Here is a 48380-nt window from a genome sequence, read left to right on the forward strand (position 1 = left end):
CCGCCCCCACCGCCGCCCGAACCTGTCTCCGGCCGGGTGCCGCCGTTCAGGAGGGTCTCGAAAGCGTTGAAAAGGCCACCCAGGCCGACGGCTCCGGTGCCGCCGGACCCGCCCTGCCCGGCGACTCCGCCGTTGCTGCTGCCCCCGGCTCCGCCGGCTCCGCCGTTGCCGCCGCCGGTGCCGAAGAGAGAGCCTGACCCGCCCGTTCCTCCGGCGCCGCCGTACCCAGCAGACGCACCGTCGGTGCCGTCGCCGCCCGTCCCACCGGTACCGCCATTGCCTCCGGTTCCGGAGAAGAGGCCGCTAGAAGCCCCGTTTCCGCCTGTTCCGCCATTGCCGGCCAAGGCGTCGGTGCCGCTGGCATCGCCGCCGTTACCTCCTGCGCCGCCGCTGCCGGCGGCACCTGAGCCGCCCAGCAGGCCGCCGCCGCCGCTGCCGTCGCCGCCATTACCGCCGCTGCCGGCCAGACCCTCGGTCCCGATGACGGCTCCGCCCGCGCCACCGGCGCCGCCGTCTGCGCCACTACCGCCGAAAACCGAGGTGATCGAGCCAAGGAGGGGATTCTCCAAAACTCCGGACATAGCGGCGAGCCGGTCGATCTGGGCCTGGATCTCCTCGGGCGTTTTGCCGGAGAGGACCGAGAGCTGCCTGAGCGCACCGCCGAACTGCTCGGGCGAGCTGTAGACACCGGCAAACGAACCGGCGGTGCCGCCGTCGCCGCCGCTGCCCGCTGTGGCACCGGTGCCGGTGCTGGCACCGCCCGTTCCGCCGACACCTCCGGCGCCGGCGGTACCGCCGCTGACCACGGCGCCCAGCCCGCCAGTGCCACCGTCGCCGCCCGTACCGGCGACGCTGTCGGCACCGGTGGCAGCGCCGCCGGTCCCGCCGGTCCCGCCGTTTCCGCCCTGCCCGCCGAACAGGAACCCGCCGATTCCACCGAAGCCACCCTGGCCGCCGGCACCGGCGGTGCTGCCGTCACCGACTGCGGCGCCGCCGGTGCCACCACCACCGCCCGCGCCACCAGCGCCGCCGAAGATGGCGAAAGCGGAGCCGCCTTGACCGCCGATGCCGCCGGCTCCTGCGAGGGCGTCATCGCCGTCAACGGCGCCGCCGGCGCCGCCCTGGCCTCCTGCGGCGCCGGTGCCGCCGAACAATGAGAAGGTCCCGCCGCCCATTCCGCCGTTGCCGCCGGCGCCGCCCGCATCGGTGGCGTCGCCGCCGGTGCCACCGGCACCGGCCGCCCCGCCGGTTACGCCGCCGAATCGCGCCCACGACAGGGCGCCGTCGCCGCCGTTGCCACCGGTCCCGCCGGTCAGGCCGCCACCGCCGGCCCCGCCGTTGCCGCCGGCGCCACCGATCTTGAACAGTTGGGCTCCCAGTGATGGTTTCGAGCCTTCGTCTGTCGGGCCGTTGGCGACGGGGCCGCCACCGCTGCCGCCATTGCCCCCGGCCCCTCCGACGCCGTTCAGTGAGTCGCCGCCGGCCCCGCCGTTACCGCCGAAACCGCCTACGGAGAACCACATTCCGGCCGCGCCGCCGCCGTCACCACCGTCGCCGCCAATCGCGCCGGCCAGGCCCTCACCGCCGTTGCCACCCGCGCCGCCGAATCCGATGAGCGCGCCGCTGAGGCCGCCGTCACCGCCGTCGGCGCCGGCCCCACCGATTCCGCCGGCCCCGCCGTTGCCGAACCAGACGGCGGCCCCGCCGTCTCCGCCCGTCACCCCGGCGACGTCGGAGTCGTAACCGTTGCCGCCGTCGCCGAACAGCCAGCCGCCCGTGCCGCCGTTGGGGTCGATCTCCGTGCCGTCGACGCCGTTGCAGATCAGCCCGCACACGGCGCCGGAGGCGAACAGGGGATTGATCAGGTCGCCCACCTGCTGCCCAAAGGAGCTGGACATCCAGTCCTGCATACCGGTGTGCAACTGCAGATAGAGGCCCTGGGCGAAGTCATCGAGGCTGAATGTGGAGTAGTCGGCGGCGCCCAAGCCGTCGAACCAGGTCGACACGTCGCCCAGGCCCAGGGCCGACGGATCGAACACCGCGGTGCCGATCTCGGTGAAAAAGCCGGTGTCTGACCAGTTGGCCGGGTCGAACCAAAAAGTCGGGTCGAGCAGATCTTCCAGATCGGCGTTGGCGGTGGGTGCCAGCCCCAGCGGGCCCACTCCCAAGGCCAGAACGGCCGCCGAGGCGCCCATCACCAGGCCCCGGGGACGACGGTGAGCGCTGCGGCGTTGACGCGACATGGGGGCCTCTCGGTGGGCGGTCGCGGCGACAGTGCCGAACCGGATCAGGGGTCTGCGATCCGGAATTTACCGTAACTTAAGCATGCCTGCAGGGTGCTGACCGGCCACTGTCGGTGACTTCGAAGGTGCAGACGGCTACTGCGCTTCGTCCTGTTCTGAAAGATGCTCGCGCAGATGGTATTTCACCACTTTGCCGGACTGTGTGCGGGGTAGGGCGTCGACGAACTCCAGGCGTACAGGCAATTTGAACGCCGCGAGCCTGCCGCGCGCGTGGTCGCGCAACTCTTCGAGTTCCAATGTCGCACCCGGGCGCAGCGCCACCACCGCGGTCACCGCCTCGCCCCACCTTTCGTGCGGGGTGCCCAGCACCGCGACTTCGGCCACGGCTGGGTGCCCGTAGAGCACGTCTTCGACCTCTGCCGGATACACGTTCTCGCCGCCGGAGATCACCATGTCCTTCACCCGGTCGAGCACCCAGATGTAGCCCTCATCGTCGGCCTGCCCGATATCGCCGGTGTGAAACCAACCGTCGGCGTCGATCACCGCGGCAGTGGCCTCGGGGTTTCGCCAGTAGCCGGCCATCACCTGCGGCCCTCGAACGCAGATCTCTCCGCGCGCACCCGCGGCTACCGGCTGATTGTCGACGTCGACGAGTCGCACATCCGACAACGGCAGCACCTGATTGCCCGCGGCGCCGATCTTCACCCCGACCTCATCGGTGCGCAGCACCAAGGCCAGGGGGGCGGTCTCGGTGAGTCCGTAGCCCTGGGCGAAGGGAATTCCGCGATCGCCATAGAGCCGGATCAGCGGCTCAGGCACCGGCGCGCCGCCGCAGACGAAGTTGCGCACGCTCGACAGGTCGGTGTCGGCGAACTCCGGGCACTGGCTCATGAACAGAAACATCGCCGGGACCCCGAACATGGTGGTGATCCGGTGCTCGGCGATCAGCCGCAGCGCCTCGGCTGGGTCGAAGGTGGGCAGCAGCACTATCTGCCCGCCCTTCTGCAGGGTCACCAGCGTGGTGACGTTGAGGCCGCCGATGTGAAACAGCGGTGCGCAGACCAGCGACACGTCGGTCTGACTGGTGTCGAACGTCAGCAGGGCATTGACGTTGTTCCAGAACAGGTTTGCGTGGGTGAGCATGGCCCCCTTGGGATGCCCGGTGGTGCCGGAGGTGTACATGATCACCGCGATGTCATCGGGTTCGGTGAATACCGGATCGGCCAGGGGAGCACGCTGCGCCAGGAGCTCATCGAGTACCTCTACGCCCGCGACGGGGTCCAGGGCGATCATTCGCTGCAGACCCGCCTGCGTGCGCACCTGTTCGATGACCGCCGCACGCTCGGCGTCGGCGATCAGGGTGTGTACCTGGGCATTGCCCAGGATGTAGCCCAGCTCGGCGGCGGTCAGTCGCCAGTTCAGCGGGACGAAAGCCGCGCCGATCCGGGCGGCGGCGAACAGTGTCACCAGGAAGTCGGGGTGGTTCAGACCCGCATAGCCGACGCGGTCCCCGCGCTGGGTGCCACCTGCGGCCAGCTCGGCCGCCAATCGGTCTATCCGATCCGCGAAATCGCGATAGGTCCAGGTGTTCTCACCGAAGGTGATGGCCGGTAGGTGCGGCGTTGCCGCCGCCCGCCGGGCGATCCAGGAGCCGAGGTCGATCGGGGGTGTCCGCACCCGAAGAACGCTAGCCTCGGCGGTGTCGCAACGCGGGCGGTTCGCGTAGCGAGTGCACATGGGCGCCATGGGTACCGATCAGACCTGCGCTGCAGCGCCGAATCGGTCGATGGCAGGCTGAACCGGTGCCCGGTTCGATCTGCGACATTCTGCCCTCCACGGCCGCGCTGCTGGGGGTTCCGGACGCAACCGACACACTCGGTCTGCGCGAGCGGGTCGGCGACGTGCAGCGAGTGGTGTTGGTGCTGGTCGACGGCCTGGGCTATCACCTGTTACCGCAACTGACCCGTGATGCGCCGTTGCTGGCCTCGGTGCTGGCCGGCACCATGGGGCACCTGAGCGAGTTGTCGTGCACCTTCCCGTCCACGACGCCGACGAACCTGGTCTCGCTGGGTACCGGCGTGCCGCCGGGCGAGCACGGTGTACTGGGCTTCACCGTCAACATTCCCGGAACCGAGCAGCTGCTCACCCACATCTTCTGGGGCGACGATCCGTCCCCCGCGGTGTGGCAGCCGGTGCCCACCTGGTTCGAGCGGCTGGGTGCTGCCGGCGTGGGCGCCCGCGCTGTGCTCCCGGAGCCTTTCGTCGGCAGCGGCTTGACCGAGGCCGCCTACCGTGGCGCTCAGTTCTGTCCGGTGGGCAAGGGTGAGTCCTACGCGCGCCGCGTCGTCGCCGAGCTGGCCTCGCCGGGCCTGGTCTACGCCTACACCGCCGCCCTCGACAACGCGGCGCATGCGTCCGGGGTCGGCTCAGCGCACTGGCATGCCGCAGCCGCCAGGGTCGATGCGCTGCTGGAACATCTGCTGACAAACCTGCCCGACGATGCGGCGCTGGTGATCACCGCAGACCATGGCGGCATCAATGTGCCCGAACGGGCCCGGATCGATCTGGACGCCGACCCGGTGCTGAGCGCGGGGATCCGGGTGGTGGCGGGCGAACCGCGGGTCCGCTACCTGCATACCGAACCGGGTGCAACGGCCGATGTGGTGGGAGCTTGGACCGAGCGTCTGGCCGGGCGGGCCCTGGTCCAGAGCCGGGAGCAGGCGGTGGCCTCCGGCGTGTTCGGCCCGGTGTCCGAGGGACACCTGGCGCGTATCGGCGATGTGGTGGTCACGTGCACCGGCGACACCGCGATCATGGCGACCAAACACGAGCCGCCGCAGGCCTCGGCATTGGTGGGTTTCCACGGCGGGCTGACCCCGGCCGAGACGGCGATCCCGCTCATCGTCCTTTCTCGCTGACCCTGCGCTGAGGGCGTCGCGCACGCGCACTTTTGCGCCCAGGACGCAGAGTCCTGGGGCGACGGCGCTACTCCTTGATGCCGTACTCGTCGAACCAGTGGGCCAGCTTGCCGCGCCGGCTGACCGCCCGCAGGCGGCGTTCGGCCGACAACCGGGTGTCGCTGGTGGTGACGATCAGCAGCTCGTCGCCCACGGTGATCCGGGTGTCGGGCTGCGGGACGAAGGTGTCGCCCTTGCGGATGATCAGGGTGATCACGCTTGGGTCGGGCAGCCGCAGTTCGAGCACCGAGACGTTGTGCAGCTTCGACCCGGGCTGCACCGTCATGGTCAGCAGCTCGGCCTCCAAGACGTCCAGGGGCGCGGCTTCCACCTGGATCTCGCGTGTGGTGTCTCGCGGGATCAGCCGCAGCCAGTGCGCGAACAGGCCCAGGCTGGGGCCCTGTACCACGGTGTAGACCACCACCAGGATGAACACGATGTTGAGCAGGCGATAGCTGTCCGGCACACCCTCGACGATCGGGAACGTGGCGAGCACGATCGGAACCGCGCCGCGCAGGCCTGCCCAGGACAGGAAGATCTGTTCGCGCCAGGGCACCCGGAACCAGATCAGCGACGCCACCACCGACAACGGCCGGCTCAGCAGCAACAGCACCGCCCCGATGATCAGTGCCGGCACCAGCTCCCCGGACAGCTGACTGGGGCTCACCAACAGCCCGAGCAAGACGAACAGCCCGATCTGCGCCAGCCAGCCGAGCCCCTCGGCGAAGGAGCGAATGGCCGCGCGATGCGGCAGGCCGGAGTTGGCCAGCACCACACCCGACAGATACGCCGCGATGAAGCCGCTGGAATGCACCGATGCGGCCGCCGCGAACGCCACCATCGCGAGCCCGAACGTCGCCAACGGGTAGAGGCCGGATGCCGGCAACGCCGCGCGGCGCAGCATCATGGCGCCCAGCAGCCCGGCGAGCAGCCCGATCGCCGATCCGGCCGCCAGCTCGTAGACCACCGCGCCGACAGCGTGGACCGGGTCGATCACCAGCGGTGTGGTGCTCAGCATCAGCACCACGATCGCCGCCGGCGCGTCGTTGAAACCGGACTCGGCTTCCAGCAGGCCGGCCACCCGCCTGGGCAGTGGCAGCACGCGCAGGATGGAGAACACCGCCGCGGCGTCGGTCGGCGAGACGATGGCGCCCAGCAGGAACGCCAGTTGCCAACTGATACCCAGCAGCAGGTGCGCGGCCACCGCGATCACCGCCATGCTGACCACGACGCCGACGGTGGCTAAGACCGCCGCCGGCGCCAGCAAGGAGCGGATGTTGGCGAAGCGCGTCGTGAGACCGCCTTCGACCAGGATCACTGCCAGCGCGGTGGTGCCCAGGTCACTGGCCAGCTGCACGTCGGAGAAATCCAGGCCCAGCCCGTCGCTGCCGATCACCACCCCGACCAGCAGAAACAGCAACAGGCTGGGTAGCCCGACTCGATCGGCCGCGCGGGTGGCGATGATGCTGGCCAGCAGTACCAAGCCACCGATCAGCAGAGCCAGGTAGAGCTGTTCCAGGCTCATCTGACCCCCGTTCGGACTGGTGGTGGCGGTGGGACCCGCGAATGTGATTCGCTCAAAGTCAGCGGGTTCGTGTTATCTGTCAGTAAATCAGTAGTGCTGTCACGACCGTGTTACGCCCGCAACGGCAGGGCCAACCCGGGGACTGAGGGGAGCAATCATGCGCATCGGGATCGCCGGCGCCGGCGCGGTGGGGCGATCGGTCGCACGAGAACTGATCGGCGATGGCCACCGAGTGCTGCTGATCGAACGCAATCCCGCGCATTACCAACCCCGGACCGTTCCGGACGCCGAGTGGCTGCTCGCCGACGCCTGCGAACTGAGCGCGCTGCGCGAATGCGGCATCGAGATGTGTGACGTGGTGATCGCCGCCACCGGCGACGACAAGGCCAACCTGGCCACCGCGCTGCTGGCCAAGGCGGAGTTCGGGGTGGCCCGGGTGGTGGCCAGGGTCAACAACGCCCGCAATGAGCCGTTGTTCACCGAAGAGTGGGGTATCGACGTGGCGGTCTCCACACCGCGGGCGATGGTCGCCGCGGTGGAAGGGGCCATCGACGTCGGGCATCTGGTGCCGTTGATGGGCCTGCGGCGCGGGCAGGCCAGCCTGACGAAACTGACCCTGTCCGAGGACAATCCACTGATCGGCCGTCAGGTCTGCGACATCGTCCTGCCCGAGGGAGCCGCGCTGGTCGCAGTGCAGCGCGGTGAGCAGGTGATCCTGCCGCGGACCACCGCCGCGCTGCAGGCCGGTGACGAGATGTTGTTCGTGGCGGCCAGTGGCCTGGACGATGAGGTGCGGGCGGTGGTGTACGGCGCACCCAGCGGTAGAAGGTCGCAGTGACACCGCGCCGACGCGGCGCGAACCCATGAATGCGGGGTACAGCGAGAGCGATGACGCCGGGAGCCTGGCCAGCGGCGCCGGAGTCATGGCTACCGTGCTGGCAGCGGCTCGGGCCGCTGCGGCGTCACGCGGGCTGATCAACGACCCGTTCGCGGCGCCGCTGGTGCACGAGGTGGGCTTGGACTTCTGCACGCGGGTGGCCGACGGCGATCTGGACATCAGTCGGCTCGGCAAGGACGGTGGGTTTCCGCGATTTGCCGAGTTCTCCGCGGCGCGCACCCGATACTTCGACACGTTTCTCACCGATGCCGCGCGCGGCGGCATCCGGCAGGCGGTGATCCTGGGCTCCGGGCTGGACACCCGCGCCTACCGACTGTGGTGGCCTCCCGAGACCACCCTCTACGAGGTCGATCACCCACATGTCGTGGACTTCAAAACCGCCACCATGCGGTCCTGGGGCGCCGCGCCCAGCGTGAACCGGCGGGCAGTCGGCATCGACCTGCGCGAGGACTGGACGGTGGCCCTGCGGCGAGTGGGCTTCAACGCCGCTGAGCCCACCGTGTGGGTCATCGAGGGGCTGCTGGTCTGGTATGTGCCCTCCGATGCCCAGAATCGCCTACTCGACGGCGTCACCGCCCTCAGCGCACCGGGCAGCCGGGTGGCCGCTGACCACGCGGTGCCGCCCAGTCAGCCTCAGGCCGTACACCACACTTCGCTGGTCGAGCGGTGGCGTCAACGGGGCCTGAGCCTCACCGGCCCCGGTCCGTTCTATTCGGGAGAACACGCCGATGTCGTCCGGTACCTGACCGAAAACGGTTGGACCGCAGCTCAGTCCGGAATCGCCGAACTGTTCTCGGCGGCGCGGCTGCCCCGGCTGTCCGACCGCGAGCTCGACGGCGCGCCGGCGGCCATCCGCTACGTCGCAGCGGCCCGCGCCTGTCCCGTGGGCGTTAGCCCGCCATGAATTCGGCGTAGGCCGAGGCTAACTCCGGCGGAAGACCGGTTGTGTTGCACTGCCGCTGCGTCTCGCCGATCGGTGCCAGGATTCCGCGCAGTTCGTAGTACTCCTGGGGGTGGGCGGTGAAGTAGCTGCGCACGTCCGCTGCGGCTTGCGGCCTGGGCGCGTTGATGGCCTGATTGACCACCGCGTTGGCACCCGGGTGCGCGGCCAGGTACTGCTGCGCCGAACCGGTCACCGAGTTCACGGTGTGGGAAACTCCTGCCGGACTGCAGTCGGGTTCCGCAGATGCCGACGGGGCGGCGACCAGGGTGGCGGCGGTGGCGCCCAGCAGTCCGGCACCGAGGCCGAACCGGCGAATCATGGTGAAGCCGTGGGCGTTCGACATTGTTGGTTCCTTCCGGATAGGGAATGCGATTGCCGTGTGCCGCCCAAGGTACGCGCGGTCGCGGTGCACTCCGCAGGCCCGCAGGCGCGGCCGCGGGCGACGCTGTCGACCGTTCCTGAACTTGCCGTATGTTTTGGCGGCGCATGCTCCACCACTGCGGAGACGTTGGCTAAGAACCGTTCTTAAACTGCGAGATGGGCACTTATCCGATCGTGACCTTAATGTTTGCTCGCACGTGCGATCGCCGCCTCAGCGGCCTCTTTGATCGGCCCGTGCCAGACCTCACCGTGGCCGGGCGCCAGGATCTCCGTTTCCAGGAGAGCCAGCGCGCTGAGGCTTCGCACGCTGTCGTCCTGGCTGTAGCTGAACAGCTCCGGCAGCAGCTGCGGTCCCGAGTGGGCCAGGACGGGATGGCCGGTGATCAGCGCGTCACCGCTGGCCAGAACGCCGTCCACCAGATACGAGCAGTGGCCGCGCGTGTGGCCGGGAGTGGGGATGGCGAGCGGCTGGCCGGGCAGTCCCGCGGCGATCTCCCCGGTGAGCGCTTGCGCCGAGGGGATGCCCTCGCGATTGAGGCCGCCGCTGCGCACCACGTGCGCGGTCCACAGCGCCCAGCTGGGGCGCCACAGCCGCGGCGCCAGCGCCAGCGGTGAGACCTGCTCCAGGTACTCGCGTTTGGCGTGGCCGACCTCGTCGGCGTGGCAGTACACCGGGGTGCCGTGCGCCTTGGCCAGCCAGATCGCCGCACCGAAATGGTCGACATGGGCGTGGGTGAGCAACACCGCGCGCACATCGGCCGGGTGGTAGCCCAGCGCGCCCAGCGACGCCAACACGTCGGTGCGGTCGCCGGGGTAGCCGGCGTCGATCAGCATCACACCGGTGTCGTCGGTGACCAGCAGCCAGTTGACGGCCTCGCCGCGGGCTAGGTACACGCGCTCGGTTACCGGAACGAGCTCCACGAGCTTCTCACCCATGCCCGTGAGTTTAGGAAGCCGACGGGAGAGTAGAAAAGGTGGAATGGCGGAACTAAAACTCGGGTACAAGGCGTCGGCGGAGCAGTTCGGACCTCGGGAGCTGGTGGAGCTCGGCGTGGCGGCCGAAGCGCATGGCATGGACAGCGCCACCGTGAGCGACCATTTCCAGCCTTGGCGCCACGAAGGCGGGCACGCGCCGTTCTCACTGGCCTGGATGACTGCGGTCGGCGAGCGCACGAACCGGATTGTGCTGGGGACCTCCGTGCTGACCCCGACGTTCCGATACAACCCCGCCGTGGTGGCGCAGGCCTTCGCGACCATGAGTTGCCTGTACCCGGAGCGGATCTTCCTCGGTGTCGGCACGGGTGAGGCCCTCAACGAGATCGCGACCGGATTCACCGGCGAATGGCCCGAGTTCAAAGAGCGGTTCGGGCGGCTGCGCGAGTCGGTGCGGTTGATGCGTGAGCTGTGGCGAGGCGACCGGGTGGACTTCGAGGGTGACTACTACACGCTCAAGGGCGCATCGATCTACGACGTGCCGGAGTCGGGTGTGCCGGTCTACATCGCGGCGGGTGGCCCGGCGGTGGCCAAGTACGCGGGGCGCGTCGGTGACGGCTTCATCTGCACCTCGGGCAAGGGTGAGGAGCTCTACACCGAGAAGCTGATGCCGGCGGTTCTGGAAGGTGCCGCAGCCGCCGACCGCGACGCCGACGGGGTCGACAAGATGATCGAGATCAAGATCTCCTACGACCCCGATCCCGAACTGGCCCTGAACAACACTCGATTCTGGGCGCCGTTGTCCCTGAGTGCCGAGCAGAAGCATTCCATCGACGACCCGATCGAGATGGAGAAGGCCGCTGACGCGCTGCCCATCGAGCAGATCGCCAAGCGCTGGATCGTTGCCTCGGACCCGGACGAGGCCGTGGAGCAGGTGGGCCAGTACGTGAAATGGGGTTTGAACCACCTGGTGTTCCATGCGCCCGGCCACGACCAACGGCGCTTCTTGGACCTGTTCGCCACGGACCTGGAGCCACGGCTGCGCCGGCTGGGCGCCGCACCTCAGGCGTAGCCGCAGCCGGGATCGGGTGCGTCCTGCGTCAGCGGGGCACCGATCGGCAGGAGGTACACGGCCTCCAGCACCACCGGGGTCGGTCCCAGGTTGCGGCCGATGTGGGCATGGGCGGGTCCGCCGGGTTCGGTGATCTGATCGCCCGGCCCGTAGACGCCGTCGAGGCTGCAGTCGGCACGATTGTGGGTCAACGTGCCGGCGCGCACCACGCCGAACACGGTGCCGTCGTGCCAATGCCATCCGGTGCTGCCTCCTGGTTCGATGGTGATCTCGCGCAGGAAGTAGTCGCGGCCGTCGACGGTGGTCTGTGACAGCGTCACCCCGCTGATCCGATCACTCGGCGTGGCGGCAGCAAGCGGCGCCGCGGCCGGTATCAGGGCCACCAGGCACAGTGATGCCACCGAAGTGCCCCGAAGCCGGCCGGTCATGGTCATCGGCCTAGAACGTGCTCATGGGGCGCACGGCATTGGCCATGTCGACCAGTCGGTAGCGGTGCTCCTGGGTGGGTGCCAGTCGAGCCAGGGCGCGCAGCGCCATCTCCACTCCGAGCCGCAGGCCGTGCTCGGTAAACGGGAATCCGAGGATGTGGTTGGTGCTGGCCTTGTGCTCGGCCAGCCAGTCCATCGCCGCGCCCAGCACCAGCGCACGGATCTGCAGCACGCGTGGTTCGGTCTCCGGCAATGCCTCCACCCGGCGTGCGGCGTCCCTGATCTGGGCCTCGGTGATCTCGTTGGACGAACGTCCAGACAGCAGCGTCACCGCGCTGGTCAGCCGCGCGGTGGTGAAATGCCTTGAGGTGGCAGGCACTTCGTCCAGGGTGCGAACCGCCGCGGTCCGGTCGCCCTCTACCGAGAGTGCGCGGGCCAGGCCGAAGGCCGCCGAGATCACGCTGTCGTCGGTGCGCCACACCGACTCGTAGAAGCCGCGCTCGTCGTCCGTGCCGGCCAGTTCCGCGGTGGCGGCAAGTGCCATCTTCGGGGCCAACTCGCCCGGGAACATGTCCAGCACCTCGGTGAAGTCCTTGCGGGCGGCGTCGTAGTCGCCGTTGAGCAACTCGGCGACTCCCCGGAACCAGACCAGGCGCCAACGCCAGCCCACCTGTTCGGCCAGCTCGTCGAGCTTGCTGGTGGCCTTGGTGACATTGCCGAGATCGAGCAGGGCGCGCACTTCCATCAAGGGCAGCCCGATGGACTCCGACAGGTCGATCCCCTCGGACTCCAGCGCGCTGTGCCGCACGGCGCGCAGTGAATCCAGGGTCTGTACCGGTTCGCTGAGCTCCATCGACGACAACAACGGTGCCGCGACGTCACCCGGATCGATCAGCGGAACCTGTAGGGCGGTGATGATCTCGCGTGCGGTCAGGTTCTGCGAGTGCACGTGCCCGTCCAGATAGACGTCGGTATGGGCGACCAGTAGGTGCTCGCCGAAGGTGGATCGTGATCGGGTGAACACCGTGGACAGCCCGGGCCGGGGTGTACCGGTGTCACGCGCGACCACTTCGCGCAGCACGCCCATCAGCTGCGCCGACATCTCCTCGGCGGAGGTGAACCGACGGCGTGGGTCGGGATCGATCGCCCTGCGCAGCAACCTGCGGTACGAGTCGTATTTCTTCAAGACCGGGTCGTCGTCGGGCAGTCCCTCCACGTAACGACCGTCGCGGGTGCGCAGCTTGAGGGTCAGCGCGGCCAGAGTCCGGCCCACCGTGTAGATGTCGGTGGCCACGGTGGGCCCGGTGCGGACGATGTCGGGGGCCTGAAATCCCGGGGTGCCGTAGAGGTAACCGAAGGAGTTGATGCGAGCTACCGCGCCCAGGTCGATCAGCTTCAGCTGTTCCTCGGTCAGCACGATGTTCTCCGGCTTGAGGTCGTTGTAGACCAAGCCCAGGGAATGCAGATAGCCCAGTGCGGGAAGGATTTCCAGCATGTAGGCGATGGCCTGCGCCACCGGCAGCCGGGTGCCGCGGTTCTGCTTGAGCGACTGGCCGCCGACGTACTCCATCACGATGTAGCCGACCGGGTCGCCGTGTGAGTCCGGATGCTGCACGAAGTTGAAGATCTTGACGATCGACGGGTGCGTCACCTCGGCGAGGAACTGGCGCTCGGCCATCGCGATGGCTTGAGCCTCGGCATCACCGGAATGCACCAGGCCCTTGAGCACCACCGGGCGCTCATTGACGTTGTGGTCGACGGCCAGGTACACCCAGCCCAGGCCGCCGTGGGCCACGCAGCCCTTGATCTCGTACTGCCCGGCCACCATGTCGCCGGGTTTCAGTTGCGGCAGGAAGGAATACGGGCTTCCGCAGTGCGGGCACCAACCCTCCGAGTCGCCTTTGGCGTCCCCGGTGGATCGGCCCACCGGTCGCCCGCAGTTCCAGCAGAACCGCTTGGACTCGGCGACCTCCGGGTTGTCCATGAGCGCGGCGAGGGGGTCGATCTCGGGAACGCGAGGGATCTCCACCAGGCCACCGCCCAGGCGCCGCCGGGGCGCGACGGTGCGCACCACGGTTGTCTGGTGGGATTCGGCCGGGCCGGGGGAGCCCGCACCCTCCCGGGGACGGAAGATCGCCTGGGTCGACATCGGCCGCCGCACCGAAGACGATTCGGCCAGTACGTCTGCGCGCTGGGTGGCCGGCCCCTCGTCCTCCAGCTCGGTCACGAGCTGCTCTGCGTCGTCGTCGGCCATCAGTCCGAGTACCTCGGGGTGGGCGGCAGCGGCGCCGGCCCCAGCACCGTCAGCCACTTGCGGTACAAGGTGTTCCAGGTGCCGTCGCGGCGGATGCGCTCCAGGGTGCCGTTGACGAAACGCACCAGTCCCGTGTTGTTCAGGTTGATCCCGATGCCGTAGGGCTCCTCGTCCATACTCGGCCCGACGATGTGCAGATACGGGTCCTGCGACATCAGTCCGGCCAGGATCGAGTCGTCGGTGCTGACCGCGTCCACCTGGCGCTGTTGCAGCGCCACCAGGCAGTCGGCCCAGTTCACCACCGAGACGATGATCGGCGCCGGGGAGATGTTGCGAATGCGCCGCAGCGACGTGGTGCCCTGTGCCACACAGACCCGCTTGCCGGACAGGTCCGCGGCCCGGCGGATCGCGGAGTCCCGCGGTACCAACAGCCGCTGATTGGCCACCAGATACACCGTCGAGAAGTTGACCAGCTCGCGCCTGCCGCAGGTGATGCTCATGGTCTTGACGACGATGTCGACTTCGGACTTCTCCAATGCCGCGATGCGTTCGGCCGACGCCAGGATTCGGTACTCGACCTGCGTGGGGGTGCCGAAGATATCGCGGGCCACCTCGCCGGCGATGTCAACATCGAAGCCGGTGATCTCGCCGGTGATCGGATCGCGGAAGCTGAACAGGTTGCTGCCGATATCCAGGCCGACGATCAACCGGCCGCGATGGCGGATCTTGGCCACCGCCGCGTCGGCCTCGGCCTTGGTGCGGAACGGACGCAGGCTGGCGGTGGCGTCGCAGTCGTCGGTACTCGGTTCGGGCGGCCGGGGTGGCTCGGGGGCAAGCTCCTCCATGCCCGCGGGGGTGGGCGGTGGCAGGGTCGGCATGGCGGTCGCTGTCACGAACTCGTTGCGGCCGCAACCGGTCAGCCCGGACAGCACCAATGCCGCGCTCAGTGCGCACACCAGCGTCCGGGGCCAACGGTGGATCATCATCTGTACTCGTTCAGTCGGGGCCACAACCCGAGCGCGACCGCGATCGCGGCACTCATGCTGAGCACCGCGCCCCCCACCGGGGCCACCGACAGTACCCGGCGGGCATTGAGCACGTCGCTACGCAGCTGATTTCGGCTGTGCTGCAAGGCCTTGTCCAGGGCCGCATCCAGCTGATCGAACGCGGGAGTCGAGTCGTCGCCGCTGCCGCCGAGGGCCACCTGGGTGGCGGCGCGGTAGTTGCCCACGCTGATGTAGGCGTTCATCCGGTCATTGGCCTGCCGCCAGCGGGTGAGCAGTTGCCCGGCGTTGGCCAGGTCCGCCTTGTCCACGGCGTCGCCGCGCTCCAGGTAGCCGTCGAGCTGTTCCTGCATGGTGTCGATGCGTTGGTAGAAGGTCTGCTTGCGGGTCTCTTCATCACCGCGGCGGATCAACGACAGGGTTTCGTCGGCGCGCGCCTGCTGTGCCGTGATCGCCAGGTTGGTGATCGCCTTGAGGGATTCGGCGCCGGTGTCTTTGGCGTTGCGACTGCCTGCGGTGGAGATCACCAGCACCGTGCCGACCCAGATGATCATCAGCAGAATCGCCAGACCCCCGGCGACCAGGCCGAAGTTGATCCGGCGGCGAGTGTGGCGCGCCAGCCAGCGATGGGCGAACGCACCGAACAGCACGGTGGTCGCCACCACCAGGATCACCGGGGCGGGCACCCGTGTCGACGCCGTGGTCTGGACGTCCACCGTCGCCGAGGTGGCCTGATAGAGACGCTGGGCGTCGGGAAGGATGGTGTGCTGCATCAGCTCGGAGGCTTCCGAGAGGTAGGACGAACCGACCGGATCGCCGGAGCGATTGTTGGTGCGGGCCGTCTCGATCAGGCCGGTGTAGACGGCCAGCTCCGCGTTGATCCGCCCCAGCAGTTGCAGCAGCGGCTCGTCGTCGAGACCGCCGGAAGCCCGGGTGACCGCGACCGCGGCGTCGGTGATTGCCTGCTCGTAGCGCTGGCGCACCGCCCGCGGCTCACCTTGGGCGATGAACGCCGTGGCCGCCGCGGCGTCGGCCACCGACAGCCGGGTGTAGAGCTGCCCGGCGGCGTAGGCGAGTGGCTCGGTGTGGTTGAGCACCGTCGTCAGGGTGTTCTGCCGGTTGTTGATCGTGGTGGCGGTGGCGAACGCGCTGATACCGCCGAGTGCGGCAAGGATGAGTCCGATGGCCAGGATTCGACCAGGTGTGGTGGTGAAGAACCACCAGCGGGGTCGGGCCGGTTCGGTCGGCGACCGTGACCCCGCCGGCTCGGTTGACGGATGCGCCAACTCAACGGTCACGTCTCTCCAGACTCCATCTCTGCGGCTGCTCGCGGCACCAACGATACTAAAAGGATTCTAAGAGCCAAGGCGTGTCTGCGTGCCCACTCGGCGCGGTTGTTTCCGAAAACGTCGCCTGATGTCGCCAGAACCGAGACCTTGCCAATCCCGATACGCTTCCTAGCGTGCGTGGTGACGGCGATGGGTGGGCGTTCTCTGATACCGGCGCCCGCTTCTGGGGCCGGCACGGTGCGGCAGGACTCCTGCTGCGGGCCCCGCGCCCCGACGGCTCGCCCACCGTCCTACTGCAGCATCGCGCGTGGTGGAGCCACCAGGGCGGCACCTGGGCGCTGCCCGGTGGCGCCCGCGACAGCCACGAGTCCGCCGAAGAGGCCGCCATCCGCGAGGCGCAGGAGGAGGCCGGTCTGCCCGCGGATCGGATCGTGGTGCGTGCGGCCGTGGTGACCGCCTCGGCAAGCGGCACCAGCTGGACCTACACCACGGTGGTGGCCGACGCCGAAGAACTGCTCCCGGTGGTGCCCAACGGCGAGAGCACCGAACTGCGATGGGTAGATGAGCACGAGGTCGCCGGGCTGCCCTTGCACCCGGGTTTCGCCGCCAGCTGGGATCTGTTGCGCGGGCTGGAACTGCCCGGCTGAGCCAGGCGCCCGCTACGCCCCGATCAGCCCGGAACGCAATGCGGCGGCCGCGGCCTGCGGATCCTCGGCGGCGGTGATCGCCCGCACCACCACCACCCTGCGGGTCCCGGCCGCCACCACCTGCGGCAACCGCTCGAGGTCGATGCCGCCGATGGCGAACCACACCTTGGTGTCGGGTTGGTCGGCGGCGAACCGCACCAGCTCCAGGCCCGGCGCGGTCCGGCCGGGCTTGGTGGGGGTGGGCCAGCATGGCCCGGTGCAAAAGTAGTCGACCGGCTCGGCCAGGGCAGCGCTGACCTGATCGCGGTCGTGGGTCGAGCGGCCGATCAGTACCTCGGGCCCGATGACCTCACGCGCCGCCGGCAGCGGCAGATCGTCTTGGCCCAGGTGCAGCACGTCGGCGCCGGCGGCGCGGGCGATGTCGGCGCGATCGTTGACCGCAAGCAGTGCCCCGTGCCGGCGGGCGGCGTCAGCCAGGATCTCCAGCGCCGCCAATTCGCCGCGGGCCTCCAGCGGACCGAACCGCTGTTCGCCCGGCGAACCCTTGTCGCGCAGCTGAATGATGTCCACGCCACCGGCCAGTGCGGCGTCGGCGAACTCGGCCAGGTCACCGCGTTCCCGGCGGGCATCGGTGCACAGGTACAGCCGGGCATCAGCGAGTCGGGCGAGACGGTCAGAGCGTTTGTGCACACCGCGACGCTAGCGGCTAGCTTGGTGTGTTGACACGCGAGCAGGTGGAAGGGAGCAGCACATGCCCGGACCCTCCCTCGGTTCGCTGGCCGTGATCGGCGGCGGCGTGATCGGGCTGTCGGTGGCTCGGCAGGCCGCCCGGGCCGGGTGGACGGTGCGAGTGCACCGAGGCGGCGAACCCGGCGGTTCAGCGAGGCTCGACGGAGGAGAGGCGAAGCTGGGAGCGCCGTATCAACCCGGCGGTTCAGCGAGGCTCGACGGAGGAGAGGCGAAGCTGGGAGCGCCGTATCAACCCGGCGGTTCAGCGAGGCTCGACGGAGGAGAGGCGAAGCTGGGAGCGCCGTATCAACCCGGCGGTTCAGCGAGGCTCGACGGAGGAGAGGCGAAGCTGGGAGCGCCGTATCAACCCGGCGGTTCAGCGAGGCTCGACGGAGGAGCGGCGAAGCTGGGAGCGCCGTATCAGCCCGGCGCCTCCTGGGTGGCCGGCGGCATGTTGGCCCCGCACAGCGAGGGATGGCCCGGCGAAGAGCGTCAATTGCGGCTGGGTCTGCGCTCGCTGGAGTTGTGGCACGACTTCCTCGACGGCCTGCCGACGCAGGTCGTCACGGCGCGCGAATCGCTGGTGGTGGCCTTCGACCGAGCCGATGTCGCCGACCTGCGCACCGTCGCCGAATGGCTTTCGGCGCAGGGGCATCCGGTGAACTGGGAGTCGGCTGCGCGCGATGTCGAGCCCCTGTTGGCCGGTGGCATCCGGCACGGTTTCCGGGCCCCGACCGAGCTCGCGGTCGACAACCGCGCGGTGGTCATCGCCCTGGTGGACGCCTGCGAGGAGCTTGGCGTGAGCTGGGCCCCGCCGGTGGGTGATCTGGCCGAGGTGGCCGCCGACGACGCCGTGGTGATCGCCAACGGCATCGATGCCCCGGCGCTGTGGCCGGGACTTCCGATCCGCCCGGTCAAAGGCGAGGTGCTGCGGCTGCGCTGGCGCAAGGGTTGCCTGCCGCCGCCGCAGCGGGTGATTCGTGCGCGGGTGCACGGCCGCCCCGTCTACCTGGTGCCGCGTCCCGACGGCGTGGTGGTGGGCGCCACGCAGTACGAACGCGGCCGCGATACCGCCCCCGCGGTGTCCGGAGTGCGCGATCTGCTCGACGACGCCTGCGCGCTGGTCCCGGCGCTGGGGGAGTATGAGCTGGCCGAATGTGCCGCGGGCCTGCGGCCCATGACACCGGACAACATGCCATTGGTGCACCGACTCGACGACCGGACCATTGTCGCGGCCGGGCACGGCCGCAATGGCTTCCTGCTCGCGCCGTGGACCGCTGAACAGGTTGTGTCCGAACTACTTCCGGTTGGAGTCCAGCAATGATGATCAATGTCAACCAGAAGCAGGTGGAGGTGGCAGAGGCGACCACGGTCGCCGCGCTGCTGGCCTCGCTGGGCTATCCCGACCGGGGGATCGCGGTGGCGGTGGATCAAGCCCTGCTGCCGAAATCGCTGTGGGAGACCACCCTGACCGAGGGTGCCTGTCTGGATGTCGTGACGGCGGTGCAAGGTGGTTGAGGACGCGAAGCTGACCATCGCCGGGCGGGAGTTCAGTTCCCGGCTCATCATGGGAACCGGTGGGGCGCAGAGCCTGACGGCGCTGGAAGAGGCGCTGGTGGCTTCGGGTACCGAGCTCACCACCGTGGCCATGCGTCGGGTCGACGCCGAAGGTGGCACCGGCATGCTGGATCTGCTGAGCCGGTTGGGAATCACGCCGCTGCCCAATACGGCGGGTTGCCGCAGTGCTGCCGAAGCGGTCCTGACCGCCCAGTTGGCGCGCGAGGCGCTCGGTACCGACTGGGTCAAGCTGGAGGTGATCGGCGACGAGCGCACCCTGTTGCCCGACGGAATCGAATTGGTGCGTGCCGCTGAAGAGTTGGTCGATGAGGGATTTGTGGTGTTGCCCTACACCAACGACGATCCGGTGCTGGCCAGGCGGCTCGAGGATGTGGGCTGCGCGGCAGTGATGCCGCTGGGTTCGCCGATCGGCACCGGTCTGGGGATAGCCAACCCGCACAGCATCGAGATGATCGTCGCCGCTGCGGGGGTACCGGTGGTGCTCGACGCCGGTATCGGTACGGCCAGCGACGCGGCATTGGCGATGGAATTGGGTTGCGACGCAGTGCTGCTGGCCACCGCAGTTACCCGAGCCGCCGATCCGGCCGCCATGGCCGCGGCCATGGCGGCCGCTGTCACCGCCGGCTATCTGGCGCGCCGGGCGGGGCGTATCCCCAAGCGTTTCTGGGCACAGGCGTCCAGTCCCGCCCTGTGATGCCCAATCCCCGCGAAGGCGCGTGTTTGTACGCGACACGCCGTGAAAATCGGCGCAACCGTGCACGGTCGAGGCCATGAATCGTTATGTCGCACTGGGCAGTTCGATGGCGGCAGGACCTGGAATCCGGCCGCCGGCCCCAGGCGCGCCCCGGGCGGCGGGCCGGTCGGCGCGTAACTATCCGCACCTGGTCGCCCACGCGCTGGGGCTCGATCTGTGCGACGTCACGTTCTCCGGGGCCACCACCGCCCACCTGCTGAGCGAGCGCCAACGCGGCGTGCCTCCGCAGATCGAGACGCTCAACGGTTCAGAAGCCCTGGTCACCATCACAATCGGTGGCAACGACGTCGGCTACGTGCCGTTGCTGATGGCTGCGGCCTTGCCCGGGCCGCTGCGGCGACTCCCGGCGGTCGCCGAGTTGCTCGATCCCGGCCGGCGCGAGCAGGCGCTGGGCGAGGTCGAACCGGCGCTGCGGGCGGTTGGCGCCGCGGTGCGCAGCCGTTCACCCTACGCCCGGGTGGTCTTCGTCGACTACCTGACCCTGCTGCCGCCGGCCGGCCAGCGGGCCGGGCGCTTGCCGGACGACGCGGTGGACCTGGCTCGCCACGTCGCCGACGGGCTGGAGCGGTACACCGCGAAGGCGGCGGCCGCCACCGGCTGTGAACTGGTCCGTGCCGGCCAGGCCAGTCGCGCGCACCACCCGTGGTCGGCGCGGCCGTGGACGGTGGGTGCGGGCCTGCCGCTGCCCTGGCGACCGTGGCCCTTTCATCCCAACGCCGCTGGTATGGGCGCGGTCGCCGGGTTGGTCGCCGCGAGCTGCAGCGGCCAGGCCTGACCTCGTATTCACCGCGCACCCACTAACGTGGTCGCGGTGGAATACAAGTCGAAGTTGATCCCCGTCCTCGGCGCCGCGCTGGTCGGTGCGCTGTTTAGCGCCGGCTGCAGCCGCACCCCGGAAAGCGCCGAGCACGGAGTGGATCCGGCCGCGGTCGTGGAGTTCGCCAGCAGCCTGCGCGACAAGGTCACCGTCGACGCCATGATGACCCACCTGCAGAAACTGCAGGAGATCGCCGACGCCAACAACGGCACTCGTGCGATCGGGACCCCCGGTTACGACGCCAGCGTCGAGTACGTGGCCGGCGCCCTGCGCGAGCACGGCTTCGACGTCGAGACCCCGGAATTCATCGCCCGAGTGTTCAAGTCTGAGCCCGGCTCGGTGCACCTCGGCGACAAGACCGTCGAGGCCCGGGCACTGATGTACAGCCTTGGCACGGCGCCGGAGGGCGTCACCGGTCCCCTGGTGGCCGCCCCCGCCGATGACAGCCCGGGCTGCAGCGCCGAAGACTACGACGGGCTGCCGGTCAAAGGCGCCGTCGTGCTGGTCGATCGCGGCACCTGCCCGTTCAAGGAGAAGATGGCCGTCGCCGTCGAGCTCGGCGCGGTGGCGCTGGTGGTCGCCGACAGCGTCGACGAGCCGAAGATGGGTGGCACTCTGGGCGAGCAGACCGACGTCACGGTTCCGGTGGTGAGCGTGACCAAGGCCGACGGTGCGATGCTGCGCGAGGGACATGGGCCGCTGACGCTGAAGCTCGACGCCCACACCGACGACATCCCGTCTCGCAACATCATCGCCCAGACCAAGACCGGCGCGACCGACAACGTGGTCATGATCGGCGCCCACCTGGACAGCGTCCCGGAGGGGCCGGGCATCAACGACAACGGCTCCGGTGTTGCCGCCGTACTGGAAACCGCTCTGCAGTTGGGGGATTCGCCGCAGGTGAACAATGCGGTGCGGTTCGGCTTCTGGGGCGCCGAGGAGCTCGGCCTGATCGGTTCGCGCAAGTACGTCGAGTCCCTCGATGTCGAGCAACTCAAGAACATCGCGCTGTATATGAACTTCGACATGCTGGGTTCGCCGAATCCGGGCTACTTCACCTATGACGGCGACCAGTCGCTGCCGGCAGACAAGCGGGGTCAGCCGGTGGTGCCGGAGGGTTCGGCCGGCATCGAGCGGACCATGGTCGCCTACCTCAAGTCCGCGGGCAAAGAGGCACGTGACACCTCGTTCGACGGCCGGTCGGACTACGACGGTTTCACCCAGGCCGGCATCCCCTCGGGCGGATTGTTCTCCGGCGCGGAGGTGAAGAAGTCGGAAGAGGAAGCCAAGCTGTGGGGCGGTACCGCTGACGAGGCGTTCGACCCGAACTATCACCAAAAGGGTGACACCGTGGCGAACATCGATCGTGACGAGCTGGCGATCAACGGCGGCGGGGTGCCCTACTCCGTCGGGCTTTATTCCCAGGACCTCAGCGGCCGCAATGGGGTACCGGTGCGAGAAGATCGCACTCGCCACGTGCTCACCCAGCCGTGATCCGTTCGGCGGGAGCCCTGCTGGTCGCCGTCGGCGTGCTGGCGGGCTGCTCGCCGGAGCCTGTGGCGGCGCCGTTGTCGAACCGGTTGGCAAGCCAGGTCACCGCCGCGGCCATGGTGGCGCATCTGCAGCGATTGCAGGAGATCGCCGACGCACACCAACGCAATCGTGCCGACGGCACGGCGGGCTTCGACGCCAGCGCCGACTACGTGGCCAACGCCCTACGGGGCAGGGGTTTCGAGGTTCAGACTCCGGAGCTCACCAGGCTCGACACCCTCTCGCAGGGCAAGCCCACCCTCACCGTCGGTGGGGTGGGTTACTCAGTGGATCAGGCGTCACTGCTGGTACGCACTCCGTCCCGGGGAGTCGCCGGTCCGGTGGTCCGGCCCACCCGATCGTCCGGCTGTGCGGCGGCCGACTATCCACCCGCCGTGCCCCGCGGGGGCATTGCGGTGGTCAGCGACGCCGGCTGTTCGGTGGTGGTCAAGCAGAACGTCGCCGCCGAGCGTGGCGCGGCGGCAGTGGTGGTGGTGAGCCTGCCGAGCCGCAACGGGGCCCCGGCGGGGCTTTTCCCGCCGGGGTACTACGACCACCTCGCCATGCCGGTGGCGGTGGTGGGGCGCGACGGCGACAACGCACTGCGCCGCACCACCGGGACTGTGCGGCTGGTGCTGGATGCCAACACGGTCAAAGTCACCTCGCGCAACATCCTGGCGCAGACCAAAACCGGCTCCGAGCGTGACGTCGTGATGGTCGGAGCGCACCTGGACAGTGCGCCCGGCGGCCCCGGGATCAACGACAATGGCTCCGGCGTGGCCGCGGTGCTGGAGACCGCGCTGCAGCTGGGCCCCGAACCGGCGGTGACCAACGCGGTGCGGTTTGCGTTCTGGGGCGCTGAGGAACAACAGCTGGGCGGCTCGAGTGACTACGTGTTCGGGCTCGATCGAGATCAGCTCAACGACATCGCCCTGTACCTCGACGTCGACATGCTTGCCTCCCCGAACCCTGGCTTCTTCACCTACGACGGTGACCAGTCCGCGCTGCCCAGCCGGGAGATCACCCCCGAAGACGTCCCGGTGGGCTCGGCCGGCATCGAGCGCACACTGGCCGGTTACCTCAATCTGGTGGGCGTGCGGCCCGCCGACATGCCACTGAGCGCCAACACCGACTACAGCCCCTTCGTGGTGGCCGGGGTGCCCATCGGGGGTGTCACCACCGGCGCCTCGCAGCTCAAGACCACCGCCCAGGCCCGGCTGTGGGGTGGCAAAGCCGGTGCGGCATTCGACCCGAACTATCGCGGCCCCGGCGACACCGTCGAACACATCAGTCAGCATGCGCTGGCAGTGACCGGGGCGGCGGTCGCGTTCACCGTGGCAAACTATGCGCAGTCCATCGGTGGGCCCAACGGCGTGCCCGACCGCGACAGGCGTCACCGGGTGGCGCTGGGACGGTAGACGGTGTTGCGGCCCGGGCAGCTATACCCGGGCAGGTGTCTACCGTTAGCCTGACTGTGTTAATAATGCTGTGCACGTGACACGGCGGGCCTGAGTTGATCGGGGGGGTGGTGACCTCGCTTGGTGCCGCGAACGACCCTGGCGGGCGCACTGGTGCCCGCATAAAGAGGCGTCCCAAGGACCGCAAGGCGCAGATCACCCGTGCCGCCGCGGAGACCTTCAGTGCGCAGGGCTATCACGCGACCAGCATGGAGGCGATCGCCTCCAAGGTCGGGATCTCCGCGCCGGCGCTGTACCGGCACTATCCCAGCAAGTACGAGATGTTCAGGGTCGTCGTCGGTTCGCTGGGCCAGCAACTGGTCGACTGCTGCGCTTTCGTCGACGAGCTGTCCGATGCCGACGTGCAGCAGGACGCCTCGGCGGTGCTGGACCGGATCGTCGACGGCCTCATCACGTCATCGATCCTCAACCGCGAGGCAAGCGGGTTGTTCCGCTGGCAGGCGCGTTACCTGGAGGCTGAAGACCACGCCAAGCTCATGACCCAGATGCACACGGTCGGTGCGCGCCTGACGCGACCGATCAGTGTCCTGCGTCCGGAGCTGAATTCCCTGGAGCAGTGGACGCTGACGGTGGCGCTGGTCAGTGTCGCCGGCAGCATCATCGGACACCGTCTTCAGCTCCCCGACGATGAGATCAAGCCGTTGCTCATCACCGCGTCGAGGTCCGTGGCAGCGGCGCAGCTGCCCGGTCCCGACGACATCGGCGTCCCCCGGCCGTCCGTCTGGCGGATCTTCACCCCCGATGCAGGTCCCTATGAGGCGTTGCTGAACGCGGCGGTCCTGCTGTTCGGCAAGCAGGGCTATGCCGAAACCGGCGTCACCGAGATCGCTGACGCCGTGGGCGTGCCGGCGTCCGGGGTCTATCGCTACTTCTCGAGCAAGAGCGACATTTTGACGACGGGCCTGCAGCGCGCTGTGGACCGGATTGCCGGGGAGATGGCGGCGATCGCCGGCGTCTTCGACGACCCTGACGAGGCACTGCGCCGCCTGATCGAGGCCTACGTGGCCACGATCTTCGCCAACCCCGAGCTGGCGTCGGTCTATGACACCGAGCGGGTGAACCTGGCGCCGGCGGAGCGTGAACTGCTGCGTGATTCCGAGCGTGCGTTCATCGAGACCTGGGCTCGGCCGCTGATGGACATCCGGCCGGGCTTGGACGCGATGCACGCGAAGTTCCTGGTGCACGCGCTGGCCGCGCTCGTGGACGACCTGGGTCGGCTGGCCCGCGGAGGAGAGATACCGGGCCAGGGATTTCTTGCCGGGGGACCGGGTTACGCGCAGGCCTGCTTGCGCAGGCTGATGGAGTCGATCGTGTTCGGCGGCACCGAGAGCTGACGTCGAGCCTCGCTGAACCGCGCGGCTGCGGAGCCGGTTCCAGCTTCGGCTCTCCTGCGTCGAGCCTCGCTGAACCGCCTGGTTTATGAGCCGGTTCCAGCTTCGGCTCTCCTGCGTCGAGCCTCGCTGAACCGCCTGACGGATCAGGCGATTTCGTAGTCCTCCAGCGGGAAATGCGAGCCGTCTCGCACCGCGTTGCGCACCGTGGTGGGCCGCAGCAGGGTCGCTTCGCCGCTGGGGTTGTAGTAGTAGGACCGCGACGTCGTGCAATCCCCGGCGTAGAACACCGTGTTGTCCAGGCGTTTGGTCATGGCGTCCAGGAATCGGGTGTTGGCGGCCTCGGTGACTTCGAACGTCGTCGCGTTGCGGCGCTGCAGCTCGCCGAACAGCCGGCCCATGTGCCGCATCTGGTATTCCATGGTGTTGAAGAACGACAGGCCGGAGAACCCATAGGGGCTGGCCAGGCTCAGGAAGTTCGGGAAATACGGAACCGACAGGCCCTGGTAGGCCTGGAATCGGGTCTCCCGCCACCACTTACCCAGGTTGCGCCCCTCGCGGCCCACGATCTCGATCGCCGGGAAGTTCGCCTCCCAGAGGTCGTACCCGGTGGCCAGCACCAGGGTGTCGATGACGGTCTTGCGGCCATCGACGGTCACGATCCCGTCCGGCTCGATCCGCTCGATGCCGGCGGTCTCCAGGTGCACATGTGGCTTGGTGAAGCTGCGGTAGTAGTCGTTGGACCAGCTGGGCCGCTTGCAACCGATGTCGTAGTTCGGGGTCAGTTTCGCCCGCAGTTCCTTGTCGCGGACCTGGGCGAACCGGTGCATCTTGCATGCGTCCATCCCGGCGATCGACAGCCGGCGGAATGCCGGATAGTTCAGCACCGCCGTCACCGTCATGAACTCCAGCAGGTAATCGCTGATGAAGCGCATCGCCCGCTGGGCGAACGGAACCCGGGCGAACACCTTCTGCAGCCACGCCGGGATCCGGAAGTCGATCTTGGGCGCCACCCAGATCGCGGTGCGCTGAAACACGGTCAGGTCGGCCACGGTCTTGGCCAGCTGCGGAATCAGCTGCACGGCGGTCGCTCCGGTGCCGATCTGACCGACTCGCCGGCCGGTGAAGTCATAGTCGTGGTCCCAGGCGGCGGTGTGCACCACCTTGCCGGCGAAGCTGTCGATCCCGGCGATGTCGGGGTTGCGAGGCTGGGACAGGAACCCGGTCGCGGTGATCAGGAATCGGGCGCTCAGCGTCTCGCCGTTAGCCAGGCTCACCTGCCAGCGCTGGGCCTCTTCGTCCCAGCGGGCGCTGTCCACGGTGGTGTTGAAGCGCATGTGGCGGCGCACGTCGTACTTGTCGGCGACGTGTTCGGCGTACTGCTTGATCTCCTCGCCGGGCGCGAACATCCGCGACCAGCGGGGATTCGGCTCGAACCAGTAGGCATAGGTGGTCGACGGGATATCGACGGCCAGGCCGGGGTAGTGATTGACGTGCCACGTTCCGCCGAGATCGTCTTCCCGCTCCAGCAGGACGATGTCGTCGTAGCCGAGCTTCTTCAGCTCGATGGCCGCGCCCATGCCGCCGAAGCCAGCACCCACGATGACGACGTCGAACTGCTCCATTCCCATGAAAATTAAGGTACCTGACCCACCAGTAACCAGCGAAGCTCCCGTGCGGCCCCGCGATTCGGAGACAATGAGAGGTCCACACCGCTCACGACCTCGGGAGGACAGCCATGACCAGCCGTGACGTCGAAGCCAGCGACGCAGATCTCGCCGAGCAGGCGACCCCGGTAGTACAGGCCGACGACGAGACTCCGGGCGCCGAGATCACTCCCGTCGACAACGCCGACATCGCCGATGTGATCGAACAGCACCAGGGATTGCCCTCTGACGAGGACGACTACGACCGCTGAGGCGGTACCCCCCGCAGCCGCCGAGGCGCTAGGGTGAGACGCTTCGGCCAGCTGTTGTTCCACCACGGAGAGACGTCTACTTGAGCAAGATTCGCCCTGCTGCGACAACCCGGCCGGTTGGCCTGCTCGGCGTCGGCGCCGCTCGCCCGGCGCGAGTGGTCACCAATGATGAGATCTGCCGGCGCATCGACTCCTCCGATGAGTGGATCTATTCGCGCACCGGTATCAAGACCCGACGATTCGCCGGCGAGGCCGACACGGTGGTGGGCCTGGCCATTGAGGCCGGCCGCAACGCGCTTGCCCAGGCGGGACTCGACGGAGCCGCGGTGGATGCGGTCATCGTGGCCACCAGCACCAACTTCCGCCAGACCCCCTCATGTGCGCCCAGCGTCGCGGTCGGGCTCGGCGCGGCGGGGGTGCCGGCGTTCGACGTGGCCACCGGGTGCGCCGGATTCGGCTATGCCCTGTCGGTGGCGGCCGATCTGCTCCGCGGCCATACGGTCAACACCGCGCTGGTGATCGGTTCCGAGGTGCTTTCGCCGACGATCGACATGACCGATCGCTCGAACTGCTTCATTTTCGGTGACGGAGCCGGAGCGGTCGTGATCGGTGAGACGCCCGCGCACGGTATCGGCGCCACCGTGTGGGGCACCGACGGTGAGAACTGTGAGGCGATCCGCCAAGACATCGACTGGATCAGCTATACCGAGCAGCCCGACGGTCAGCGTCCCTTCCTTCGGATGGACGGAAGCACGGTATTTCGTTGGGCCGCATACGAAATGAGTGGCGTCGGGAAACGTGCCATCGCGGCGGCGGGCCTGGAAGCCCAGGATATCGATGTCTTCATTCCCCACCAGGCCAATGCCCGGATCAACGCACTGATCGCCAAAAGCCTCGAGCTGCGCTCCGATGTCGTCATCGCCAACGACATCGAGAACAGCGGCAACACGTCCGCAGCGTCCATCCCGCTGGCGATGGAGCAGCTGCTGGCGGCCGGTAGCGCCACGTCCGGTGATCTGGCTCTGCTCCTGGGCTACGGGTCGGGATTGAGCTACGCGGCCAGCGTCGTCGTGCTGCCCTGACCTGGCCGGTTCAGCCCAGCAGTCGTAGCGCCGCGTCCACCGCCAGAGCCGGCACATCCAGGGTCTTCGACGCCAGATCGTGACGGGCGCCGGCGACCTCCACGACTTCATGTGGGACGGGAATCAGTGCGGCGGCCGCGCGAATCTCCGCTCCGGTGCCGAAACTGTCCGAGCTTCCGTGGGTGAACACGGTCGGTACGCCGATCGCCGGCAGGTGCTCGGTGCGGGCGCGCTCGGGTTTCCCCGGAGGATGCAGCGGATAGGAGAACAGCGTCAGCAGGTCGACGGCAACGTCTCCGGCGGCCACCACCATCGAGGTCTGACGGCCGCCGTAGGAATGCCCGCCGACGATCAGCGGCCCGTCGGCCAGGCCTCGGGCATACCCGATCGCCTCGGTGATGCCGTCGCGGTCGCCGCTGCCCGACCCCGATGGCGGGCCCTTGGGCCGTCGCCGCCGGAACGGCAGGTTGTAGCGGATCGCCAGGTAACCACGGCGTGCCCACTCCTGACACAGCCGTTGCAACATCGGTGAGTCCCGATCGCCTCCGGCGCCGTGCGCCAGCAGCACCACCCCCGCCGGTGTGTCGTCGGGCCGGTGCGCGATTCCGGATATCTCCGACAGGTCTTGGAGGATCACGAGGTGTTGGCTCCCAGCCGGAACAGCGGTGAGACCGGACCGTGGCCATGGCCCAGGGGATAGGCGGCGCGCAGGCACTCGGTGACCCAGCGCTTGGCGAACCCGACCGCGTCCGGAACGGAAAAACCTTGGGCCAGTGCGGCCGCCGCGGCCGCCGCGAGCGTGTCGCCGGCGCCGTGGTCGTCGGCGGTGGCTACCCGAGGCCCCGGGAACTCCAGGAAGTCGGTGCCATCGAACAGTAGATCCGGGCTGTGCTGGGCCGACGGCAGGTGCCCGCCTTTGACTAGCGCCCATCGGGGTCCCAACGCGTGCAGTGCACGCGCCGCCGCCTGCTGAGATGCGGCATCGACGACGTCGATCCCGACCAGCAGCCGCACCTCGTGCAGATTCGGCGTCACCAGGGTTGCCAGGGGGAACAGTTTGTCGCGCAGCGCGTCCAGCGCCGACGCCGCCAGCAGGGCATCGCCGTGCATGGAGGCCGACACCGGGTCGACCACCAAGGGAACGGTCAGTTCGAGTTCCTGCCAGGTGGCGGCCACCGCGGCGATGATCTCTGCGGACGCCAGCATCCCGGTCTTGGCGGCCTGGATTCCGATGTCAGAGACCACCGCCGCGATCTGGGCCGCGACGGTGCCGGCAGGAATCTCGTGAAAGCTCTTGACTCCCAAGGTGTTCTGGACGGTCACTGCGGTCACCGCGACGCACGCGTGCACTCCTAACAGGGCGCTGGTGCGCATGTCCGCCTGAATGCCGGCGCCGCCGCCGGAATCCGATCCGGCGACGGTGAGTATCCGCGCCGGAGTGGTTGCCGGCCCGGCCAGTGGCAGGAACTCCACTAGGTGGTGATGGGCAGGTAGACCCGGTTGCCGTGGTCGGCGAACTCGGCCGACTTCTCTTCCATGCCCTTGGCGATGGCGGCGTCGATGTCTTCCTGGGTCTCCAAGCCGTGTTCGTTGGCGTAGTCGCGCACGTCGTGACTGATCCGCATGGAGCAGAACTTCGGCCCGCACATCGAGCAGAAGTGCGCGGACTTGGCCGGCTCGGCCGGCAACGTTTCGTCGTGGTACTCGCGTGCGGTGTCCGGGTCCAGCGACAGCGCGAACTGGTCATACCAGCGGAACTCGAAGCGTGCCTTGGACAGTGCGTTGTCGCGGTCCTGGGCGCCCGGATGTCCCTTGGCGAGGTCGGCGGAGTGCGCGGCGATCCGGTAGGCGATCACGCCGTCCTTGACGTCTTTGCGGTCCGGCAGGCCCAGGTGCTCCTTGGGGGTCACGTAGCACAGCATCGCGGTGCCGGCCTGGGCGATGATCGCCGCACCGATCGCCGAGGTGATGTGGTCGTAGGCCGGCGCGATGTCGGTTGCCAGCGGTCCCAGTGTGTAGAAGGGTGCCTCGTCGCACCACTCCTCTTCCAGTCGCACGTTCTCGACGATCTTGTGCATCGGAACGTGTCCCGGACCCTCGATCATCACCTGCGCGCCACGGGATTTGGCGATCTTGGTCAGCTCGCCCAGGGTGCGCAGTTCGGCGAACTGGGCCTCGTCGTTGGCGTCGGCGATCGAACCGGGACGCAGCCCGTCGCCCAGGGAGAACGTGACGTCGTAGCTGGCCAGGATGTCGGCCAGCTCTTCAAAATGGGTGTAGAGGAACGATTCCTGATGCCGTGAAAGACACCACGCCGCCATGATCGAACCACCGCGCGACACGATGCCGGTGACGCGCTTGGCGGCCAGCGGCACATACCGCAAGAGCACGCCGGCATGCACGGTCATGTAGTCCACGCCCTGCTCGCACTGCTCGATCACGGTGTCGCGGTACAGCTCCCAGGTCAGTTTGGTCGGGTCGCCGTTGACCTTCTCCAGTGCCTGATAGATCGGCACCGTTCCGATCGGCACGGGGGAGTTGCGCAGAATCCACTCTCGGGTCTCGTGAATGTCCTTGCCCGTGGACAGGTCCATCACGTTGTCGGCGCCCCAGCGGGTGGCCCACACCAGTTTGTCCACCTCTTCGGCGATCGAGCTGGTGACCGCGGAGTTGCCGATGTTGGCGTTGATCTTCACCTTGAACGCCTTGCCGATGATCATCGGCTCCAGCTCGGGGTGGTTGTGGTTGGCCGGGATGACCGCCCGGCCGCGGGCGACCTCGTCGCGGACCAGTTCGGCGGGAACGCCCTCGCGGGCGGCGATGAAGGCCATCTCCGCGGTGATCTCGCCAGCCTGGGCTCGCTGCAGCTGGGTGCCCCGGTCGCGCACCACACCCGGACGTGGCGGCAGGCCGCGGTGCAGGTCGATGTCGGCATTGGTCTCGGTGTAGGGGCCGGAGGTGTCGTAGACGTCGAAGTGCTCACCGGTGGTCAGGTTGATCCGCCGGAACGGCACCTTCATGACGACGCCACCGGGCGCCTCGATCTCCCGGTAGACCTTCTCGCTGTAGGGGATGGGCCCGGTGGTCACCTGCGGCTCGGTCACGACATCAGTCATGTTTCTTCCTCTCCCTTGCCGGCATTACCCGATCAGGTTCGTACGGTCGACGGCATCGGCCGTCCTCTCAGCGCACTGCCTGCGCTCCCGCGGTTTTTATGAGTTCTGCACGGTCGATTCGTGCACTGCCACGCTATCGCAGCGGGGCACCCGAAGTAAGGAGCTGCGGGCTTGGGAACGCAATTAGGTACCTGATCATTTGCTTAGCTAATATATGTGCCCGGAGTAGAGGGAGCTGGCAGAAGCATGACGTCGCAGATCGAGCGGGGAAGTCTCGACGTCGCGGACCCTGGCGCGGTCGCCACCGCGCGCCGGCGGCTGCGCTACGACCGCGACCACCCGCGCTACAAATGGGTCGCCCTGTCCAACACCACCCTGGGTGTGGTGCTGGCCACCATCAACGGCTCGATTGTGCTGATCTCGATGCCCGCGATCTTCCGGGGTATCGGTCTGAACCCGCTGGAGCCGGCCAACGTCAGCTACCTGCTGTGGATGTTGATGGGTTATCTCCTGGTGTCGGCCGTGCTGGTGGTGTTCTTCGGCCGGCTCGGGGACATGTTCGGCAGGGTGCGGATCTACAACGTCGGTTTCGTGGTGTTCACCGTGGCCGCCATCGCGCTGTCGGTCGACCCGTTCGAGATGGGCCGCGGCGCGCAGTGGCTGATCGCGTGGCGGGTGGTCCAGGGTGTGGGCGGTGCGATGTTGATGGCGTCGTCCTCGGCGATCCTCACCGACGCATTCCCGGCCCATCAGCGGGGCATGGCCCTGGGCGTCAATCAGGTGGCCGCAGTGGCGGGATCCTTCGTTGGCCTGCTCATCGGCGGCGTGCTCTCGGAGTGGGACTGGCGAGCGGTGTTCTGGGTCGGGGTGCCGATCGGAATACTGGGCAGCATCTGGTCCCTGCGCTCGCTGCACGAGCTCGGCCAGCGGGCGCCGGCCAAGCTGGACTGGGCAGGCACCGCCACCCTGGGCCTGGGCCTGACCGTGTTGCTGACCGCCATCACGTACACCATTCAGCCGCATGGGGATTCGCCCACCAGCTGGACCAGACCCGCGGTGTTGGGCTCGCTGGCGCTCGGAGTGGTGCTGCTGGTGCTGTTCTGCTTCATCGAGTTGCGGGTCGCGGCGCCATTGCTGGACGTGCGGCTGTTCTTGATTCCCGCGTTCGGGATCGCCAATGCGGCCGGCCTGTTGTCGGCGATCGGTCGCGGCGGAATGCAGTTCATGCTGATCATCTGGCTGCAGGGCATCTGGTTGCCGCTGCACGGCTACAGCTACGAGTCGACGCCGTTGTGGGCAGGTATCTACCTGCTGCCGATGACTGCCGGATTCTTGTTGGCCGGTCCACTGGCCGGCTCCCTGTCGGATCGTCACGGCGCTCGACCCTTCACCGTTGGCGGCATGCTGCTGATGGCGGCGACGTTCGTCGGGTTGGTCCTGCTGCCGGTCAATTTCGACTACTGGGTCTTTGCGGCGCTGGTGTTCCTCAACGGATTGGGGGGCGGCATCTTCACCGCTCCCAACAGTGCCGTGGTCATGTCCAGCGTTCCCGCCGATCAGCGGGGGGCGGCCTCGGGGGTTCGGGCCACGTTCTTCAACGCCGGCACCTCCCTGTCGATCGGCATCTTCTTCTCGCTGATGGTGATCGGCCTGGCCAACACGCTGCCCGCGGCTTTGGAGACCGGGCTGCAGGAGCAGGGTGTGCCCGCCGACGTCGCGGACCAGGTGGCCAACACCCCACCGGTCGGCAGCCTTTTCGCGGCGTTTCTGGGCTACAACCCGGTCGGCGAGCTGCTGGCACCGTCGGGGGTGCTGGCCGAGCCGGGCGTGGACGTGGAGACGTTGACCGGCCACAGCTTCTTTCCGCAGCTGATCTCGGGCCCGTTCCATACCGGCCTGGCCGTGGTGTTCGCCGCCGCGGCGGTCATGATGCTGCTCGGCGCGCTCGCGTCGTGGCGCACGCCCAGCCGCTACGCCGCCCAGCTGGTGAGCTCGCAGGACTGAACCAGACCCGCGCCGCCAGGCGTGAAAGTGCTGGTAAAGACGCCGAAGGGCGGCGCAGATGTTGCGTTTCGGCAACGGTGCCCGGCGCGCGTGGCGATGGAGTTGACCCAGTCTGACGCGTGAGGCACTATGGGTCATGCAAGCACCTCGTTAGGTGAGGCGTCTGCACGGACATAGGCCACTGACCCCGAACGTCGAAAGACGCCCCGGGTCAGGACAGCTCCTCCCGGCTTAAGGGTTGAGCCCAAGTGGCTTCCCGAAAGGGACACGCCGTGCAGTGTCGAAACTCTGACGAGAGGGGTGCGGTCTCCCGGTATCGGGGCTGCCCTCCTACGCATGCGGTGAACCCGGCACGCCAGCGCGTGCCCGCGACCGAGAGGAGGTGTGGGACGAATGAGTTCCGGTGATAGTCCGAGTCGATATCTGACGTCTGTTCCGTCCCCATCCGAACGGTCGCATACCGCCTCCAGCTGAGCCACGATCTGGCTCTCTGCTGAGCGCGTAGCACCGTTACGCGACTAGGAGGCCATCATGGTTGCAATCGCTTACACCGACATCTCGGCTCCGGCCCCCCGTGCGACGAGCACGGTGAAGACGCTGGACCGTCGTCCTGCCACGCCCGCCGCGCCCGCTTCGGACCCGGTGGTCGACATGACCACTCGGCTGCTCAGCGGACCGCTGCACCAGATGTACGCACTCCTGTGGCGCGTCGGAGTGCTGACCGTCAGCGACTGAGTCAGCAGCAGGACGTCTACTCCGCGTCTTCTAAGGCCTCGCCGAGCTGTTCCAACACCTCACTGCGGTGGTTGCTGGCCAGAATGTGGCCGGCAGCCACCGCCACGGCCACCGGCCAGTCGATGATCTCGAACGCGGCCAGCAGTGCCAGCCCGCCGTAGTAGGCCAGTTGCTCGGGACGAGGCACGGTCACCTTGCCGAACAGCGGCAATTGCACGGCGAACCCCTCCGCGGCGCGAATGTGGGCGACGGCCTCCCGCTGAGAAGCGTTGCGCCGCGGCTTGTCCGCCATCATGAACCTCCTGGTGGCGAATGCTCGCCGGATGATCGGGCCGCGACGGTTGCGCGGCGAGAGTCGTTGTCCTCATTGTGCACAAGCCACAGACGCGGCGCGGCCTGACCGTTGGAAGCCGGTGGCCTGTCCGGTTGCCGCGGCCCGGGGACGATGAACTCCTTGGGTTTCGCCGCGCTCTCCTGCAGCCCCGACCACAGCCGGGGCACCACGGCAGCGCCTACGGTGGCGACCGTCGCCGTACCCAGGGCCTGAGCCCAGCCCAGTGGACCGATCGGGGTGCACCCCAGCAGTTGGCTGACACCGGGAATGGTGATCAAGGTCCCCATCACACCGAGCGAGCCGACAGCGGTTGCCACCACCACCGGATCGCGGGAGTCCAGCAGGGTCTGCCCCAGCTGTGTGGCGACCAGCGACACCAGCGCCACCGTCGAGGCCCGCTGCGGCAGTCCGGTGACCGAGGCCAGGCCCCAGGCGCCCACCGCGGCCGACGCCGTCGTCACACCGCGCACCGCGACGGTGCGCCACAGTGCGCGCTCGTCGGGACCGTGCCCGCCGGCGGCGGCCTGCTCGTTGAGGGAGCTGACCGCCAGTGCGGTGGCCGGCAACGCATCGGTCAGCATATTGACCAGCAGTAGTTGGCGGGCGTTCAGCGGCGACCGCCCGGTCAGCGCGCTGCCGATGATCGCGAATGCCACCTCGCCGGCGTTACCACCCAGCAGCACGGCCACGGCGGCTTGCACGCGCTGCCACAACTCGCGGCCCTCGTCCAGCGCGTCCAGAAGCGTGTCGATCCGTTCATCGAGCAGCACCACGTCGGCGGCGGTGCTGGCTGCTTCGCTGCCGTGCGCGACCACCGCGATTCCGACGGTGGCTGCCCGGATCGCCGCGGCATCGTTGGCGCCGTCGCCGACCATCGCCGTGACCTGGCCGGTGCGCTCCAGGGTCTGGACGATCTGCACCTTGTTCTCCGGGGACATCCGCGCGAACACCACGCGGTCGGCCACCGCAGCCTCTTGGTCCTTGCGGGACAACGCATCCCACTGTGCACCGCTGATCACCTGATCGCCGTCGACCTCCAGGCCCAGCTCCCGCGCGATGGCCGTGGCGGTCAACGGGTGGTCGCCGGTGATCAGGCGCACCGGGATCCGGCGGCGCTTGAGGTCGGCGAGCAGTTCGGTGGCCTCGTCGCGCGGGGTGTCGGACAATCCGAGCAGGCCCACGAAGGTCAGCCCGTCTCGGCAGACCTCGGCGATCTGGTCGGGCTCGGGGTCGGCGCCCAATGCCTCGCACTGTGCGGGCGTCAACTCCCGGCGGGCCACCGCGATCACCCGCAACCCGTCACCGGCCAGCGTGGCCACCGACTTCTTCACAGCCGGACCCGCCCCGGTACATGCCAGCACCATTTCCGGGGCACCCTTGAGCGTCAGCTCGGTGCCGCGCACCGATGCCGAGTAGGGCCGTCCGGAGCGGAACGGCAGATGCGCGGCGGGGCCCGCAGGTGCGGAGGCACCCGCGGCCGCAGCGCCTTCCACGATGGCGTTGTCTGTCGCGTGCACCTGGCGGGTGCCGTTGGGCACCGGTGCTGCGCTTGCCGCGCAGTGCAGCACGTCGTGCTCGGTGAAGCCCGTGGCCGGGTGCACCTGCGACACCCGCAACCGGTTCTTGCTCAGCGTTCCGGTCTTGTCGAAACAGACCACGTCGACGCGGCCCAGCGCCTCTACCGAACGCGGCACCCGCACCAGCACCCCGGCTTTGGTCAACCGTCGCGCCGACGCCTGTTGCGCCAGGGTGGCCACCAGCGGCAGGCCCTCGGGGATGGCGGCGACGCTGACGGCGATCCCGCTGGCGACCGCCTGTCGCAGTCCGATCCGGCGAGCCATTCCCAGCCCCGTCACCAGCGCGCCGCCGGCCAGGCTGATCCGCCAGGCCTTGCTGGTGAGCAGGCTCAGCTGATGCTGCAAGCCGACCGCGGAGTGCTCGCCGGCCACCAGCTCGGCCGCGCGGCGTCCGTGTGTGTCGCCGCCGACCGCGGTCACCAGGGCCAGCGCGGTCCCGGTCACCACGGTGGTCCCGGCGTAGACCATGCATTCGCGCTCGGCCAGATCCGCACCCGGTGTGGCCTCGACCTGCTTGACCACCGTCAGCGATTCGCCGGTCAGCGACGACTCGTCTACCTCGAGGTCGATCGCGTCGATCAGCCGGCCGTCGGCGGGAATCACCTCGTGGGCATGCACCTCGATCACATCGCCGGGGAGCAAGTCCTCGGCCGGGATCTCGCGGTGGCTGCCGTCCGGCAGCACCTTGCGCGCCGGGGCGACCTGCTCATTGAGCAGGACACTGAGCCGACGCTCGGCGACCAACCGCTGTGCGGCGGCGAGCATCGCATTGCCGCCCAACACCGAACCGACCAGCATGGCGTCGACGGGCGAGCCCAGCACCGCACTGGCCGCCGCCCCCAGCGCCAGCACCGGGGTGATCGGGTCGGACAGCTCGCTGCGCACGGCTTGGGCGAACTGACGCAACAGTCGCGGCGGCGCGGTTCGCTGTGCCCCGCGGCGGGCTAGATCGACGGCCGCCAACGCAGCAGCGGCGGCCGGAGCATGGTGGGGACGCTCGGTCGGCTCGTCGGACTCAGGAGGCGGCAGGACCGTCCGGACCTGTTCCACCGACATCGCATGCCACTCGTGTACCGCCGCCGGGCGGGGCACCGCGGTGTCCACGGCGCGGCGGGCCAGCCAGTAGCCCGACAGGGCTCCGGCCGCGGCTCCGGTGGTCACCGGGCCCGGCCCACTGCCGCGTACCCCGGGCAGCATCAGCAGCGAACCCAACGCGGTGGCGCCGGTGGCGAGCTCGACGCCGCGACGGCTGGCGGAGCGCGCGGCAGGCAGGGCGTGCAGGATGCGCCACACCGCCGCCAGGTCGGTGAGCAGCAGGTCGGCATACCAGGGTGGGACGCCGTCATCGGGCAGCATGCCCAGGGCCACATCGGCCGCGGCGAGCGCCTGCACGGCCGTCGCGGACAGCACCGCGACGTCATGGCCCTCGGCCTGGTAGGTGGCCACCGCGGCCGCCAGCGCCTCGTCGGTGGAGGCCCCGTCCAGGGGCCGGATCTCGTCGAACACCGGTCGCAGCTCACCGAGTGCCTCGGCCTCGACAGAGACCACCTCGACATCGGCGCGACGGGCCTCGGTCACCACCGCCGACGCCAAAGGGAGCAGTGCTGGCTGGAAGGACGCCTGCACTCCGGGCCGCGAGCCGACCCGATGCCATCCTGCGGTGAGTCCGGTCTCGGTCAGCCTGGCCTGGGCCTTCGCCCACGCCGCACGCAGTTCGTCGTCATCGGCCCCACGCACCTGCATCACCCGCAGGGTGTCGCCGCACAGCACGCGGGGATCGATGATCACGGTGTCAACGCGGTCAAGCTCGCGCAGACTGCCCGGACGCAGCACCACGGTGCCGTGGTGATCGGCCAAGCCGCGGCCCAGGGTGGCGGCAAATGCCTCGCGAGCCGTGCGGGTGGCTTTGGGTGCGGTCACCGCGGCCGCCGTCCCGGCGAGATCGGGATTGCGGGTCGCGGCACCGATCACCCCAGCGCCGATCACCTGCGCCCAGGCGCTGCGGGTCACGTGTCGTTCCACGGGGCCGCCCGGTCGTGGCGCCGGGCGCTGCGGTGCGTCCACCGGCGGATGGTCGGCGTGGTCGGCGAGCTCCGGCTCAAGGCGGCGCCAGGCCCGTGCCTCGGCGCGTTCCTCCCCGGTACGCATCGCCTCGACCGACAGGTCCACCGCCAGCGAAGTCGGCGCCTGATTGAGGGTGTGCACGCCCGCGCTGGCCACAGCTAACAGGGCATCGGTCGCCTGCTTGCCGAGGCTGTCCTCTAGCAGTCGGCGCAGTCGAGGTTGATAGTCGATGACGACCACACCGGCTTCCAGGCCCAGCGGCAGGCCCGGAACCCGCAGCAGCCTGCCCACGGTCGCCACGCCCAGGCCGGCGATATTGGCGCCCAGCGTCGCCATCCGCAGCACCTGGGTCATCCCATCGCCGGGCAGGCTCACCGGCGGGCGCCCAGCGGTCCTGGCCGCCCCGTACTGGTCCTCGGCGTCGGAGACCACCTGGCACAGTTCGCGCATCGACACGGTGTCGCCGCCGGCGCTGTCCAGCCCGACCACCAGACGGGACAACGGGTGGTTCAACCGGACCGAGACCACCCCTGGCAGTCCGCGGGCCGCGCCCTGCACGGCGGCCGCCAGCTCGGGGCCGGCCGGACCGTCGAGCCCGCGGACCTCGACCCAGGCCCGTCCCTCGCCGCGGAAGCAGCGCCGGGACAGCACCGGAGCGCCGTCACCACTCGGCAACACGGCACCGGCCACGTCGGCGGCGGTCTGAACCGATGCATCGACCAGTGCGGAGGTCAGTTGAATTCCGAAACTCGCTGCGCGCAGCGGAAGGGAGCGCCGGACAGCGCCGCTTAGACTCACTCGCACCCGACTAGTGGCGGGTGCGCGTGCGGGTGCTGCTGGCGGCGCCGGTACGCGTTTGCCGTGCCGCTGTCTTCTTCGGTTGCGGGCTGCGGCGCGCCGACGTCGACGAACCCGTCGACTTGGCCGGCTTGGCCGACTTCAGCGGCGGCACGGCCTGCACCGGCTTCGCCGGCCGCGCGGCCGGGGCCTTGGCCTGCGCCTTGCCGTTCTGAGCCCGGTCCGACAGCTGCTTGAGCACCAGTGCCGTGCCGCCCACGGCCACCAATACCGGCCACTCGACCAGCCCGGTGACGCCGAGAGCGCCCAAGGTCAGTGCAGCTGCCGGCGTCGAGTGGCTGCCGGTGCGCAGCCCGCGCTGAACGCCGCCTGCCGCTCCCTTCACGCCGCCGATTACCCCGTTGATTGCGGCTCCGCCGATGGCTCCGGCCGCTTCAGTGGTCATCGTGACCGCGCGGTTTGCCGCTCCGGCCACTTTTCGTACCGTCCCTGCGACGGCGTTCATGGGAATTCCCTGCCCTTCAAATGAGCAAATTGGATAATCCGCCCATCTTATGCGCGATTTCGGGATCGGTCCGAAATCCACACGGAATTCATAGAACTGTGATGCGGTCAATCCCGCTGGATCTCGACCAGAACCGGAGCGTGGTCACTCGGAGACTTGCCTTTGCGCTCCTCGCGAACGATCTCCCCGTGGGAGATCCGAGCCGCCAGGGCGGGGGAGCCCAGGATGAAATCGATGCGCATGCCCTGCTTCTTCGGGAACCGCAGCTGGGTGTAGTCCCAATAGGTGTACACACCCGGGCCCGGGGTGAAGGGCCTTACCACGTCAAGGAATTGAGCATCGGCCATCGCCTGGAAAGCCCGGCGCTCGGGTTCGGAGACATGCGTCGAACCCTCGAAGAACTCCATGCTCCAGACGTCGTCGTCTTCCGGAGCGATGTTCCAGTCGCCCACCAGCGCGATCGGCGCCGACGGATCGTCACGCAACCAGCCTTCGGCGGTATCACGCAGGGCGGCCAGCCAATTGAGCTTGTAGGTGTAGTGCGGGTCATCCAGGGTGCGCCCGTTCGGTACGTACAGGCTCCAGACCCGTACCCCGCCGCAGGTGGCCCCCAGTGCACGCGCTTCCACGGCGGGATCGGCATCGGCCTTGGCCCAGGTCGGTTGGCCCGGGAAGCCGATCTCGACGTTGTCCAGCCCCACGCGCGAGGCGATCGCCACGCCGTTCCACTGGTTCAGTCCGACATGGGCGACCTCATAGCCCAATTCGTGAAACGGCAGGGTCGGGAACTGGGCGTCGGTGCACTTGGTCTCCTGCATGGCCAGCACGTCGACCTCGGCGCGGGCCAGCCAATCGGTCACCCGATCCACTCGGGTCCGGATGGAGTTGACGTTCCAGGTGGCCAGTCGCAGCGCAGTCACGCAGCCACCCTACTTAGCCGCCCAGTGACCGAGCATCGATGTAGCTGGTGCGGTGCTGGCCGCCGAATCCCGCCGCTTCGAAGAAGGCGAATGCCGACAGGTCGGCGGCGGGCACGACCGCATAACCGCGCGTCGCACCGTGTGCGGCACCCCAGGCGGCGACCGCGGCCCAGATCCGGCGGCCGTGCCCGCGCCGGCGATGGCCTTCGGCGACCTGCAGTGCCGTCAGCCCCAGCCAGCGAGTCCCGTCCTGTCCTTCGGTGACGCTGCCCCGGCCGATGGCCACCCCCGGAATCGAGGCGAAGACCACCTGGCCGTCGATCACTGCGGTCAGGACGTCCAGCGGAACGGACGGGCCGCGGTCGCCGGACAAGGACAGCCAGGCGTGATCGGGCTCGGCGTCCATCACCACCTCCTCCAAGGGTGTCCCGGCGGTGACGTCGCACACCAGGGTCCGGGTCTCGTGCTGGATCGCACCGCCATCCGGCAGCCGAAGCAGGCGCTCCGGCACCGCCAGGTACGGTGGCAGGCCGCGCTGGGAGTACCAGTCGCGGATAGCCGGAATCGTGTTCGGGTGGGCGAAAATATCCAGCGGTACTGCCGAATTGGCGGCAAGATCGCCACCAGGGCCGGACCGCAGCAGCCAGCCGTCGAGCCACTGGTGTTCACTGCCCGGCCAGGCGAGCGCGGCGGCGTGTTCGACCGAACGGATCGCTGAGTTCTTCACCGGCCGATCGGTCAGCCGGCGCACATACAACACATCGGCGTGCCGACAGTCGTGGACCACCCCGTCGGCCGAGCGGACCCGGACCAGCGGCCCGGCCTGCACCAGATGCCCGATCACATCGCCCATCGGCGGCTCGGAACCGGGGGCGCGCAGGTAGCGCAGGCTCACCCGGACGCCGACTTCGGGGAGTTCGGGGGGCTCGGACACGGGGCTCGTCAGTGACCGAACGGATCGGGCACGTCGCCCGGGGTCCAGGACAGGCCGGGAACGCCCCAACCGTTGGACTTGACCGCGCGCTTCGCGGCGCGGGCGTTGCGGCCCACCAGCATGTCCAGATAGAGCAGGCCGTCCAGATGGCCGGTCTCGTGTTGCAGCATCCGGGCAAAAAGTCCGGTGCCCTCCAGCGTGACGGGGTTGCCCTCGGCGTCCAGCCCGGTGACCCGCGCCCACTCCGCCCGGCCGGTCGGAAACGATTCGCCGGGCACCGACAGGCAGCCCTCGTCGTCGTCATCGGGATCGGGCATGGTCTCGGGCCGCTCGGAGGTCTCCAGCACCGGATTGACCACGACCCCGCGGCGTCGCGTGGTGGAGCGGCGGTCGTCGGCGCAGTCATAGACGAAGACCCGCAGGCCCACCCCGACCTGGTTGGCGGCCAAGCCGACGCCGTTCGCGGCGTCCATGGTCTCGTACATCGTGCTGATCAGCTCGCCGAGGTCGGCGGGCAAGGAACCGTCCTCGGCAACGGGCACCGGGCTGGTCGGAGTGTGCAGGACGGGATCGCCCACAATGCGGATGGGAAGGACGGCCATGACCGCAGATCTTAGGTGGGCGGGTTAGCGAGGCTCGACGGAGAGGCTCGACGGAGGAGAGGCGAAGCTGGAATCGCCGGTCGATCACAGCGGCCACGGCGACGCGCGGGGCAGGCTCCCGATTCAACACCGCCTGGCGTGATTCAATATTCGCGCAGAACACGCCGCCGAAAACAAGCGAACGTTTGCAGCGAGTGAACTTTCCGGAAGGGTCCAGGAAACGATATGGACGGCGCCATGGCGCAGGCGAATCGCTCAGGGGACGATTCGGAGCTCACCGACGGCCTGAGTCGTCGCGAACACGACATCTTGTCCTTCGAGCGTGACTGGTGGAAGTACGCCGGCGCCAAGGAAGAGGCCATCAAGGAGCGCTTCGCGCTCTCAGCGACCCGCTACTACCAGGTGCTCAACGCACTTGTCGACCGTCCCGAGGCCCTGGCCGCGGATCCGATGCTGGTCAAGAGGCTGCGCAGGCTGCGGTCGAGTCGTCAGAAGGCGCGCGCCGCCCGCCGGCTCGGTTTCGACATCACCTGACCGCCTCAGCACCGTGATTGTCTGGCGTTTATAGGTTATGGCCCGCTCCTGGATACAGTGGGCGCAATGAACGACCACGTTCCCGATTCCACCCGACTCCCGCTCCGGGCCATGGTGATGGTGCTGCTGTTTTTGGGCACCGTCTTTTTGCTGGTCGGTTTCCAAGCCCTCGGCTCGTCGGGCAACGACGACGACGCCGACCGCGCACCGACCGCTCAGCCGGTGACCACCGTCTCGGCACCGGCTGAGCCAGAACGCCCGGCACGAAAATCCGACGTGCGGGTCTTCAACATCTCCGAACAGGCGGGCCTGGCCGGGAACACCGCGGATCGGCTGCGTGAAGCCGGCTGGAACGTGACCGAGATCGGGAACCTGGAACTGCCCGAGGTCACCCAGACCACCGTCTACTTCAGCGACGCAGAGGGCGAGCAGGATGCGGCCCGTTCGGTGGCCGACGTGCTGGGAGCCGTCGTGGAGCCACGCATCCCTGACGTGGCCGAGCAACCACCGGGCGTCATCGTGGTGGTCGCGGGTTAAGCTCCTCGCATGGTCACAGGTCACCGCAGAGCTCTCACCGCCGTCGTCTTCGCCACCCCGATTGCGTTGCTCGCGGCATGTAGTCCCCCCAACCAGGTGCCGTCGGACGTTCCCGGCACCACGCCCGCAATCTGGACCGGGTCGGCGGCGCCCACGGCCGGAGAGTCCGAGTCGGGCGGCTCGGGTGGCTCGGAAGGTCTTGTCGCGCACCTGACGACTCCCGACGGCGGCCAGGTGGCCACCGCGACATTCGAGTTCAGCAAGGCCGGCGGCAAAGAGTTCGCCACCGTCACGGTGCGCACCACCAGCCCGGGTGTGCTGACCCCCGGTTTCCACGGCCTGCACATCCACGGCGTCGGCAAGTGCGAGGCGGACTCGGTAGCCCCCAACGGCGGGGCCCCCGGCGCCTTCCTGTCCGCCGGCGGCCACTTCCAGGCTCCCGGACACAGTGAGCACCCCCAAAGTGGCGACCTGACCTCTCTGCAGGTGCGCTCGGACGGCAGTGGCCTGCTGGTGACCACCACGGACGCGTTCACCAAGGCTGAGTTGCTCGCCGGCGACGGGACCTCGATCATCGTCCACGCCGACGACGACAACTTCGCCAACATCCCGGCGGACCGCTACACCCAGGTCAATGGCACGCCCGGCCCGGACCAGACCACGCTGACCACCGGAGACGCCGGAAAGCGGATTGCGTGTGGTGTTATCGGCGCCGGATAGCCCGCCGAACAGCTGGGCTTCCGCGCGGTCCGAAGCCCGCATCGAGTTCGCTCGCAGTGCCCGGCCCACCCTGGGAGTGGAATGGGAGTTGGCCCTCGTCGACGCCCAGACACGCGACCTGAGCAACGAAGCCAGCGCGGTGCTGTCCGAGCTCGGTGAGAACCCGCGCGTGCACAAAGAACTGCTGCGCAACACCGTTGAGCTGGTCACGGGCATCTGCGACACCACCGGCGAGGCCATCGAGGATCTGCGCCAGACCCTGGCGACAACCCGGCCCATCGTGCACAGCCGGGGCATGGAGCTGTTCGGCGCCGGCACGCACCCGTTCGCCCAGTGGTCGGCGCAGAAGCTGACCGACGCCCCGCGCTATGCCGAGTTGATCAAACGTACTCAGTGGTGGGGTCGCCAGATGCTGATCTGGGGGGTGCACGTCCACGTCGGGATCTCCTCGTCGTACAAGGTGATGCCGATCATTTCGTCTCTGCTGCAGCACTATCCGCATCTGCTGGCGCTGTCGGCGTCGTCGCCCTGGTGGGACGGTCATGACACCGGCTACGCCAGCAACCGCGCGATGATGTTCCAGCAGTTGCCCACCGCGGGGCTGCCTTTTCAGTTTCAGACCTGGGGAGAGTTCGAGGGCTTCGTCTACGACCAGAAGAAGACCGGCATCATCGATCACACCAACGAGATCCGTTGGGATATAAGGCCTTCTCCGCATCTGGGCACCATCGAGGTGCGGGTCTGCGATGGGGTGTCCAACTTGCGCGAACTGGGTGCCCTGGTGGCTCTGACGCACTGCCTGATCGTTGATCTCGATCGACGACTGGAGGCCGACGAGAGCCTGCCCACCATGCCGCCCTGGCATGTGCAGGAGAACAAATGGCGTGCGGCGCGCTACGGACTCGATGCCGAGATCATCCTGGATGCCGACAGCAACGAGCGGTTGGTCACCGATGACCTCGACGACTTGCTCAACCGTCTGGAACCGATTGCGGCGCGGCTGCACTGTGCCGACGAGTTGGCAGCGGTCGCCGACATCTACCGGACGGGCGCGTCGTACCAGCGCCAGCGCCGGGTCGCTGAGGAACACGACGGCGACCTGCGTGCCGTGGTCGATGCATTGGTGGCCGAGCTCGACATCTCATGAGGGAACTGCCGATGTTCCCGCTGCAAGGGGTGTTGCTGCCCGGCGAGGACCTGACGCTGCGAATCTTCGAGCAGCGCTACACGGCCATGGTCGTGGATCTGCTGCGCAGTGACGACCCGCGCTTCGGGGTGGTGCTGATCGCCCGAGGCCGGGAGGTGGGCGGTGGTGAGCAGCGCAACGACATTGGCGTGACCGCCGTCGTCACCGAGTGCAACGACGTCGGCGACGGCCGCTACGTGCTGCGCTGCCAGGCCGGGGAGCGCATCCGCGTGCGCCACTGGCTGGCCGACGACCCCTACCCCCGAGCCGACGCGGAACCATGGCCCGATGACCCGTCAGAGCCGCTGAGCGAAGCGCAGTTCGGTGCCCTCGAAGACCGTATAGTCGCGCTGCACAAGCGCATAGCTCAGGCCCAGCGGCGGTGGCTGCCGCCCGGGAGGGCGAATCTTCTGGGCGGTCGGCGGGCGCGCTCGCAGGACCCCGTACAGCGGCTCTACTCGCTGGCCTGCAGGGTCCCGATGGGGGAGGCCGACCGGTATGCGGTGCTGGCAGCGCCGTCGCTGTCGGAGCGGGTGGCTGCGCTGCACGAGGCGATCGAGACCGTTTCGGCCCGAGTCGAATTCGACATCCCGCGTTGAACCTGAGCCCACCAGCGGATCGTACGAGTCGGGTCCTCTGGTGGCCGTCGTAGGCTGACGCCATGGCTGACGTCGAATTCACCTCGGTCGCGCCCATCATCCCGGTGCTTGACCTCGATGCCGCGCTGGACCGCTACCGCCGGCTCGGGTTCACCGCCCAGGCCTATACCGGGCCTGCCCGGTACGGATTCGTCGATCGCGGTGCGGTGTCGCTGCATCTGTCGGAGTGGAACGAACATGATCCGCTGCGTTCGGCGGCCAGCGTGTACCTCTACGTCGACGATGCCGATGCGCTGTATGCGCAATGGTCGACTGCCGGGGTGCCTGGCCGCTTCGTCGAACCGGCCGATACCGACTACCGGCTCCGGGAATTCGCGTACGTCGACCCCGACGGGACCCTGCATCGGGTCGGATCACCGTTGCAGGCCACCGTCGTGCAGGCCAGCCGGGTGATCGGGGCTCCGGCCGCACGCATATTCGAGTTCATCGCCGACCCAGCCCGGCAACCCCGCTGGGACGGCAACGCCAATCTGGCCGAAGCCGCGCCCGGCCAACGGGTGCATGCCGTCGGAGACACCTTCGCCATGACACTGACCATGGGGGCCGTCCGGGAGAACCATGTAGTCGAGTTCGAGGAAGGGCGGCGAATAGCTTGGCGGCCAGCCGAACCCGGCCGGGAGCCGCCGGGTCACCTGTGGCGGTGGGAACTCGAGCCGTTGGGACCGGCGCGCACCCGGGTCACCCATACCTACGACTGGTCGGCGTTGACCGACCCGAACCGGCTGGCTCGGGCCAGGACCACCACCGCCGATTCGCTGGCGGCGTCCCTGTCGCGGCTGGCGACCCTGGTCGAGGACTCCTGACGTCAGCGGTTGTCGGCGAACGCGCGCAGTGCGTCGACCTGAGCGGGATCCAATGAGGGACGGACATTTTCCCGGGCCGCGGCGACATCAGCCATGGTGACGTCGGCGGCGTCGATACTGCGCCGCATCGCGGTCAGGGCCGCCTCACGCAGCAGTGCCACGCAGTCCGCGGCGCTATAGCCGTCCAAATCGTCGGCCAGCGCGTCCAGGTTCACGTCGTCGTGCAGCGGCACCGATTTGCCGGCCACCCGCAGGATCTGGCGCCGGGCATCGGCGTCGGGCGGCTCGACGAACACCAGCTTCTCCAGCCTGCCCGGCCGGGTCAGCGCCGGGTCGATCAGGTCGGGACGGTTGGTCGCGCCCACCACCACCACGTCACGCAGCGGGTTGGCGCCGTCGAGTTCGGTGAGCAGCGCGGCCACCACGCGATCGGTAACCCCGGAGTCGAAGCTCTGACCGCGTCGCGGAGCCAGCGCGTCGATCTCGTCGAGGAACACCAGCGACGGCGCCGAATCGCGGGCGCGCTGGAACAGATCTCGGACCGCTCGCTCGCTGCTGCCCACCCACTTGTCCATCAACTCCGCGCCCTTGACGGCATGCACGCTGACCCGGCCGGAACCCGCCAGGGCGCGCACGATGAACGTTTTGCCACAGCCGGGCGGGCCGTAGAGCAACACACCGCGCGGTGGGTCGACGCCGAGTCGGGTGAACGTGTCCGGATGCTGCAGTGGCCACAGCACGGCTTCGGTGAGCGCCTGCTTGGTAGCCACCATGTCGCCCACGTCATCGAGGGTGACCGAGCCGACGGAGACCTCCGCGGCCGCCGACCGTGACAACGGGCGTATCACGCTGAGCGCCCCGACCAGGTCGTCCTGCGTCAGTCGGGGTTCCTCATCGGTGTCGCTGGCTCGCGACGCCGCCCGCAGGGCCGCCTCACGGACCAGTGCGGCCAAGTCGGCGGCCACGAAACCCGGTGTGCGTTCGGCGATCTCACCCAAGGTGAGGTCAGCGGTGGGAACCGAGATGAGCAGGGTTGCCAGCAGCGCCGCCCGGGTGGCGCCGTCGGGGAGGCTCAACCGGATCTCTCGATCGCACAGCTCCGGCGCCCGTAGCCGGGGATCGACGTGATCCGGGAGCGCCGACGTCGCGACGAACGCCACCCCTTCGGTGGCGACCAGATTGCGCAGCTCGGCGAGGATCAGCGTGGCCACCGGCTCCGACGGTTCGGGCAGAAGGGCGTCGACGTCGGCGATCAGCAGCACGCCGCCCCCGTCGCAGACCTGCGCCGCGGCCGAGCGCACCGCGGCCAGCCGCTCCTCGGCGGCCAGCGCGCCGATCTCCGGGCCGTCCAGCTCGATCAAACGTCGCCCTTCGCACACCGCTCGGACCAGGGTGGTCTTGCCCACCCCGGCCGGGCCCGACACCAGCACGCCGAGATTCGTTCCGGCGCGCAGTGTTTTGAGCAGCTGGGGCTCGTCGAGCGCGAGCTTGAGCCATTCCGCCAGCTTGGCGGATTGGGCCTCGCAGCCCTTGAGTTCGTCGATGGCGATCCGGGCCGGGGCGACGTGTTTGGCCACCGTGGCCGCCGGGACGGAAGACCCGTCGGCGAAGGTGACCAGCGAGTTGGGCTGCACGCTCACCGGTCCACAGGGATCCACGCCGGTGACGGTCAACAACTCCGAGGTCCAGCTGATCCCCACCGCCGAGGCGAGGGCCTTGGTGGCGGTGGACGTGGAGGTACCGGGCCCCAGGTCGCGGGGCAGCAGAGAGACCGCATCCCCGACGCTGAGCACCTTGCCCAACAGGGCTTGGCGCAGCGTCGTCGGTGACAGCGTCTGCGAAGCCAGGGCCGAGCCGCTCAGTGTCACCGAACGGGCGCCGTAGACCGTCACCGCGGCCACCACAACCTCGGTGCCGTCCCGCAGCCCCGCGTTGGACAGTGTGACGTCGTCGAGCAGGGCCACCCCGGTCGGGGCGTCCGGTCCGGTGAGCCCGGCCACCGCCGATGTGGTGCGCGCGCCTGTGAGTGACACCGCATCCCATTCCCGGATGCCCAGGGCGGCAATAACTTCGGGATGCAGCCGGACCACCCCGCGGCGTGCGTCGACGGCAGAGGTGTTGAGCCGGGCGATCAGGGTCAGGTGCCGGGCCGTGTCGACCCGACGGTCTTCTCCGCTGTGTTCGGAGGAACTCACCCGGTCAAATTACGCGGGTTTGCTCGTGCGTGGCAATCGACGTGCCCGGACGTGTCGTGCCCCTCTGCGATCCCGATGGCATGTCCCCGTTCGCACCTTCAGCCAGTGCCGAAGTGTGTCCGGGTGCACGCCTTGAGGGGCTCTTCGAGGAGCTGGCCGAGTTGTCCGGGCAGCGCAACGCGATCGCGGTGCACCTAGATGTCGAACAGCAGATCGGCGCTCTGCGCCTGGGCCCCCTCCTGCCAGACGCCGAACGGCAATACCTGACCTGTGATGCCACCTGCGAAGTGTGGTTCGAACGCGACGGTGCGGTGATCGGCTGTGTACGCTCAACCCGCAACTCCACCCCGGCTCACTGGCCCGCCC

At 68.7% G+C, this 48380-nt stretch carries 43 protein-coding genes, 3 pseudogenes and 1 riboswitch; of the genes and pseudogenes, 25 read left to right on the top strand and 21 right to left on the bottom strand.

What is annotated here, in order from left to right; all coding sequences use genetic code 11:
• Together BST15_RS23100 and BST15_RS14685 are read right to left on the bottom strand one after the other, a co-directional pair.
• The coding region (locus BST15_RS23100; protein ID WP_337349471.1) for a PGRS repeat-containing protein at positions 1-2243 on the bottom strand (2243 nt) is incomplete at its 3' end.
• Between the two features lie 135 nt (positions 2244-2378).
• Positions 2379-3920 (bottom strand): acyl-CoA synthetase, encoded by a 1542-nt coding sequence (locus tag BST15_RS14685; protein ID WP_409366537.1) that lies wholly within the window; start codon positions 3918-3920, stop codon positions 2379-2381.
• Positions 3921-4045: 125 nt separating this feature from the next.
• Here BST15_RS14685 and BST15_RS14690 point away from each other — a divergent pair, with 125 nt between their 5' ends.
• On the top strand, positions 4046-5161 hold the full coding sequence (locus BST15_RS14690; protein WP_046190622.1) for an alkaline phosphatase family protein: 1116 nt from the start codon (positions 4046-4048) through the stop codon (positions 5159-5161).
• A gap of 67 nt (positions 5162-5228) precedes the next feature.
• Here the strand turns inward: BST15_RS14690 and BST15_RS14695 are convergent, their stop codons facing one another.
• Positions 5229-6725 carry a potassium/proton antiporter gene (locus BST15_RS14695; RefSeq protein WP_046190623.1) on the bottom strand — a complete coding sequence of 499 codons (1497 nt, stop codon included), beginning with the start codon at positions 6723-6725 and terminating at the stop codon, positions 5229-5231.
• A gap of 157 nt (positions 6726-6882) precedes the next feature.
• On the opposite strand from BST15_RS14695, the gene BST15_RS14700 reads away from it, so the two are divergent.
• Together BST15_RS14700 and BST15_RS14705 are read left to right on the top strand one after the other, a co-directional pair.
• Entirely contained in the window at positions 6883-7563 is a 681-nt protein-coding gene (locus BST15_RS14700) for a potassium channel family protein (protein WP_046190624.1), read from the top strand.
• 25 nt (positions 7564-7588) lie between these two features.
• Positions 7589-8527 carry an SAM-dependent methyltransferase gene (locus tag BST15_RS14705; protein WP_046190625.1) on the top strand — a complete coding sequence of 313 codons (939 nt, stop codon included), beginning with the start codon at positions 7589-7591 and terminating at the stop codon, positions 8525-8527.
• Here the strand turns inward: BST15_RS14705 and BST15_RS14710 are convergent.
• Together BST15_RS14710 and BST15_RS14715 are read right to left on the bottom strand one after the other, a co-directional pair.
• Positions 8514-8909 carry a heme-binding protein gene (locus BST15_RS14710; protein WP_046190626.1) on the bottom strand — a complete coding sequence of 132 codons (396 nt, stop codon included), beginning with the start codon at positions 8907-8909 and terminating at the stop codon, positions 8514-8516. The genes BST15_RS14705 and BST15_RS14710 overlap by 14 nt on opposite strands.
• 218 nt (positions 8910-9127) lie before the next feature.
• Positions 9128-9883, bottom strand: coding sequence for an MBL fold metallo-hydrolase (locus tag BST15_RS14715; RefSeq protein ID WP_046190627.1), 756 nt, complete (start codon positions 9881-9883; stop codon positions 9128-9130).
• Positions 9884-9926: 43 nt separating this feature from the next.
• Here BST15_RS14715 and fgd point away from each other — a divergent pair, with 43 nt between their 5' ends.
• Positions 9927-10952, top strand: coding sequence for a glucose-6-phosphate dehydrogenase (coenzyme-F420) (gene fgd / locus BST15_RS14720; RefSeq protein ID WP_046190628.1), 1026 nt, complete (start codon positions 9927-9929; stop codon positions 10950-10952).
• Here the strand turns inward: fgd and BST15_RS14725 are convergent.
• The 4 genes from BST15_RS14725 to glnX are packed head-to-tail and all read right to left on the bottom strand — an operon-like array spanning position 10943 to position 15936.
• Positions 10943-11386 carry a cupin domain-containing protein gene (locus tag BST15_RS14725; RefSeq protein WP_234708343.1) on the bottom strand — a complete coding sequence of 148 codons (444 nt, stop codon included), beginning with the start codon at positions 11384-11386 and terminating at the stop codon, positions 10943-10945. The two genes, fgd and BST15_RS14725, sit on opposite strands and share 10 nt — an antisense overlap.
• Positions 11387-11390: 4 nt before the next feature.
• Positions 11391-13634, bottom strand: coding sequence for a serine/threonine-protein kinase PknG (locus BST15_RS14730; RefSeq protein ID WP_046190638.1), 2244 nt, complete (start codon positions 13632-13634; stop codon positions 11391-11393).
• On the bottom strand, positions 13634-14620 hold the full coding sequence (locus BST15_RS14735; RefSeq protein WP_198528326.1) for a glutamate ABC transporter substrate-binding protein: 987 nt from the start codon (positions 14618-14620) through the stop codon (positions 13634-13636). Before BST15_RS14735 ends, BST15_RS14730 begins: the two co-directional genes overlap by 1 nt.
• Positions 14617-15936, bottom strand: coding sequence for a protein kinase G-activating protein GlnX (glnX, locus tag BST15_RS14740; RefSeq protein WP_046190630.1), 1320 nt, complete (start codon positions 15934-15936; stop codon positions 14617-14619). Before glnX ends, BST15_RS14735 begins: the two co-directional genes overlap by 4 nt.
• 164 nt (positions 15937-16100) lie before the next feature.
• Here glnX and BST15_RS14745 point away from each other — a divergent pair, with 164 nt between their 5' ends.
• Entirely contained in the window at positions 16101-16574 is a 474-nt protein-coding gene (locus BST15_RS14745) for an NUDIX hydrolase (RefSeq protein ID WP_046190631.1), read from the top strand.
• 12 nt (positions 16575-16586) lie between these two features.
• Here the strand turns inward: BST15_RS14745 and thiE are convergent, their stop codons facing one another.
• The gene (gene thiE, locus BST15_RS14750) at positions 16587-17264 is read right to left on the bottom strand and encodes a thiamine phosphate synthase (protein ID WP_046190632.1); all 678 of its coding nucleotides are present in this window, start codon (positions 17262-17264) and stop codon (positions 16587-16589) included.
• A gap of 61 nt (positions 17265-17325) precedes the next feature.
• On the opposite strand from thiE, the pseudogene BST15_RS21455 reads away from it, so the two are divergent.
• The 8 genes and pseudogenes from BST15_RS21455 to BST15_RS14785 form a co-directional block, all read left to right on the top strand.
• Positions 17326-17442 (top strand): annotated as a pseudogene (locus BST15_RS21455) (FAD-dependent oxidoreductase); the annotation flags it as partial.
• Between the two features lie 210 nt (positions 17443-17652).
• On the top strand, positions 17653-18627 hold the full coding sequence (gene thiO, locus BST15_RS14755; RefSeq protein ID WP_083071031.1) for a glycine oxidase ThiO: 975 nt from the start codon (positions 17653-17655) through the stop codon (positions 18625-18627).
• Positions 18624-18821, top strand: a complete 198-nt coding sequence (gene thiS, locus BST15_RS14760; RefSeq protein ID WP_046190634.1) for a sulfur carrier protein ThiS — start codon at positions 18624-18626, stop codon at positions 18819-18821. The genes thiO and thiS overlap by 4 nt, the downstream gene beginning before the upstream one ends.
• Positions 18814-19575: a thiazole synthase gene (gene thiG, locus BST15_RS14765; protein WP_083071025.1), complete on the top strand. Its 762-nt coding sequence runs from the start codon at positions 18814-18816 to the stop codon at positions 19573-19575. Before thiS ends, thiG begins: the two co-directional genes overlap by 8 nt.
• Before the next feature lie 76 nt (positions 19576-19651).
• On the top strand, positions 19652-20410 hold the full coding sequence (locus tag BST15_RS14770) for an SGNH/GDSL hydrolase family protein (RefSeq protein WP_083071026.1): 759 nt from the start codon (positions 19652-19654) through the stop codon (positions 20408-20410).
• Between the two features lie 90 nt (positions 20411-20500).
• Positions 20501-21946, top strand: coding sequence for a M28 family metallopeptidase (locus BST15_RS14775; RefSeq protein WP_409366539.1), 1446 nt, complete (start codon positions 20501-20503; stop codon positions 21944-21946).
• Complete coding sequence (locus BST15_RS14780) at positions 21943-23400, top strand: M28 family peptidase (RefSeq protein WP_046189767.1); 1458 nt, start codon at positions 21943-21945, stop codon at positions 23398-23400. The genes BST15_RS14775 and BST15_RS14780 overlap by 4 nt, the downstream gene beginning before the upstream one ends.
• A 110-nt stretch (positions 23401-23510) precedes the next feature.
• Entirely contained in the window at positions 23511-24794 is a 1284-nt protein-coding gene (locus tag BST15_RS14785) for a TetR/AcrR family transcriptional regulator (protein ID WP_046189775.1), read from the top strand.
• A 143-nt stretch (positions 24795-24937) separates the two neighbouring features.
• Here BST15_RS14785 and BST15_RS14790 read toward each other — a convergent pair whose 3' ends face one another.
• Positions 24938-26422 (bottom strand): flavin-containing monooxygenase, encoded by a 1485-nt coding sequence (locus BST15_RS14790; protein WP_046189766.1) that lies wholly within the window; start codon positions 26420-26422, stop codon positions 24938-24940.
• Positions 26423-26529: 107 nt separating this feature from the next.
• Here BST15_RS14790 and BST15_RS14795 point away from each other — a divergent pair, with 107 nt between their 5' ends.
• Both BST15_RS14795 and BST15_RS14800 read left to right on the top strand, forming a co-directional pair.
• Positions 26530-26709 (top strand): hypothetical protein, encoded by a 180-nt coding sequence (locus BST15_RS14795; RefSeq protein ID WP_046189765.1) that lies wholly within the window; start codon positions 26530-26532, stop codon positions 26707-26709.
• A gap of 80 nt (positions 26710-26789) precedes the next feature.
• A complete protein-coding gene (locus tag BST15_RS14800) occupies positions 26790-27791 on the top strand; it encodes a beta-ketoacyl-ACP synthase III (RefSeq protein WP_046189764.1) in 1002 nt (333 codons plus the stop codon).
• Positions 27792-27801: 10 nt separating this feature from the next.
• Here BST15_RS14800 and BST15_RS14805 read toward each other — a convergent pair whose 3' ends face one another.
• Genes BST15_RS14805 through thiC form a run of 3 tightly spaced genes read right to left on the bottom strand, consistent with a single transcriptional unit; the run spans position 27802 to position 30907 of the window.
• Positions 27802-28425 (bottom strand): alpha/beta hydrolase family protein, encoded by a 624-nt coding sequence (locus tag BST15_RS14805; RefSeq protein WP_046189774.1) that lies wholly within the window; start codon positions 28423-28425, stop codon positions 27802-27804.
• Positions 28425-29264, bottom strand: coding sequence for a bifunctional hydroxymethylpyrimidine kinase/phosphomethylpyrimidine kinase (gene thiD, locus BST15_RS14810; RefSeq protein WP_046189763.1), 840 nt, complete (start codon positions 29262-29264; stop codon positions 28425-28427). Before thiD ends, BST15_RS14805 begins: the two co-directional genes overlap by 1 nt.
• On the bottom strand, positions 29264-30907 hold the full coding sequence (gene thiC / locus BST15_RS14815) for a phosphomethylpyrimidine synthase ThiC (RefSeq protein WP_046189762.1): 1644 nt from the start codon (positions 30905-30907) through the stop codon (positions 29264-29266). Before thiC ends, thiD begins: the two co-directional genes overlap by 1 nt.
• Positions 30908-31153: 246 nt before the next feature.
• On the opposite strand from thiC, the gene BST15_RS14820 reads away from it, so the two are divergent.
• Positions 31154-32911, top strand: coding sequence for an MFS transporter (locus tag BST15_RS14820; protein ID WP_046189761.1), 1758 nt, complete (start codon positions 31154-31156; stop codon positions 32909-32911).
• 139 nt (positions 32912-33050) lie between these two features.
• A riboswitch (M-box (ykoK) riboswitch) is annotated at positions 33051-33218 on the top strand.
• A gap of 224 nt (positions 33219-33442) precedes the next feature.
• Positions 33443-33646, top strand: a complete 204-nt coding sequence (locus tag BST15_RS14825; RefSeq protein ID WP_052734861.1) for an Rv1535 family protein — start codon at positions 33443-33445, stop codon at positions 33644-33646.
• Between the two features lie 16 nt (positions 33647-33662).
• Here the strand turns inward: BST15_RS14825 and BST15_RS14830 are convergent, their stop codons facing one another.
• The 6 genes from BST15_RS14830 to BST15_RS14855 form a co-directional block, all read right to left on the bottom strand.
• The gene (locus BST15_RS14830) at positions 33663-33941 is read right to left on the bottom strand and encodes a hypothetical protein (protein WP_046189760.1); all 279 of its coding nucleotides are present in this window, start codon (positions 33939-33941) and stop codon (positions 33663-33665) included.
• Entirely contained in the window at positions 33938-38419 is a 4482-nt protein-coding gene (locus BST15_RS14835; RefSeq protein ID WP_046189759.1) for a cation-translocating P-type ATPase, read from the bottom strand. The genes BST15_RS14830 and BST15_RS14835 overlap by 4 nt, the downstream gene beginning before the upstream one ends.
• A 10-nt stretch (positions 38420-38429) precedes the next feature.
• Positions 38430-38924, bottom strand: coding sequence for a hypothetical protein (locus BST15_RS14840; protein ID WP_046189758.1), 495 nt, complete (start codon positions 38922-38924; stop codon positions 38430-38432).
• 107 nt (positions 38925-39031) lie between these two features.
• Positions 39032-39835: an exodeoxyribonuclease III gene (locus tag BST15_RS14845; RefSeq protein ID WP_046189772.1), complete on the bottom strand. Its 804-nt coding sequence runs from the start codon at positions 39833-39835 to the stop codon at positions 39032-39034.
• 22 nt (positions 39836-39857) lie between these two features.
• Entirely contained in the window at positions 39858-40778 is a 921-nt protein-coding gene (locus BST15_RS14850; protein WP_046189757.1) for an N-acetylglutamate synthase, CG3035 family, read from the bottom strand.
• Positions 40779-40786: 8 nt separating this feature from the next.
• A complete protein-coding gene (locus tag BST15_RS14855; RefSeq protein ID WP_046189756.1) occupies positions 40787-41380 on the bottom strand; it encodes a peptide deformylase in 594 nt (197 codons plus the stop codon).
• A 225-nt stretch (positions 41381-41605) separates the two neighbouring features.
• Between BST15_RS14855 and BST15_RS14860 the strand changes: the two genes are divergently transcribed.
• The 7 genes and pseudogenes from BST15_RS14860 to BST15_RS22790 all read left to right on the top strand — a co-directional run bounded on the left by BST15_RS14860 (position 41606) and on the right by BST15_RS22790 (position 45819).
• Complete coding sequence (locus BST15_RS14860) at positions 41606-41914, top strand: DUF3263 domain-containing protein (RefSeq protein WP_046189755.1); 309 nt, start codon at positions 41606-41608, stop codon at positions 41912-41914.
• Between the two features lie 66 nt (positions 41915-41980).
• A complete protein-coding gene (locus BST15_RS14865; RefSeq protein ID WP_109370850.1) occupies positions 41981-42451 on the top strand; it encodes a LytR C-terminal domain-containing protein in 471 nt (156 codons plus the stop codon).
• Between the two features lie 9 nt (positions 42452-42460).
• Positions 42461-43171, top strand: a complete 711-nt coding sequence (sodC, locus tag BST15_RS14870; protein ID WP_046189753.1) for a superoxide dismutase[Cu-Zn] — start codon at positions 42461-42463, stop codon at positions 43169-43171.
• Positions 43152-44318 carry a glutamate--cysteine ligase gene (locus BST15_RS14875; protein WP_109370855.1) on the top strand — a complete coding sequence of 389 codons (1167 nt, stop codon included), beginning with the start codon at positions 43152-43154 and terminating at the stop codon, positions 44316-44318. Before sodC ends, BST15_RS14875 begins: the two co-directional genes overlap by 20 nt.
• Positions 44319-44329: 11 nt before the next feature.
• Positions 44330-44956 (top strand): LON peptidase substrate-binding domain-containing protein, encoded by a 627-nt coding sequence (locus BST15_RS14880; RefSeq protein WP_083071033.1) that lies wholly within the window; start codon positions 44330-44332, stop codon positions 44954-44956.
• A 62-nt stretch (positions 44957-45018) separates the two neighbouring features.
• Positions 45019-45375 (top strand): annotated as a pseudogene (locus BST15_RS23185) (bleomycin resistance protein); the annotation flags it as partial.
• Positions 45376-45819, top strand: coding sequence for an SRPBCC family protein (locus BST15_RS22790; protein WP_046189770.1), 444 nt, complete (start codon positions 45376-45378; stop codon positions 45817-45819).
• 2 nt (positions 45820-45821) lie between these two features.
• Here the strand turns inward: BST15_RS22790 and BST15_RS14890 are convergent, their stop codons facing one another.
• On the bottom strand, positions 45822-48014 hold the full coding sequence (locus BST15_RS14890; RefSeq protein ID WP_046686452.1) for an AAA family ATPase: 2193 nt from the start codon (positions 48012-48014) through the stop codon (positions 45822-45824).
• 167 nt (positions 48015-48181) lie between these two features.
• On the opposite strand from BST15_RS14890, the pseudogene BST15_RS22795 reads away from it, so the two are divergent.
• A pseudogene (locus BST15_RS22795) lies at positions 48182-48380 on the top strand (DUF222 domain-containing protein); the annotation flags it as partial.

Source organism: Mycolicibacter arupensis (assembly GCF_002086515.1).
GTDB lineage: Bacteria > Actinomycetota > Actinomycetes > Mycobacteriales > Mycobacteriaceae > Mycobacterium > Mycobacterium arupense.

Coding starts and splice junctions, on each gene's coding strand:
- BST15_RS14695 (WP_046190623.1), bottom strand. CDS start 6,725: ATGAGCCTGGAACAGCTCTACCTGGCTCTGCTGATCGGTGGCTTGGTA.
- BST15_RS14700 (WP_046190624.1), top strand. CDS start 6,883: ATGCGCATCGGGATCGCCGGCGCCGGCGCGGTGGGGCGATCGGTCGCA.
- BST15_RS14705 (WP_046190625.1), top strand. CDS start 7,589: ATGAATGCGGGGTACAGCGAGAGCGATGACGCCGGGAGCCTGGCCAGC.
- BST15_RS14710 (WP_046190626.1), bottom strand. CDS start 8,909: ATGTCGAACGCCCACGGCTTCACCATGATTCGCCGGTTCGGCCTCGGT.
- BST15_RS14715 (WP_046190627.1), bottom strand. CDS start 9,883: ATGGGTGAGAAGCTCGTGGAGCTCGTTCCGGTAACCGAGCGCGTGTAC.
- fgd (WP_046190628.1), top strand. CDS start 9,927: ATGGCGGAACTAAAACTCGGGTACAAGGCGTCGGCGGAGCAGTTCGGA.
- BST15_RS14725 (WP_234708343.1), bottom strand. CDS start 11,386: ATGACCATGACCGGCCGGCTTCGGGGCACTTCGGTGGCATCACTGTGC.
- BST15_RS14730 (WP_046190638.1), bottom strand. CDS start 13,634: ATGGCCGACGACGACGCAGAGCAGCTCGTGACCGAGCTGGAGGACGAG.
- BST15_RS14735 (WP_198528326.1), bottom strand. CDS start 14,620: ATGATGATCCACCGTTGGCCCCGGACGCTGGTGTGCGCACTGAGCGCG.
- thiS (WP_046190634.1), top strand. CDS start 18,624: ATGATGATCAATGTCAACCAGAAGCAGGTGGAGGTGGCAGAGGCGACC.
- BST15_RS14770 (WP_083071026.1), top strand. CDS start 19,652: ATGAATCGTTATGTCGCACTGGGCAGTTCGATGGCGGCAGGACCTGGA.
- BST15_RS14790 (WP_046189766.1), bottom strand. CDS start 26,422: ATGGGAATGGAGCAGTTCGACGTCGTCATCGTGGGTGCTGGCTTCGGC.
- BST15_RS14795 (WP_046189765.1), top strand. CDS start 26,530: ATGACCAGCCGTGACGTCGAAGCCAGCGACGCAGATCTCGCCGAGCAG.
- thiC (WP_046189762.1), bottom strand. CDS start 30,907: ATGACTGATGTCGTGACCGAGCCGCAGGTGACCACCGGGCCCATCCCC.
- BST15_RS14820 (WP_046189761.1), top strand. CDS start 31,154: ATGACGTCGCAGATCGAGCGGGGAAGTCTCGACGTCGCGGACCCTGGC.
- BST15_RS14825 (WP_052734861.1), top strand. CDS start 33,443: ATGGTTGCAATCGCTTACACCGACATCTCGGCTCCGGCCCCCCGTGCG.
- BST15_RS14830 (WP_046189760.1), bottom strand. CDS start 33,941: ATGATGGCGGACAAGCCGCGGCGCAACGCTTCTCAGCGGGAGGCCGTC.
- BST15_RS14840 (WP_046189758.1), bottom strand. CDS start 38,924: ATGAACGCCGTCGCAGGGACGGTACGAAAAGTGGCCGGAGCGGCAAAC.
- BST15_RS14855 (WP_046189756.1), bottom strand. CDS start 41,380: ATGGCCGTCCTTCCCATCCGCATTGTGGGCGATCCCGTCCTGCACACT.
- BST15_RS14860 (WP_046189755.1), top strand. CDS start 41,606: ATGGACGGCGCCATGGCGCAGGCGAATCGCTCAGGGGACGATTCGGAG.
- BST15_RS14865 (WP_109370850.1), top strand. CDS start 41,981: ATGAACGACCACGTTCCCGATTCCACCCGACTCCCGCTCCGGGCCATG.
- sodC (WP_046189753.1), top strand. CDS start 42,461: ATGGTCACAGGTCACCGCAGAGCTCTCACCGCCGTCGTCTTCGCCACC.
- BST15_RS14880 (WP_083071033.1), top strand. CDS start 44,330: ATGTTCCCGCTGCAAGGGGTGTTGCTGCCCGGCGAGGACCTGACGCTG.